Source organism: Peterkaempfera bronchialis, from assembly GCF_003258605.2.
GTDB classification, from domain to species: domain Bacteria; phylum Actinomycetota; class Actinomycetes; order Streptomycetales; family Streptomycetaceae; genus Peterkaempfera; species Peterkaempfera bronchialis.
Map to the genome: position 1 here is coordinate 3,181,645 of NZ_CP031264.1, position 57,553 is coordinate 3,239,197.

Consider the following 57,553-nt stretch of genomic DNA (forward strand, 5'->3'; position numbering starts at 1 on the left):
AGCTCGGCACGCTCGCGCGCGGCCCGGGCCGTGAGGCGGTCCGCCTCCTCGCGCAGCTCCGCCGCGCGGCGCTGCAACTTCTCCAGACGGCGGGCCAGTTCCTCGGCCTCGCGCTCGGCGGCCTTGGCGGCACCGGCCGCGCCCTCGGCCTGGACCTCGGTCAGCGAACGGGCGCCGGTGATCCGCGCCACATCGGCGTCGAAGGAGTTGCCCACCACATGGCGGGAGGCGTCCACGCCGGCGTCCTCCATCAGGCGGAAGACTCCCCGGCGCTGGTGCGGCAGCACCAGGGTGACCACGATGCCGGAGCGGCCGGCCCGGGCGGTGCGGCCGGAGCGGTGCAGGTAGTCCTTGTGGTCGCCGGCCGGGTCGACGTTGAGCACCAGGTCGATGCCGTCGACGTGGATGCCACGGGCGGCGACGTCGGTGGCGACCAGGACGTTGACGTAACCGTCCTTGAAGTCGCCCAGGGTCCGGGTGCGGGCGCCCTGGGTCATGCCGCCGTGCAGCGCGTCGGCGCGCACCCCGGCCTCGATCAGCTGCTCGGCAACGCGGTCGGCGCCCATCTGGGTGCGGACGAAGATGATGGTGCGGCCCTTGCGGGCGGCGATCGCGTTGGTGATCGGCGCCTTGTCCTTGGGCTTCACCACGAGGATGTGGTGGGTCATGGTGGTGACCGCGCCCGCCGACGGGTCGACCTCATGGGTGACCGGGTTCTGCAGGTAGCGCTTGACCAGGGTGTCGATCTCGTTCTCGAGCGTGGCCGAGAAGAGCATCCGCTGGCCGCCGGCCGGCACCAGGTCGAGGATCTCGGTGACCTCGGGCAGGAAGCCCATGTCGGCCATCTGGTCGGCCTCGTCCAGGACCGCGATCTGCACCTCGTCGAGGGTGGCGGCGCCACGGTCGATCAGGTCGCGCAGCCGGCCCGGGGTGGCGACGAGGACGTCCACGCCGCGCTCCAGCGCGTAGATCTGGCGGGGCATCGAGGTGCCGCCGCAGACGACCTTGAGGTTGAGGCCGAGCACCGAGCCGTACGGCTCCAGCGCGTCGGAGACCTGCATGGCCAGCTCACGGGTGGGGACGAGGATCAGGCCACGGGGGCGCTTGGCCCGGGTGCGGCCCTCGGCGAGGCGGGTGAGCAGCGGGAGGCCGAAGCTGAGGGTCTTGCCGGAGCCGGTGCGACCGCGGCCCAGCACGTCCTTGCCGGCCAGCGCGTCCGGGATGGTCGCGGCCTGGATGGGGAACGGGGTGGTGACGCCGCGCTTTGCGAGGGCGCGGACGATGTCCTGGTGCAGGCCGAGGTCGCCGAAGGTGGCGGTGGCCTCCTCGGGGGCGGCCTCCTCGGTGGCAGCCTCTGCCACGGCCTCTGCCACGGCGTCCGGGCGGACCTCGGTCACGGCCTCGGAGGTGCCGGGAGCGTCGTGGCTGCCGGCGGTGTCAGGGGTGTCGGGAGTGTCGATGGCGGGGGCATCGGCGGCGGAGCCGCTCGCGGGCATGGCGAAGCGGTCGTCGTCAACGAGAGACATGCAGAACCTTCCGGAAGTGGCACGCGCCTAAGTCCGCGGGTTCGCACAGACCGCCTCGATGCAGTCAAGCCACGGATCGCCGGAACGCGCCAAGAGCGCCTTGGGATAAGCGGCGCCGGGCAGATGAAATCAAACGATCTACCACTATAGGCGCCCCGAACGGGGGAGCGCAAATCGCTCCTTCGGAGCAGAGAGGCCACCCCGTCCCGTCCGCCCCGCGCACATCGCGGGGCCGGACACCACAACAGTACCGCCCAGCCCGGCATTCCCGGCAGCGGCGAGGTCAGGGCCCGGACTCCGCGGCGCCTCCGGAGCCGCCGGCGCCGCCCGAAACCGAGCCCGCGACCGGGGGCGGGAGCTCGCCGCCGGAGCCGTTGCCGGGACCGGGGGAACCGGGCGGCGGGCTCGGCGGGGCCGATGGCTCCGACGCGGACCCGGTCGGCTGCGGACTGGGCTGCGGGCTCGGCTGCTGGGGGCCGCCGCCCGTCCCGCCGAGCCCGCCCGAGGCCGCATGGCCGCCCCCGCCGCCGGTCGCGCCGCCGACCCTGCCGCCGCTCCGGTCCGGCCCGTCGGGGTGCGGCTGCGCCGAGGCTCCCCCGGCCGGCTGGGCCGGAGCGCCCGGCGACGGCGAGGGCCCCACGGTGCCCGAGGGGGTGGCCGATACATCCACGTCCACCGCTCCCGCCCGCTGGGACCCGGCCGGTACGGGGTGGGAACCGCCCGCCCCCGGGTGGATGGCTCCGCTCCCGGCGACCTGGTCGGCCGAGGTCCCCCGCTCCCCGGGCTGCGAACCCTGTGAGGCGGGTGCCCGGCTCACATCCATGCAGCCGGTCAGGGCCACGGCGGCCAGCGCCCCGACGGCTGCCGCTGCCACCGCGCGCGCCAGGGGGCGGGGGTGGGGACGGCGTCCCACGGGCCGCCGCCCTGCGGCGGCAGGCGTCACGGCGGTGTCGGAAGTCACAGGAGTTACCGCATTCACAGCAAGCCTCTCGTACGCCCCGCCCGGGCCGCCCGCTGCGTGCGGCCACTACGGGTGCCCAACGCGTACGCGGCCCCGAGGTCACGGCCGCCGCGCTCGGCCGGGCGGCGATGGCGGGGCTGCGGTGCGGGGCCCGACCGGGCGGCGGGGGCTGGGCCGGGCCGCCCCGCCGAGCCGACAATGGGCCGGTGGAGATGACCCGAGACGAGTTCGAAGCCCTGGTCGGCGATGCGCTGGACCGCATTCCCGCCGAGTTGGCGAAGCTGATGGACAACGTCGCCGTCTTCGTGGAGGAGGAGCCCGACCCCGGCGACCCGGACCTGCTGGGCCTGTACGAGGGGACCCCGCTGACCGAGCGCGGCGAGTGGTACGCGGGGGTGCTGCCGGACCGGATCACCGTCTACCTCGGCCCGACGCTGCGGATCTGCGAGACCCGCGAGCAGGTGGTGCAGGAGGTCACCACCACCGTGATCCACGAGGTCGGCCACCACTTCGGCATCGACGACGAGCGGCTGCACGAACTCGGCTGGGCCTGACCCGCCCCGCCACGGCCCACCCCGGTGCGGCTCGGTGCGGCTCGGCCCGGGGCGCCGTATACCGGACGTACCCTCCGGGCATGCTCCCCACCATGGCCGCCGACCTCCGCAACCGCACGCGCGCCATGCTCCACCGAGCGCGCCGACCCCACCTGCCCCGCTCGCCCCGCTCCCCTCGTTCACCCCGCGCGCCCCGCTCTCCCCGCTTCTCCCCCGGCCTGCGGCGCGCCGTCGTGCTGGCTGCCGTCGCGGTGCTCGGCGGCTGGCTCGGCCTGGTGGTGGTCGGCAGTTCACCGGCGCGGGTCGGGCCGATGGAGACCCGGATGTCGCTCCACCCCGACCTCGGCGGCGGCAGCCGGATCGACATCGCCCCGCTGGGAGACCTGGAGTTGGACACCCACCGGGCCCCGCTGCGGCTGGACGTGGACGTACGGCGGCTGAACCCGGACGCCGCCCGGGCCATCGCCAGGAACCCGGCCCGCCTCGCCGGGTTGCAGGACGAGGTGGCCGTCGGGGTCGAGCACGGCATGCTGAAGCTGGGTCTGCGGTCCGCAGCCGCCGTCGCGGCCGGCGCCTGCACGCTCGGCCTGGTGATCTACCGCCGACCGCGCCGGGCACTGGCCGCCGCCGGGACCTCGCTCGGCCTGCTGGCGGCGACCTTCGGCGGGGCGGCGCTCAGCTGGAACCCCAAGTCCGTGCTGGAACCGCATTTCACCGGACTGCTGGCCGGCGCACCGCAGGTGGTGGGCAACGCCCGGTCCATCGTCAGCGACTTCGACGTCTACCGGCAGGAACTGGCCAAGCTGGTCACCAATGTGACCCGGCTGTACGACACCGCGACCACGCTGCCCGCCTACAACCCCGATCCGGGCACGGTGCGGGTACTGCATGTGTCCGACATCCACCTCAACCCCACCGCCTGGGACCTGATCCGCTCCGTGGTCGCCGACTACAAGATCGACGTCATCATCGACACCGGGGACCTGATGGACCACGGGTCCACCGCCGAGAACGCCTTCACCGACGAGATCCCGACCCTCGGCGCTCCCTACGTCTATGCGCGCGGCAACCACGACTCGGCGGAGAGTCAGGCGGCGGTGGCCCGTCAGAAGCACGCCATCGTGCTGGACAACGGGCGCGTCGCCACCGTGGCGGGGCTGCGCATCGCCGGGTGGGGCGATCCGCAGTTCACCCCGGACCGCTCGGTGGAGGTCGGCGGGGAGGCTGCCGAGGAGGCCATGGGCAGAGCCTTCGCCGCCAAGGTCGACGCCACCCGGCCGCCGCCGGACATCGCGGCCGTCCATGAGCCCACCGCCGCCCAGCAACTGGACGGGGCGGTGCCGCTGGTGCTGGCAGGCCACACCCATGTCCGCTCCACCAGGCTGCTGGACCACGGCACCCGGCTCTTCATCCAGGGCTCCACCGGCGGCTCCGGGCTGCGGGCGCTGGAGAGCAACCCCCCGACCCCGGTGGCCCTCTCGGTCCTGTACTTCGACCGGGTCAGCCACCGGCTCCAGGCGTGGGACGACATCACCCTCGGCGGGCTCGGCCGCACCACCGCGCAGATCGACCGGCACCTGGCCGATGAGTCCTCCACCCCCAGTCCGTCGCCCAGCCCGACGCCCAGCCCGGCCGGCAGCCTCTCCCCCGGCCTCTCCCCCGGCCTCTCCCCCGGTCCGTCCCACAGTCTGTCGCCCAGTCGGCCGGCGGCCTCCTCGGCCACGCGCTGACCAGGGCCGGGCCGCAGCAGCCGTGCGCGACAGGCCGCAATACGTTTTGGCGTTCCCGCCCGCCATCCCATATGCTTCTCGACGTCCCCGACGGCCGCAAGGAAGCCGGGTGGGCCCTAAAGCCCTCATCGTCTAGTGGCCCAGGACGCCGCCCTTTCAAGGCGGTAGCACGGGTTCGAATCCCGTTGGGGGCACCGCAGTACCCATACGCAGAGCCCATCTGCGTCACGAGGTCCCGTGGAGCAGTTGGTTAGCTCGCCACCCTGTCAAGGTGGAGGTCGCGGGTTCAAGTCCCGTCGGGATCGCTCATCCCCTACCCTGGGGATGCAGCAATGCAGTACGGCCAGGTAGCTCAGTTGGTACGAGCGTCCGCCTGAAAAGCGGAAGGTCGCCGGTTCGACCCCGGCCCTGGCCACTCCAGCATTACCGTGAGGCCCCCAGCGAGAGCACTTGCCGGGGGCTTTTCCGCGCTCCGGGCGCGGGCCCTGCGGCCGCCGACGGGGCGTCTGCCGCACACTGGCTGTGCTGTGACCGCGGCAGGCAGGCGGGCGGAAACCCGCGTGCGGCCGCCTGCCGTTTCTTGCGACTGTATGGGGATGCCCTCCGTGAGTGCTCCGTTCGCCGACCTCCAGGCCCGCCTGCCCGAGCTGATGCTGCGCGACCAGCGGCGGCTGGAAAGGCGGCTGGACGGTGCCCGCCGGGTGCGGAACCCGGAGGCGCGCGCCGGCGTCGCCGAGGAGATCGCCGCCGAGATCGGCAGGGCCGAGCTCCGGCTGGAGCAGCGCCGGGCCGCTGTGCCGAAGATCACCTATCCGGAAGAGCTGCCGGTCAGCCGGAAGAAGGACGACATCGCGGCGGCGATCCGGGACCACCAGGTGGTGATCGTCGCGGGTGAGACCGGGTCCGGCAAGACCACCCAGATCCCCAAGATCTGCCTGGAGCTGGGCCGTGGGCTGAAGGGCCTGGTGGGCCACACCCAGCCGCGCCGGATCGCCGCCCGCACGGTCGCCGAGCGGGTCGCCGAGGAGCTGGACACCCCGCTCGGCGAGGCCGTCGGCTGGAAGGTCCGCTTCACCGACCAGGTGGGGCAGGACACCCTGGTCAAGCTGATGACGGACGGCATCCTGCTGGCCGAGATCCAGACCGACCGCGAGCTGCGCCAGTACGACACCCTGATCATCGACGAGGCCCATGAGCGCAGCCTCAACATCGACTTCATCCTCGGCTACCTCAGGCAGCTGCTGCCGCGCCGCCCCGACCTCAAGGTCGTGATCACCTCCGCCACCATCGACCCGGAGCGCTTCTCGCGGCACTTCGGCGATGCCCCGATCATCGAGGTCTCCGGGCGGACCTACCCCGTGGAGGTCCGCTACCGCCCGATCGTGGAGGAGGGCGACGGCGGCGAGGAGGTCGAGCGGGACCGCGACCAGGTGCAGGCGATCTGCGACGCCGCAGTGGAGCTCCAGGCCGAGGGGCCGGGCGACATCCTGGTCTTCCTCTCCGGCGAGCGGGAGATCCGGGACACCGCCGACGCGCTGAACCGGCTGGGGCTGCGGAACACCGAGGTGCTGCCGCTGTACGCCCGGCTCTCCTCGGCCGAGCAGCACCGGGTCTTCCAGTCGCACCGCGGCCGGCGGATCGTGCTGGCCACCAATGTCGCCGAGACCTCGCTGACCGTCCCGGGCATCAAGTACGTCATCGACCCGGGCACCGCCCGCATCTCCCGCTACAGCCACCGCACCAAGGTGCAGCGGCTGCCCATCGAGGCGGTCAGCCAGGCCAGCGCCAACCAGCGCAAGGGCCGCTGCGGGCGCACCTCGGACGGCATCTGCATCCGGCTCTACTCGGAGGAGGACTTCCTCTCCCGGCCGGAGTTCACCGACGCGGAGATCCTGCGCACCAACCTGGCGTCGGTCATCCTCCAGATGACCGCGGCCGGGCTCGGCGACATCGCGGCCTTCCCCTTCATCGACCCGCCGGACTCCCGCAACATCCGGGACGGCGTCAACCTGCTGCATGAGCTGGGCGCGCTCGACCCCGCGCAGAAGGACCCGCGCAAGCGCCTCACCCAGCTCGGCCGCAAACTGGCCCAGCTGCCGGTGGACCCGCGCCTGGCCCGGATGGTGCTGGAGGCCGACCGCAACGGCTGTGTGCGGGAGGTCATGGTGATCGCGGCGGCGCTCTCCATCCAGGACCCGAGGGAGCGGCCCAGCGAGAAGAAGCAGGCGGCGGACGAGCGGCACCGCCGGTTCGCCGACGAGACCTCCGACTTCCTCGCCTACCTCAACCTCTGGCGCTATGTCCGGGAGCAGCAGAAGGAGCTCTCGTCCTCCGCCTTCCGCCGGATGTGCAGGACCGAGTTCCTCAACTACCTGCGCATACGGGAGTGGCAGGACATCTACACCCAGCTGCGTACGGTCGCCAAGCAGCTGGGCGTCCACATCACCGAGCCCGAGCCGGGCGCGGAGCCGGACTCCCAGCGCATCCACACCTCGCTGCTGGCGGGCCTGCTCTCGCACATCGGCCTGATGGATGTGGAGAAGCGCGAGTACGTCGGCGCCCGGGGTGCCCGCTTCGCGGTCTTCCCCGGTTCGGGGCTCTTCAAGAAGCCGCCGCGCTGGGTGATGTCCGCCGAACTGGTGGAGACCTCCCGGCTGTGGGCGCGGATCAACGCGAAGATCGAGCCCGAGTGGGTGGAGCCGCTCGCCGGACACCTGGTCAAGCACACCTACAGCGAGCCGCACTGGGAGAAGAAGGCCGGCGCGGTCCTCGCCTACGAGAAGGTGACGCTGTACGGCATCCCGATCGTCGCCCAGCGCAAGGTCAACTACGGCCGGATCGACCCGGAGCTCTGCCGGGAGCTCTTCATCCGCAACGCCCTGGTGGAGGGCGACTGGGAGACCCACCACCGGTTCTTCGCCGACAACCGGAGGCTGCTCTCCGAGGTGGAGGAGCTGGAGAACCGGGCCCGCCGCCGCGACATCATGGTCGACGACGAGACCCTGTTCGACTTCTACGACCAGCGGCTGCCGGAGGACGTGGTCTCGGCCCGCCACTTCGACTCCTGGTGGAAGCAGGCCCGGCGCGACCAGCCGGACCTGCTGAACTTCGAGAAGTCGATGCTGATCAACGAGGCGGCGGGCGGGGTCGCCGAGGAGGACTACCCCGACCACTGGCACCAGGGGAAGCTGCGCTTCCGGCTGACGTACCAGTTCGAGCCGGGCAGCGACGCCGACGGTGTCACCGTGCACCTCCCGCTGCCGGTGCTCAACCAGGTCTCCTCCGAGGGCTTCGACTGGCAGATCCCGGGACTGCGCGCGGAGCTGGTCACCGCGCTGATCCGCTCGCTGCCCAAGGCGGTGCGCCGCAACTTCGTCCCGGCGCCGGACTTCGCCAAGGCCGTGCTGGGCAGGCTCACCGCCCGTCAGGAGCCTCTGCTGCCCGCCCTGGAGCGGGAGCTGCGGCGGATGACCGGGATCACGATCCCGCCGGAGGCATGGGGGCAGACACCGGTACCGGACCATCTCCAGATCACCTTCCGTGTGGTGGACGAGCGCCGCCGCAAGCTCGCCGAGTCCAAGGACCTGGAGGAGCTGCGACTGCGGCTCAAACCGAAGCTCAAGGCCACCCTCTCCTCGGCCGCCTCCGGCCAGGGGCTGGAGCAGCAGGGGCTGACCGCCTGGCCGACCGGTACGCCGTCGCTGCCGCGCACCTTCGAGCGGCGCAGCCGGGGCCACGCCATCCGCGCCTATCCGGCGCTGGCCGATGACGGCGGCTCCGTGGCGGTGCGGCTCTTCGACACGCGGGAGGAGCAGGCGCACGCCATGTGGGCGGGCACCCGTCGGCTGCTGGTGCTGACCACCCCCTCCCCGGTGAAGTCGATTCAGGGCAGGCTCGGCAACCAGGCCAAGCTCGCGCTGGCGAACAACCCGCACGGCGGCGTCGCCGTGCTCTTCGACGACATCGTCTCCTGTGCCACTGACAAGCTGGTCGCGGAGGCCGGCGGACCGGCGTGGGACGAGGAGGCGTTCGGGCGGCTGCGGGACCAGGTACGGGCGGAGCTGTACGACACCGCCGCGGACACCACCCTGAAGACCGCCTCGGCGCTGATCGCCTTCCAGCGGGCCACCAACCGGCTGAAGGCGGTCTCCAGCCCGGTGCTGCTGCCGGCGGTGTCGGATGTCCGGGCGCAGTTGGCGGCGCTGATCCACCCCGGTTTCGTCACCGCGACCGGCTGGGGGCGGCTGCCCGACCTCAAGCGCTATCTGCTGGCCGCCGAGCGCCGGCTGGAGGCGCTTCCGGACCACCCCCAGCGGGACCTCCAGCACCTCCGGCGGGTGCAGCAGCTCCAGGAGGAGTACGCGGAGCTGCTGGCGGCCGTACCGGCCGGGCAGCGGCCCTCTGCGGAGGTGGTGCAGATCCGCTGGATGCTGGAGGAGCTGCGGGTGAGCTTCTTCGCGCAGACCCTGGGTACGCCGACGCCGATCTCGGAGAAGCGGATCGCCAAGGCGATGGACCGGGCGGCGACCGCCTGATCCGGGGGCCCCGGGAGGTCGTTCGACCTGGGGCCCCACATGCAGTAACATCTCTCTTGTCGCCGCGCGAGCAGCGACAATCCGATCCTGGTCCCGTGGAGCAGTTGGTTAGCTCGCCACCCTGTCAAGGTGGAGGTCGCGGGTTCAAGTCCCGTCGGGATCGCAACAGGCGAGAGGCCCGGAGCCGAAAGGTTCCGGGCCTCTCGCTGTTGGTGCGCGCGCGGCAGTGTCCGGCGGATTACCCGCCGTTCGGCGGGTACGACGGCCGACGGAGCCGATGTACTGTCGGGCGGGCCCGAACGCACCCCGGGGCTGAGGTCTGGACCATTAGCGGATGCCGATGGACCGCACAAGAGGCTCGGCAGTGTGACGGGTGTCACTGAAGTTCCCACCAGGACGGGTTCCGCAGACCCCTCCCTGAGGCACTCAGATTTAACATATGAAATTTCACAGGGGCCTCGGCAGGGCATCGACGGCGCCCCGGAAACGCCAAGAGGCCGCATCGGACCCGGCGGAGTCCGATACGACCTCTTCAGCAATACGACTGGGACCCTGAGTTCCCGACCCCTGGGAGCCGGACGCTTCGCTGGCGTGCCGACCACCCGTAGGCCCGGGAAGGGCCGCCGTCGAGGCGTCAGGCCTCGCTGCGCTGTTGCGGGATGCCCGCAAGCAGGGCGCGGACCTCTGCCTCCCGGTAGCGGCGGTGCCCGCCGAGCGTGCGGATCGACGTCAGCTTGCCGGCCTTGGCCCAACGCGTAACCGTCTTAGGGTCCACGCGGAACATGGTGGCGACCTCAGCCGGCGTCAGCAGCGGCTCGGCGTCAGGGGTGCGAGCGGTCATGAGCGGCCTCCTCGGGAGAACCGAACCAACACGGTTCTTTCCTTCAAATTCTGCACCTTGACCCGCGATGCCCGAAATGGCATACACGGGCCGAGTCGGTAATAGGACGAACGGCTTGTCCTCGGGACTACAACTACACCATCCGTCCAGCCCCATCGGCCAAACCGCCGGAATTGGCACCTCACAGGGCCAAGGACGGCGGATGACGATGGACCGGGCCATAGCGGACAGTCACCCCATAGTGACGATCGGTCATGGCTCCGTCAGGACGGACCGCTCCCCGCAAAGACCTCATCCCCCCTTGGATCCACCCAAAAGTGGGCACATCCGCCGACAGCAGGTCTGGTTGTCCTATTTTGGCACATAGGGGGTACTTCACGTCAACGGTGAGTAAAGTCACCTTGACCGCCCATTGACCCAAACCCGGACCCAGCCCCCGGAACATGTGAAGCGCACCCTGCCGTGCCGATACGCAGGATGCCACGCATGTCCGACGAGTCCGCAGGTTCAGACCTGGCGCGATCCGGCACTGGCGGGAAACCGCCACTCGCCGACCTCGCCACTCAGTTCGCGTACAGCCGCTCCCGCACCGCACGCCACCGCTCGGTCACCGTGCGGTACACCACCCCGGCCCGGGTGCCGTCCCCCGCCCGCAGCGCCGCGATGCCCTCCGCCACCTCCGCCGCCGACCGGTCCTCGGCCAGCCGCTGCTCCGGGATCGCATGCACCAGGCCGCCGTAGTCCAGCTCCACCAGCGAGCGCGGATGGAACTCCTCCAGCCAGCGGCCCACCTGCTCCACTCCGGAGACCAGCGGGCCCTCCTCCAGGTTCTCCCGCAGCACCCGGTAGCCCCGGGCCAGCCGCCGCCGCGCCTGCGCCATCGGCGTCAGGTAGTAGAGCGCGGGCGGCGCGCTCCGCCGGTCGCCGCTGTCCGCCCCTTCCGGTGCGGAGGGCGTGGAGGGCGGAGAGAGCCGAGAGGGCGCCGCCGTGGGCGGTGCGGGCGGCAGCGACGGGGAGAAGTGCCGGTCGTCCTCGGAGAAGAGCAGGAACCACCGCACCGGGACATGCCAGGTCCTGGTCAGGATCCACGGCCGGGTGTCCGGGTGGTCGCCCCGCCAGCGCTCCCAGTCCGCCTCGGCCTGCTCCCGCACCGCAGGCGGCAGCACCGCGTCCAGCAGCGGCGCCGGAAGGTCCTCCTTCAGCTCCTCCAGCGCCAGCCAGCTGCGCAGCCGGATCCGCGAGGGGCAGACATAGGTCACCCCGTCCGCCACCCGCACCAGCGCGTCCCGGCTCTCCCGCTCCGGCAGCGCCTTGGGGGTCACCGTCACCAGCTCGGCCAGGCTGCGGCGGCGCTCGTCCAACGCGGAGGGCGCGGTGTCGGGCGAGGCCGCGTACGCGCCGCGCTGCGCCGCGTACGCCTGCCAGTGGGCCCGCTCCGCCTCCGGGAAGGCAGCCAGCGGCTCGTACACACGCAGATAGGCGGCGTACGGGGGGAGTACCGAGGTGCGCACGGCAGTCACGCAAGGCATCGTCGCACGCGCCGGACGGCCCAGGGGAGGGAAGGGCAGGGTTCCCCGGGCGTCCGGCGGGGTGACTTCACGCCCGCCGCATACCCCTGCCCGCCTCCCAGGACCTACGCTTCGGTGCAGGCGCCCGCACCCACAGCAGCGGGCCGTACACACGGGAGTCACCACCGTGACCGACGTACACCAGGAGTCCACCCCGTCCACCCGAGCAGGGGTGCTCAGCCGCATCTTCGGAACCGAGTCGGAAGGGGCGCCGGGCGACGGCCATGAGCAGATCGTGCTCTGCCACGACCGCCACTCCGGCCTGAAGGCGGTCATCGCCATCCACTCCACCGCCCTCGGCCCGGCCCTCGGCGGGACGCGCTTCTACCCGTACGCCTCCGAGGAGGAGGCCGTGCAGGATGCGCTCAACCTCTCGCGCGGCATGTCGTACAAGAACGCGCTTGCAGGTCTGGATCACGGCGGCGGCAAGGCCGTGATCATCGGCGACCCGAACGAGATCAAGACCGAGGCGCTGCTGCGCGCCTACGGCCGCTTTGTGCAGTCGCTGCACGGGCGCTACATCACCGCCTGCGACGTCGGCACCTATGTCGCCGACATGGACGTGATCGCCCGCGAGTGCGACTGGGTCACCGGCCGCTCGCCCGAGCAGGGCGGCGCGGGCGACTCCTCGGTGCTCACCGCCTACGGCGTCTTCCAGGGCATGCGGGCCAGCGCCCAGCACCGCTGGGGCGCCCCGACGCTGCGCGGGCGCCGGGTCGGCGTGGCCGGTGTCGGCAAGGTCGGCCACCACCTGGTGCAGCACCTGGTGGAGGACGGCGCCACGGTGCTGATCACCGACCTCAACGAGGCGTCGATCGCCCGGGTGCGCGCCGCGCACCCGCAGGTCGAGGTGGTCGCGGACGCCGATGCGCTGATCCGCGCCGACCTGGACGTCTACGCGCCCTGCGCGCTCGGCGGCGCGCTCGACGACACCACCGTGCCCGCGCTGACCGCGTCGGTGGTCTGCGGCGCGGCCAACAACCAGCTCGCCCACCCCGGCGTGGAGAAGGACCTGGCCGACCGGGGCATCCTCTACGCGCCCGACTACGTGGTGAACGCCGGCGGTGTGATCCAGGTGGCCGACGAGATCAACGGGTTCTCCTTCGAGCGGGCCCGCACCAAGGCGTCGAAGATCTTCGACACCACCCTGGAGATCTTCGCGCTGGCGACCTCGGACGGCGTCCCGCCGGCGGTCGCCGCCGACCGGCTCGCCGAGCGGCGGATGTCGGAGGTCGGCCGGCTGCGGACGATCCTGCTGCCGGACAGCCATCGCGGCTAGCCGAGCGGATGTGTGATCCGTCACCGGTGCGGCGGCCCGAAGCGGGGCGCCGCACCGGTGGCGTGCCCGAGCCCGACCCGGCGCAAACGAGAACGGGATTCTTGTCCGATGGCTCCGTACGGGCGAGGCAAGGCCCTCTGGCGGGGGATAATCGGTCTTCGCAGAGGGGCTGGAGGGCTGCTCCGACCTCTCTGCGAAAGCCGTCGGTTACCCTCGTGACCAGGAACGACGTAGTCGCGAGGCAGGGTACCCCGCGCCACGTGGCACGGGCGGCGTACCGTCCGGCGACGGAAGCAGGTACCGTTGTTGCTCTAAGGAGCGGTTCTCTCGGTTCGGAGAGGCCGTTCCCGAACATGAACGCGTGTCAGACTCGGGGCCGTGAGCCCCGTCGTTGAGGGGGTCGACCCATGGGGCGCGGCCGGGCCAAGGCCAAGCAGACGAAGGTCGCCCGCCAGCTGAAGTACAACAGCGGCGGCTTCGACGCTTCCCGACTGTCCCAGGAGCTGGGCGTACCGTCGAAGGAGCCGGCGCCGACCAGCGGCGAGCCGTTCGAGGACGATGACGAGGACGACCCGTACGCGGCGTATGCGGACTACTACGCCGACGGGGACGACGAGGACGACAGCCGTTCCCGCCGGGGCGCCTAGCCCCCACGCCGGTTCGGACCTCGTACCGGTCCGGGGTTCCGCACCCCGGACCGGACCTTGGCATCTCTGCGGTCTTCTCCGCTGCCCCGCCGCCGGTCAGCCTGCGGTGGGGTAGCTGTTGTAGAGCGTGGCGCCGGTCTCGTGCTCGGCGGTGCGCTCCACGACATCACCGAGCAGCCACGCCTCCACGTCGCGGTCGGCGAGCACCGAGAGCACCACGTCCACGGACTCCGGCGGCACCACGGCGACCATGCCGACGCCCATGTTGAGGGTCTTCTCGACCTCCGGCACGGCCACCCGGCCGACCTCGGCGACGGTCTGGAAGACCGGCAGCGGAGTCCAGGTGCCACGGTCCAGGCGGGCGTGCAGATGGTCCGGGACGACCCGGGCCAGGTTGGCGGCCAGGCCGCCGCCGGTCACGTGCGAGAAGGCGTGCACCTCGGCGGCGCGGGCCACCGCGAGGCAGTCCAGCGAGTAGATCCGGGTGGGCTCCAGCAGCTCCTCCCCCAGGGTGCGGCCGAACTCCGGGACCTCCCGGTCCAGCTGCCAGCCGGCCTGCTCCAGCAGCACATGGCGGACCAGCGAGTAGCCGTTGGAGTGCAGCCCCGAGGCGGCCATCGCGATCACCACGTCGCCCGCCCGGACCCGGTCGGCGCCCAGCAGGGCGTCGGCCTCCACCACACCGGTGCCGGCCCCGGCCACGTCGTACTCGTCCGGGCCGAGCAGCCCCGGGTGCTCGGCCGTCTCGCCGCCGACCAGGGCGCAGCCGGCCAGCACACAGCCCTCGGCGATGCCCTTGACCACGGCCGCGATGCGCTCGGGGTGCACCTTGCCGGTGGCGATGTAGTCGGTCATGAAGAGCGGCTCGGCGCCGCAGACCACCAGGTCGTCCACGACCATGCCGACCAGGTCGTGCCCGATGGTGTCGTGCCGGTCCATCGCCTGGGCGATGGCGACCTTGGTGCCCACCCCGTCGGTGGAGGTGGCCAGCATCGGCCGCTCGTACCGCTTGAGGGCGGAGGCGTCGAAGAGCCCGGCGAAACCGCCGATGGAGCCGACCACCTCGGGGCGGGTCGCCTTGGCGACCCACTGCTTCATCAGCTCGACGGCGCGGTCGCCGGCCTCGATGTCCACGCCGGCGGCCGCGTAGGTGGCGCCGGGGGCGTCCGTCCGGGCAGCGGCGGGGGAGGTCTGTTCGGTCACGGGAGCGGCCCTCTCGGGTCGGGGGAGTGGTGCGTGTGTGCGGGTGCGGCGCCGCGGGCCCGCACCGGCTCGGTACGGGCCCGCCGCGGCGGCTACGGGCGGCGCAGCGCGTCGGCGGCGCCGGCGCCGCCGAGCAGGCTCTGCACGCCGTCCAGGTCGGTCAGCTGCGCGGCCGCCTTGCCACGGGTGGCGCTCTGCTGCCGGCCGGAGGCGATCTCGGCCTCCAGGAGGTGCTTGCCCAGCAGCTGCGGGTCGGGCAGCTCCATCGGGTACTCACCGTCGAAGCAGGCCCGGCAGAGCCGGTCCTTGGGCTGGGTGGTGGCCTCCACCATGCCCTCGATGGAGATGAAGGCGAGCGAGTCGGCGCCGAGGGACTTGCCGATCTCCTCGACGCTGAGGCCGTTGGCGATCAGCTCGGCCCGGGTGGCGAAGTCGATGCCGAAGAAGCAGGGCCACTTGATCGGCGGCGAGGAGATCCGGATGTGGACCTCGGCGGCGCCGGCCTCGCGGAGCATCCGCACCAGGGCCCGCTGGGTGTTGCCACGGACGATCGAGTCGTCCACGACCACCAGCCGCTTCCCGGCGATGACCTCCTTGAGCGGGTTGAGCTTGAGGCGGATGCCCAGCTGCCGGATGGTCTGGCTGGGCTGGATGAAGGTACGGCCGACATAGGCGTTCTTCACCAGGCCGGAGCCGTAGGGGATGCCGCTGGCCTCGGCGTAGCCGATCGCGGCCGGGGTGCCGGACTCCGGGGTCGCTATCACCATGTCCGCCTCGGCCGGGGCCTCGGCGGCGAGCCGGCGGCCCATCTCCACCCGGGAGAGGTGCACATTGCGGCCTGCGATGGTGGTGTCCGGGCGGGCCAGGTAGACGTACTCGAAGACGCAGCCCTTGGGCCTGGCCTCGGCGAAGCGGGTGGCCCGCATGCCGTTCTCGTCCACGGCGATCAGCTCGCCGGGCTCCACCTCGCGGATGAAGCTGGCACCGACGATGTCCAGGGCGGCGGTCTCGGAGGCGATCACCCAGCCACGCTCCAGCCGGCCCAGCACCAGCGGGCGGATGCCCTGCGGGTCGCGGGCGGCGTAGAGGGTGTGCTCGTCCATGAAGACGAGCGAGAAGGCGCCCTTGACGGACGGCAGCACCTGGCGGGCCGTCTCCTCGATGGAGAGGTCCGGGTGGCCGGCCAGCAGCGCGGTCACCAGGTCGGTGTCGTTGGTCGCCGCACTGCGGCCGGAGCGGGAGACATGCTCCTCGCCCGGCAGCTCGGCGACCATCCGGGCCAGCTCGGCGGTGTTGACCAGGTTGCCGTTGTGGCCGAGGGCCAGCGAGCCGTTGGCGGTCGCCCGGAAGGTCGGCTGCGCGTTCTCCCACACCGAGGAACCGGTGGTGGAGTAGCGGGCGTGACCCACGGCGATATGGCCGTTGAGGGAACCGAGGGAGGTCTCGTCGAAGACCTGGGAAACCAGGCCCATGTCCTTGAAGACCAGGATCTGGGAGCCGTTGCTCACTGCGATGCCCGCGGACTCCTGTCCGCGGTGTTGCAGGGCGTACAGCCCGAAGTAGGTGAGTTTGGCGACCTCTTCGCCCGGGGCCCAGACTCCGAAGACGCCGCAAGCGTCCTGGGGGCCTTTCTCGCCGGGAAGGAGATCGTGGTTGAGTCGTCCGTCACCACGTGGCACGTCTTCGAGTCTAGGGCAGGGTGCGGGGCCCGGCCGAACGGGGGACGGCCAATCTGCTCGATGACGCGCGTAGACAGCGGGTGGGCAGCGGGTGGACACCACTCCGACCAGGCCGTGGACCACCGCCGGGCCCGGTCGGCGGCCGGTCGGCCATGACCCTGGTCACATCCACGGCCGATGGGCTCGGAGGCACCCTTCCGGGTGGTTTGGGGCGGTTTTCCTACCGGCTCCGATGTCGATCGCTTTACGGTGGCTCCGGACTGACCGACGTGGCGGGGTGGGCACGCGGTCGCGTCCGCACCTCCCGCGTCACCGACGACGGGGGGACCCACCATGACCACCGGTTCACCGGGCGAACTGCTCCGGCTCGCGGCACGGCTGCGGCGGCTCGCCGAGGACATGGACGGCTGCGCACAGCACCTGGGCGCCGAGGCGGCGCCCGCCGACCTCCGGCGGCGACTACGGCGGCATCTGCGCTCCGCACTGGCCGGCGCCGACCGGCTGCGGCACGCCTCGGCCGCGACCGAGGCATACGCACACCGGCTGGCGGCCGTGCTGGACCACCGGGCCGAGCTGGCGGAAGCGGCTCGGCGACGTCGGTGGGCGGCGCACCGGCGGATGGCGGTGGCCGTCCCCGCCGGGGCGGTGGCGCGATGAGCACGCAACCGAGCCTGCCGGGCCCCGCCTGGACGGCTGCGGCCGACACCGTAAGGGAGACCGTCCGCCGGACCAGGGAAGCCACCCGGGAGCCCGCACTGAGCGGCGGGGCCGCCGCCCTCTGCCCGGCCGAGGCCCAGCGGGTCAGGCAACTGCTGCGGCGCGTACTGGACGACCAGCGGGACGGCCTGTCCGCCCTCGCCGACGACCTGGCCAGGGACGCCGCCCGACTGACCCGCCTCACCCGCACGGCACCACCCGGGCTGCGCCGCAATGCGTCGGCCATGCGGCGGGGGCGACGCCTCACCAGCCACCACCCCTCGCACAGCGGCCACGAGCCCGCCGACGACACGGCCGATCCGCCGACCCCCCAGCCCGGCGCCTCCACCCCCGAGGCACGCCCTCACCTCGGCAGAACGACCACAACCCAACCCCACGACCGCACCGACGCCACCGCCCGCCGGACACGACCCCATCCCGGCAGAGCGGCAACGAACCCCGGCCGGAGGGTCGGGCCATCAGGCGCTGGGGGCCGGGGCCGCGCCTGCCGAGGGCAGCAGCGCGCGGCGGGCCTGGTGGGCGGGGGCGGTCTTGGGGGCGCCGGTGGAGAGGCCCGCCAGCGGATCGGTACCGGCGGGCGCGACGGTGACGCCCAGGCACGCCCCAACCCCGGCAGGGCCGACACCACTACCCCCGCCGACACCACCACCCCCGAGGCACGCCCCCGACCCGGCGGAGCCGACACCGCTACCCCCACCAACACCACCATCCCCGGGGCACACCCCGACCCCGGCAGGGCCGACACCGCTACCCCCACCGACACCACCACCCCCGAGGCACGCCCCCGCTCCGGCGGAGCCGACACCGCTACCCCCACCAACACCACCACCCCCGGGGCACGCCCCCGCTCCGGCGGAGCCGTGGGGGGCCGGCGGGGCCGCGTGGGGGGCTCAGCGCAGTACCGGGAGGTGGCCGGAGAGGTCGCTCCGCTCGCCGCTGGCGGTGACCGCCCCGGTCTCGACGGCGTCGGCCCAGGCGGTGCGGCCGGTCGCCAGGCGGATCCAGGTGAGCGGATCGGTCTCCACCACATTGGGCGGGGTCCCACGGGTGTGCCGTGGGCCTTCCACGCACTGCACCACGGCATAGGGCGGCACCCGCAGCTCGACCGCCCCGCCGGGGGCCGCCTCGGCGAGCGTGTCCGCGAGCAGCCGGGTCGCCGAGGCCAGCGCCTGCCGGTCGTGCCGGAAGTCCTCCGGGGCGGCCAGCGGGTTGGCCACACCCTGTGCACGGGCCGCCCGGCCGACCGCCTCCGCCAGGTCGTCGGCGTGGACGACGGTCTCCAGCAGCCGGGTCACCAGGTAGTCGGCCAGCCGGATCGGCCCGAACCGGATGGCGATGCGGCGAGTGGGATCGGCCGCCTCCGGCCCGGCCAGGATCTCCAGCAGGGAGTCGGCAGCGGTGTCCAACCGCCCGGCCACGGCCTCCGATGTGACCTCCGGCCGGTGCTGCGGCCCCTGGGCGATGTCTGCGGCGGCCGTCCGGGTCACCCGGGCCCAGCCGGTCAGGGTCAGCGGCTCGCCGTCCGGTACCGGGTCGTCCAGATGGCGCGGCACCCAGTCCAGGACGAAACCCAGGTGCATGATCAGGTCCCGCACCGTCCAGTCGCCCAGCCGGGTCGGCGCGGCCAGCAGGGCCTCCGCCCGTGGGTGCGCGCACAGGCTGTGGACGGCGGTGCGCAGCTCCTCCGTCTGGGCGGCCAGTGCGGCCCGGACCCGGGCCGGGTCATAGCTTCGGATACGGCGGGACCCCTTGCGGGCGCTGGGCTGCGGCATGCGCCGAGCCTAGCCACCCCGGGTCGGGCGGCCATTGCACACACGGAACCGGCGGGAGACCGGAGACGGCCAGGCCCTCCGGCGCGCGGTGGCCGCCGCACGCCGAAGGGCGGCCCGCCCGTTCGGATGGGCCGCCCCTCTGGCGGTGCGTTGGCGGTGCGGTGGCGGTCAGACCAGCAGGGCCGGGAAGGTCGCGCTGTGCGCGGTGCGCAGCTCGTCCAGGGTGACGGTGAAGTGGCCCTGGACGTCGATGGTGTCGCCGTCCACCACGCCGATGCGGGCGGCCGGGAGGCCCCGGGCGCCGCACATGTCGGTGAAGCGCAGCTCCTCGCTGCGGGGCACGGAGACGATCGCCCGGCCGGCCGACTCGGAGAAGAGCAGCACAAACGGGTCGGTGCCCTGCGGGACCACGATCCGGGCGCCCTGCCCGCCCTTGAGGCAGCTCTCCACCAGGGCCTGCGCCAGGCCGCCGTCGGAGAGGTCGTGCGCCGCGTCGATCATGCCGTCGCGGGAGGCGGCGATCAGGATCTCGGCCAGCAGCCGCTCGCGCTCCAGGTCCACCTTGGGCGGCAGACCGCCCAGGTGGTCGTGGGCGACCTGGGCCCAGGTGGAGCCGCCGAGCTCGTCCTCGGTGTCGCCGAGGAGGTAGACCAGCTGGCCCTCCTCCCGGAACGCCATCGGGGTCCGCCGGGTGACGTCGTCGATGACGCCGAGCACGCCCACCACCGGGGTGGGGTGGATGGCGACCTCGCCGGTCTGGTTGTAGAGCGACACATTGCCGCCGGTGACCGGGGTGCCGAGCACCTGGCAGGCGTCGGCCAGACCACGGCAGGCCTCGGCGAACTGCCACATGACCGCCGGGTCCTCGGGGGAGCCGAAGTTGAGGCAGTCGGTGACGGCGAGCGGCTTGGCGCCGGTGGCGGCGACATTGCGGTACGCCTCGGCCAGGGCCAGCTGGGCGCCGGTGTAGGGGTCGAGCTTGGCATAGCGGCCGTTGCCGTCGGTGGCCACCGCGACGCCGAGGTTGGTCTCCTCGTCGATGCGGATCATGCCGGCGTCCTCGGGCTGGGCGAGGACGGTGTTGCCGAGCACATAGCGGTCGTACTGCGAGGTGACCCAGGACTTGTCGGCCTGGTTGGGGTGCGAGGCCACGGCCAGCAGGGTGGCCTTGAGCTCGTCGCCGCCGGCCGGGCGCTTGAGGCGGTCTGCGGTGGGCGCGTCGGCCTGGAGCTCGTCCTGCCAGTCGGGGCGAGCGTAGGGGCGCTGGTAGGTGGGGCCCTCATGGGCGACGGTGCGCGGCGGTACGTCCACCACCTGCTCGCCGTGCCAGAAGATCTCCAGCCGCTCGCCGTCGGTGACCTCACCGATCACGGTGGCGATGACGTCCCACTTCTCGCAGATCTCCAGGAAGCGGTCGACCTTGCCGGGCTCCACGATGGCGCACATGCGCTCCTGCGACTCGCTCATGAGGATCTCCTCCGGCGAGAGCGTGGCATCGCGCAGCGGCACCCGGTCCAGCTCCACCCGCATGCCGCCGGAGCCGGCCGAGGCCAGCTCGCTGGTGGCGCAGGAGAGGCCGGCGCCACCCAGGTCCTGGATGCCGACGACCAGCTTCTCGGCGAAGACCTCCAGGGTGCACTCGATGAGCAGCTTCTCCTGGAAGGGGTCGCCGACCTGGACGGCAGGCCGCTTGGTGGGCTTGCTGTCGTCGAAGGTCTCCGAGGCGAGCACGGAGACACCGCCGATGCCGTCGCCGCCGGTGCGGGCGCCGTACAGGATGACCTTGTTCCCGGCGCCGCTGGCCTTGGCGAGGTGGATGTCCTCGTGCTTCATCACGCCCACGCAGAGCGCGTTGACCAGCGGGTTTCCCTGGTAGCAGGGGTCGAAGACGACCTCGCCGCCGATGTTGGGCAGGCCGAGGCAGTTGCCGTAGCCGCCGATGCCGGCGACGACGCCCGGCAGCACCCGCTTGGTGTCGGGGTGGTCGGCGGCGCCGAAGCGCAGCGGGTCCATCACCGCGACCGGGCGGGCGCCCATGGCGAGGATGTCGCGGACGATGCCGCCGATGCCGGTGGCCGCGCCCTGGTAGGGCTCGACATAGGAGGGGTGGTTGTGCGACTCGACCTTGAAGGTGACCGCATAGCCCTGGCCCACGTCGACGACGCCGGCGTTCTCGCCGATGCCGACCAGCATGGCGTCGGAGGCCGGGGCCTTCTCGCCGAACTGCTTGAGGTGGACCTTGCTGGACTTGTAGGAACAGTGCTCCGACCACATGACGGAGTACATGGCCAGCTCGGCGCCGGTGGGGCGGCGGCCGAGGATGGTGCGGATGCGCTCGTACTCGTCCTGCTTGAGCCCCAGCTCTGCCCAGGGCTGCTCGACGTCGGGGGACTGGGACGCGTACTCGACGGTGTCCAGGGTCACGCTCGCTCGCTCCTTCGCGCGTGGGTGGTTCCGGCGGTGGGAGCTGGGGCGCTCACTCGTTCGCACGCCGTTCCGGTGTCCAGGGTCACGCTCGCTCGCTCCTTCGCGCGTGGGTGGTTCCGGCGCTGGGAGCTGGGGCGCTCACTCGTTCGCACGCCGTTCCGGTGTCCAGGTGCTGCTGCGACATCAGGCGTCGACCAGCTTCTTCAGGATCGAGGTGAAGAACCCGAGGCCCTCGGTGCCGGGGCCGGTAAGCGGCTCCACGGCGTGCTCGGGGTGCGGCATCAGGCCGACCACATTGCCGGCGGCGTTGGTGATGCCGGCGATGTCGCGGTAGGACCCGTTGGGGTTGACGTCCAGGTAGCGGGCGACGACCCGGCCCTCGGCCTCCAGGGCGTCCAGGGTGTGCTCGGCGGCGACGAAGCGGCCCTCGCCGTTCTTCAGCGGCACGGTGATCTCCTGGCCCTGGGCGTAGTCCGAGGTCCAGGCGGTGGCGGCGTTCTCGATGCGCAGCCTCTGGTCGCGGCAGCCGAAGTGCAGGGAGTCGTTGCGGGTGAGCGCGCCCGGCAGCAGGTGGGACTCGCACAGCACCTGGAAGCCGTTGCAGATGCCGAGCACCGGCATGCCCTCGTTCGCCTGCGCGATGATGGTCTCCATCACCGGCGAGAACCGGGAGATGGCACCGCAGCGCAGGTAGTCGCCGTAGGAGAAGCCGCCGGGGAGGATCACCGCGTCGACCTGGTGGAGGTCCTGGTCGCGGTGCCAGAGGGCGACCGGTTCGGCACCGGCGAGGCGTACCGCGCGCTGGGCGTCGCGGTCGTCGAGTGAACCGGGGAAAGTGACGACGCCGACGCGGACGGTCACTTTGCCTCCTCCTCGATGCGCACGGTGAAGTCCTCGATCACGGTGTTGGCGAGGAAGGTCTCGGCCGCCTCGCGGATGCGGGCCAGGGCGGCCTCGTCGGCGGGGCCGTCCAGCTCGAGTTCGAAGCGCTTTCCCTGGCGGACGTCCGAGATCCCGTCAAATCCCAGGCGCGGCAGCGCACGCTGCACCGCCTGGCCCTGGGGGTCGAGGATCTCCGGCTTGAGCATGACGTCGACAACGACGCGTGCCACTGGCACTCCCGATGTTGGTGCGTGTGGGCGGGAACCCCAGAATACCCAGCGTTTCGGGGTCTCCGGCGGCCCGGCAGGCGCAACGCGCGTAGACCGATGTCCCTGGTCCGCGCCCCCGGCGACCCGGGACACGCGGTGCGGCCAGGCCGCGCCGGGCGCCGGGAAATGCACCTCTTTTGCCGGATTCAGCACCGTGGGCGGCGACCCGGCGAAGGCTGCGGGGAAGGCTGCGGGGAACGCCGTCATTACCGGCACTCCGGGCAGATCGACCGGTCGTATCGGCAGGGTATCCAGCAGAGTATGGAACCGATCCGGATATTCCGCCAGAGAAAAGTAGAGGGTTCAATTCTGGCCAGGTTTTGGTGCAGAATAAGGGCACCGGTTGCGACAGGTGGTTCGCACCCAGCGGGACGTCATGCCCTGCGGCGAACCGCATGGCAGCCGGTGCACACCTGGTCGCCCGGCGCCCCCCGGCGCCGTCGGCGGCCGTATTGCCCGAGAGGATTGACACCCATGGCACAGCGTGTAGTGGTCACGCTCTCCGACGACCTGGACGGCGGTGCGGCGGAGGAAACCGTCCACTTCGGCATCGACGGCAAGTCGTACGAGATCGACCTGTCCGCCGAGAACGCCGAGAAGCTGCGGGAGGTCCTCGCCCCCTATGTGGCGGCCGGCCGCCGGCAGAGCCGGACCGGCAAGTCGTTCCGGCGTACCGCCCTCGCCCCCGACCCGGCAGCCGTGCGCGCCTGGGCGCAGTCGCACGGCATGGACCTGCCCGCGCGCGGTCGCATCCCCAAGCACGTGTACGAGAAGTTCGCCGAGGCGAGCTGAGGCACCCGGCCCCGCCACCGCACCGGGCCCAGAACGGGCGCGGCGGCGGGGCCGCCACAACTACCCCCGCGGATGTTGTAGAGTTCTTCTCGTCACCACGGCCCGGAAGGGTCGCGGGGGCAGGTGCCGAAGGCACCAGGCGGACGTGGCTCAGTTGGTAGAGCATCACCTTGCCAAGGTGAGGGTCGCGAGTTCGAATCTCGTCGTCCGCTCGCAGTAGGACAAACGTCCATCCTTCTTCGGAGGGGTGGTACCATACCGATCATGCGGACGTGGCTCAGTTGGTAGAGCATCACCTTGCCAAGGTGAGGGTCGCGAGTTCGAATCTCGTCGTCCGCTCCAGTTCCGGAGGCCCACTCGAAAGAGTGGGCCTCCGGCGTTTCCGTATGCCCGGGATACCCGGGGGATGCCGATGGGTCCGGCCGCCGACCGCCTGGTGCGGTCGGCGGCCGGACCGCCGGAGTCCCTAGGACCAGGGCAGCCCGGTGAGCCGCTCATAGGCCTCGATGTACTTGGCCCGGCTGCGCTCGACGATCTCGTCCGGCAGGGGCGGCGGCGGAAGCTCGCCCCTATGGTCCCAGCCGGATTCCGGGGAGGAGAGCCAGTCCCGGACGAACTGCTTGTCGAACGAGAGCTGGGACCGCCCCGGCTCCCAGCTGTCGGCCGGCCAGAAGCGGGACGAGTCCGGCGTGAGCACCTCGTCGCCGAGGACCAGCCGGGGCTCCTCCTTGTCCGCGTCCGGGTCGAGACCGAACTCGAACTTGGTGTCCGCCAGGATGATCCCCCGCGACCGGGCGATGTCCCTGGCCCTGCTGTACACGGCCAGCGTCATCTGGCGCAGCTGGGCGGCCAGGTCCGGGCCGATGCGCCGGGCGACCTCCTCGTACGGCACATTCTCGTCGTGCTCGCCGACCTCGGCCTTGGTGGCCGGGGTGAAGATCGGCGCGGGCAGCTCGGAGCCGTCCACCAGGCCCTCGGGCAGGGCGAGCCCGCAGACCGTCCGGTCCCGGGCGTACTCCACCAGGCCGGAGCCGGTGAGGTAGCCGCGCGCCACGCACTCCACCGGGAGCATCTCCAGGCTGCGGCAGACCAGTGTGCGGCCCTGCCAGTCGTCCGGCGCACCGGCCGGCACCTCGGTGGAGAGCACATGGTTGGGCACCAGGTCGGCGAGCAGCTCGAACCACCAGAGCGAGAGCTGGGTGAGGATCCGGCCCTTGTCGGGGATCTCGCTGGGGAGCACCCAGTCATAGGCGGAGGTCCGGTCGCTGGCGACCATGACCAGGTTGCCGGAGGCGTTCCGGTAGAGGTCGCGCACCTTGCCGGTGTGGATGTGGACCAGTCCGGGCACCTGCACCGGCTCAGGCTTCTCGACGAATCCGCTCAACGGTTCATACCTCGTGCTCGTGGGCTGCCTCCTGGGAGTCTTTCACGCACCCCGGCCGGCTGCCCGGGCCGGTCGGGCCGGTCGGGCCGCTGCGGCCGAGGGTGCCGCCGCCGGTGCGGCCGCCGGTGCGGCCGAGGGTTCGGTGCGGGCCGCCGGCAACCCGGGCGCCCGGCCGGCCGAGGCGGGGCCGGACGCCACCGGGGCGGGGGTGGCGCCGAGCTCTCCGGCCCTGCCCACCACCACCTGGTCGCCCACGCGCAGCGGGTCCTCGCCCAGCGGCCGGATCTCGGTCCAGCCGCCGCCGGAGGCGCCCGGAAGCACCTCGACGGGATGGCCCCTGCCGTCGCGGAAGGCCGTCACCACCGTCCGGCCGTCCGCGTCCACGGTGATCGCCGAGGTCGGCACGGCCAGCACCCGGCCGTTCGAGGGCGGCGCCTGGACCGTCAGCAGCACCTCCTGCGCGGTCAGGCCCGGGTCCAGCTGGTGGTTGGGGCGCACCACGATCGGATACGGACGGGTCTCGTCCGCGACCGCCACCGGATCGGCCACCGGGTCGGCCACCTGCCCCGGACCGGCCGGCAGCCGCACCGGGGTGTCCGCCACCGAGACCACGGTGCCGCCGGCGCTGACCCGGTCCGCCTCGGAGACGATCCGCACCGTCTGTCCGGGCCGGACCAGGCCCTTCTGGTACGCCGGGAGCCCACCGCGGACCACCAGCCCGTCTGCGGAGACGGTCATCGCGTTGCCCGTCACCACCGAACCCACCGCCGCCGGCGCCGCGTCCACCGTCGCCGGGAAGCCCTGGAGGTAGACCACCTCCGCCACGGGCAGCATGGGGCCGTTGGCCGTCTTGGCCGCCGAGAGGCGGCGGCGGGCGGCGGCCAGGTCCTCGTCGCCGTGGGAGACCCGCCGCCGCGCCGCCGCCACCTCCTGGTCGGCGACGGCCCGGGCCGCCGCCGAGACCCTCGCGGAGGCGAGGCCGGCCCGCGCCCGGGCGGCGGCCAGCGCGTCCTTGGCGTCCTGCCGGGCGTGCCGGGCGGCGGCCACCGCGTCCTCGGCCGCCGCCAGCCGGGTGGCTCCGTCCGGCTGCGCGGGCAGCGGGGTGTAGCCACGGGCGGTGTAGAAGGCGGTGAGCGCTGCCGACGTACCGGCGCCGAAGACCGCCGCGTGGTCCTTGCCGGTACGGAATCCCAGGCTGCGCAGCGCCTTCTGCAACTGGGTGACGTCCGCGCCCCGGGAGCCCGGCTTGAGATCGCGGTACGCGGGGATGGGGCCCGGCAGTGCGAAGACCGGTCGGCCGGAGATCTCCACCAGCAGCCGGCCGGCGGCGACCATGTCGCCGGTCCGCACCGGCGCCTTGGTCACCACCGCTCTGACCGCGCCGTCGCCCGCCCCGGCGGATGCCGCGACCTGCACGGTCTGTCCGGCGGTCACCATGCCCCGGGTGGTCACCGACCCGTCCAGCACCCGCCGCTCCACCCTGGCCGTCAACACGTCGGGCGCGGGGGCCCTGACGGTCAGCCAGGCCGCCACCGCACCGCTGCTCAGCAGGACCACACCGGCCAGCAGGCCCGCGACCACCTGGTGCTCGGCCACCCAGCGCCATCGGGTCCCGCCTCCGCCGTCGCCCACGGCCCCGGGTGCCGCCGCCTCCTCCTCGTCAACGCGGGACATGCCCGGCCCCTCTCCGTTCCGCGAGCGCCTTGCCGTGGACGGACGGTTGCGGCCATATCCGGCATACCATCACATTTAGCCCACACTTTGATGAATATCACACCGGTCGGTGACCCGGCAGCGCGAAGTCCGCCACAGCCCCCCCGGGCGCAACCCCGGGCGGCTCAGCCGTGCTCGCAGATCCGGTCCAGCAGATTGGCCGTCGCCCGCTGCACCCGCTCATCCGTATGCCCCGGCCGACCCAGCGCGCCCCGAAGAGCGCGGCGGCGGCGGATACCGGCCGTGCCACGGCCCGCACCCATCGGTGACCCGGCAGCGCGAAGTCCGCCGCAGCCCCCGTACGCGACCCCGGGCGGCTCAGCCGTGCTCGCAGATCCGATCCAGCAGATTGGCCGTCGCCCGCTGCACCCGCTCATCCGTATGCCCCGGCCGACCCAGGGCCGGAGACCAGGCGAAGGTGCCCGAGGCGAAGACCCACGCACCGCTGGGGGCCTGGTAGAGCGAGGTCTCGTGGTGGCGGCGGATACCGGCCGTGTCGCGGTACGGGGAGTGCGCCAGCAGGATGCGCTCGGTGTGGTCGGGCAGGGCCACCCGGGGGTAGTAGTGGTCGGCCTCTCCGGCGACCAGGCCCGGCACCGGCTCCTCCTCGCGGAGGCCGGTGCCCTCCCAGAGCCAGTGGTGGGCATTGCGGACGATCAGCGGCGCCGGCTCGGGCACCCGTCCGGCGTACTGGATGCCCAGCAGTTGCTGCTCGGGCTCGCCCGCGTCCCGCCAGAGCGCGCTGCGCGCCCCCGCAGGGCCCTGGAAGGGGACGCCGGGGCCGGGGCGGCGGCGTTTGCGGCAGCTGACCAGCCGGTCCGGCTCGCCGGCCGGGGAGGGGGCCAGCTCGACCCGCCAGTACATGGTGTTGGCGGAGAGGAAGACCAGCGAGGTACCGGCGGCGCGGGCGCGCTCCGCCGCCCGCCGCATGGGCACCGACCAGTACTCGTCGTGGCCGGGGAAGACCAGGCCCCGGTAGCGGGTCGGGTCGACCGCCCCGGCGTGCAGGTCGGTGGCGGTGGCGTAGGCGAGGTCGTAGCCGTAGCGCTCCGCCCAGCGCACGAAGTCATAGGCATGCCCGACGTGGAGGGGCAGCCCGGCGCCGGCGTAGGGGCGGTCGAAGGAGACGGTGACGGCGGCGTCCTGCTCGCCGAGCAGCCGACCGTCCCCGTCCCAGGCGTGGTACAGGCTGGCGCCGGTGTGGCCGTCCTCCGGGAAGAGGTTGTACGCCTGCCAAGTGACGTCCGGGAGGAGGAGCAGCAGATCGGCCGGGTGGTCGTCGCGCACGGTGAAGGGGATGTGGCTGCGGTGGCGGTTGTCGATGGTGGTGAGGACCGCGACATACGCCCCCGGCTGCCAGTGTGCGGGGATCTGGAGCCGCCAGGAGAGCCACCAGTGGTGGCAGGAGACGGTGCGGCCCGCCACCAGCGGGGGCGGCTGCTTGAGGCCGCTGACACCCGGTCCGGAGGTCATGTGGTGGGCGCCGGCGCCGCCGTAGTGGCCGATGCGGTAGACGTCCACGGTGAACTCGCGGGGCGGGTCCACGGTGACCCGCAGGTCGACGGAGCCGCCGGGCCGCACCACCCCGGCCGAGGCGAAGCCCTTGATCTGGCAGTCCACGTCGTCGGAGTTGCGGGGGGCGCCGACCGAGCCGGAGTCACGGTCCTGCCGGGCGCCGGGCAGCAGTTGCTGCCCGGGGGCGCCGAGGTCGACGTACCAGGGCATCACGGTCCCGGCGGTGTCGGGGCCGGAGCCCTCGACATAGGTGTCGGCGCCGCGCAGCCAGGGCAGCGGGCCCTGACCGAAGGGATCGGTGACTCCGTGGGCGAGCGCGCCCGACTCCCAGCGGCGGATCTGATCCGTCCCCACTCGTCCCTCCTGGCCCCGGCGCGGACGCGGCAGAGTGCGGCGGCCGTCCGGCCGCCCGCGCCCGGCGTGCGTCCAGCACATCACATCCCGCCACCGTTTCGTCACCCCGCGTGCGTATGAATATGACAGCCGTCCTTGCCGACGTGGTGGAACCGGTACGAAAGCGGCGTCAGGCGAGTCTGACCGGTTTCTCCAGCCGCACGCCGACGTCCTCCAGCCAGTCGCGCAGCGGGCCGTCGTCCCCCTGCTCGACCGCGCGCGCGACGGGGGCGGCGAAGTCCACCCGGCGGGCGCCGCCGACCAGCAGCGCCGGGCCGTCCAGCCAGTCGAGGCCGGGTACGGCGCCGGCGGTGTCCACGGCCGCGCAGCAGACCATCGCGGTGACATGGTCGACCAGGAGGTCGCGCCCCGTACGCGGCGGCACCGGCAGCAGTACCGCCCCGGGCTCCGCCGGATCGCCGGGAGGGGCGCACGCGGGGTCGGCGGGCGCCCCCAGCGCCGCCGCAAGCCGGTCGCTGCCGCCCGCGCGCAGCCGCTCCAGCACCCGGGCGAGAGTCGGCCCGGTGTCGGCGGCGGTGGGTCCGCCCGGGCCGAGGCGGGGCAGCGGGCCGTTTCCGGGGCCGCCCGGCTCGGTCCGGTCGACGGCGTCGTGGAGGGCGGCGGCCTGGGTCCGCCAGATGCGGTCCACCACGCCGCCGGGGTACTCCTCCCAGCCGACCCGGCTCCACCCCCGGCCGCCGGCCGCCGCGTCACCCAGGACGCCGTGGAAGAGCCGGGCGGCGAGCAGCGAGGTCGCCTCGTCCACCGCGCCGGGCTCCTCCAGGAGGTCGCAGGCGGGCCGGTCGCCGAGGCGCTGCTCGAACCCCTCGGCGAGCCGGTCGCGGCGGGAGAGCTCGGTCAGCGCGGCCACCACGCCCGCGTTGAGGTGGGCGGGGAGGCTGCGGATCCGCCAGGCGGGCAGGGCGACGCGGGTGAGCAGCCGGTCCCATCCGGCGTAGGCGAGGCCGACCTGCTCCTGAGCGGCGATGCGCAGTCCGTAGTCGACGGCCTGGGCCTGCTCGGAGGCCCAGGCGGCGACGGCGCGCTCCAGTTCCGCCGCGTGGCCCCGGCAGGCGCCCAGCAGCGCCCGGGTGACCCGGTCGAGGACGGCGAGGGCGGGGCGGCGCAGCAGCCGGCGGGCGGGGGCCGCCGGGGAGCGGCCCCGGTCGGCGGCACGGCCGCGCCGGACGGCGGCTCCGGCGGCGTCCAGGCCGCGGACGAAGCGGCGGGCGGCGGCGATCTCCGGGTCGGCGGAGGCGGCGGTGCCGGCCACCACGGGGGCCAGCAGGGCGCGCAGCTCGGGGACGCGCATCCACCAGAGGAAGGGCGAGCCTATGACCAGCACCGGCGCGGACGGCTCCGGTCGGCGGCCGGGCAGCAGGCGGCCGGGCTCGGCGGGGTCCGGGTCCTCCAGCCAGCTGTCGCAGTCGGGGGTGAGGGCGATGGCGGACGGAGCCGGGACCTCCATCCGGGCGGCGAGGTCGCGGACCAGCCGGTAGAGCTCGGGCGCCTCCTGCTCGCGCACGGTCACGGCGGGGGTGCGCAGCGGCCGGGCCCGGGCGAAGACCCCGGCCACGGCGCCCGCCACCAGCAGCGAGAGGGCGGCCAGGCCGCAGGCGATCCAGCGGGCGGTGTCCCAGGCGGCGGCGTCGGCCGAGCCCGGGGCACCGAGTCTGCCGGTGAGCCGCCCGGCGAGCAGGACGACGGCGACGGCCGTGGGCAGCGCGGCGGCCGCCACGGCCAGGCCGCGGACCCGCAGAACCGCATGGGCACGTGCACGTGCCGCGTCGACGCCTGCCACCTGCCGCCACACCCCCTGCCGCCGCCGTGCCCGTCCGCCGGTCCTGCTCCGACGGCGGGCACCTCGGCCCGGTCCGAAGAGTTCACGAGTTCACAAGTGGAACGATGGAACGGTGGAACGATGGAGAACCGCCATGGTCCGATCATCGATCGGGCACTCTCCGTGGCGTCTCTGCCACATCTGACGCCTGCGCACGGGCCGCCGTTCCGGATTCCGTCTCCTTCCCCCGAAAGAGGCGGATGTCCCTGGACCGCAGCATCCCCCTGTACGGGCACGGCCACCCGGCGGGACTCCCCCCGAGGTCGCGGCCCGGAACCGCGGTTCTGGGCACCATAAGGCCGCCGCCCTCCCGGCGTCAGCCGGATGCCTCTCGCGTCACCCGAAGGACTGTGCGGGCGGCTCCGTTCGGCACCCGGCGGCGGGCCGGTGCCCGGTCCCGGAAAAGAGTCGGGGCCTTGGGCCCGGTGGTGTGAGGGGCCTCGGCCCTGCACATCACCGGGCCCAAGGCCCCGTCCCGCCGGGACCGCCTACTCGGCGGCCTTCAGCGCGATGTCGGTGCGGTGGTGGGAGCCCGCCAGGCTGACCCTGGCCACCGCGTCATACGCCCGTGCGCGGGCCTCGGCGAGGTCCTTGCCAGTGGCGGTGGCGGAGAGCACCCGGCCGCCGGCCGACAGGATCTCGCCGCCCTCGCCGAGCCGGGTGCCCGCGTGCAGGACGTAGGCGGTGCCGTCGGCGGCCTCGGCCTCGGCCAGCCCGCCGATGGGGTCGCCGGAGCGGGGCGCCGCCGGGTAGCCCTCGGCGGCGATCACCACGGTGACGGCCGCGCCGTCGCTCCAGCGCAGCGGCGCCGACTCGCCGAGCCTGCCGGTGGCGGCCGCGAGCAGCAGACCGGCCAGCGGTGTCTTCAGCCGGGCCAGCACCACCTGGGTCTCCGGGTCGCCGAAGCGCGCATTGAACTCGATCACCCGGACGCCGCGCGAGGTGATCGCCAGGCCCGCGTAGAGCAGCCCGGAGAAGGGGGTGCCACGGCGGCGCAGTTCGTCGACGGTCGGCTGGAGCACGGTCTCCAGTACCTCGTCCACCAGCTTGGGGTCGGCCCAGGGCAGCGGCGAGTAGGCGCCCATGCCGCCGGTGTTGGGGCCCTGGTCGCCGTCGCCGACCCGCTTGAAGTCCTGCGCGGGCTGCAACGGGACCACGCTGACGCCGTCGGTGACCGCGAAGAGCGAGACCTCGGGGCCGTCCAGGAACTCCTCGATCACCACCCGGCCGCAGGACGCGGCGTGGGCGAGGGCGGCCTCCCGGTCGGCGGTGACGACCACGCCCTTGCCGGCGGCCAGGCCGTCGTCCTTGACCACATAGGGGGCGCCGAAGGCGTCGAGCGCGGCGGCGGCCTGCTCGGGGGTGGTGCAGACATAGGAGCGGGCGGTGGGCACCCCGGCGGCGGCCATCACGTCCTTGGCGAAGGCCTTGGAACCCTCCAGCTGCGCGGCCTCCCGGGAGGGGCCGAAGACCGGGATGGAGCGGTCGCGGACGGCGTCGGCGACGCCGGCCACCAGGGGGGCCTCCGGGCCGACGACCACCAGGTCGGCGCCGAGCGAGGAGGCCAGGTCGGCCACCGCGGAGCCGTCCAGCTGATCGACCGGGTGGAGCCGGGCGACCTGCGCGATACCGGCGTTGCCGGGGGCGCAGTGCAGCTCGGTGACGTCGGGGTCGAGGGACAGGGAGCGGCACAGGGCGTGTTCGCGGGCGCCGCCGCCGATGACAAGGACCTTCACGCCTGGCAAGGGTAGTGCCTGGCGGCGCGGGGCCGGTCGGCGCAGGGCCCAGGCCGGGGTGGGGCCGGGCCCAGGCCGGGGCCCGGGCAGGTCTGCGGAATCAGCGATTTGTCGATTCCGTCACTTTTGGGGGCCGCCGAACACCCACTCTCCCGGGTGAAATCCGCAAAGCCCCGCAAATGCCTCCCACCTCGGTGTCCGGCACCCTTCCGCGAGGACGATCACAACGGAAGGTCCCCACGGTCAGCCATTTGGCGGTAAGAAGTCTTCTTGGAGAGCTGCCGGCACCCGGCCGGTACGGCCGCACAGGGAGTCCCACAGGTGAGCCAGCCGGAAATGCAGCCCGAGGAGAACGCCTGGGGCAACGAACCAGGCGAGGAGGACCAGTCCACGGCGACCACCGCCGCCGACGGGTCCAGGCCTCGCCGTACCGACCTGAGCGCGCGCCAGTTCCCCTTGGGTGACTGGGGCGAGCCCGCCGAACGGCTGGAGGAGCTGTACCGCTGGTCGGAGGAGCGGGCCGTCGAGGCCGTCGACTGGTACCTGCGCGACCGCGCCTGGAAGCGCCGCGCGGCCCGCGCGCTGCGGCTGCTGGCCGCGCTCTGCGCGGTCGGCGGCGCGGTGCTGCCGCTGATCGACCTGACCGGGGAGTGGGTCGGCGCCTCGCACTGGGGCTATGTGCTGCTGGTGCTGGCCGGCGCCTGCCTCGCGGCGGACCGCGCCTTCGGCCTCACCTCGGGCTGGATGCGGGACGTCAGCACCGCGCAGGCGCTCCAGCGGCGCCTGGAGGCGTTCCAGTTCGACTGGGCCTCGGAGTGCGTCCGGGAGGTGCTCGGCCCCACCGAGGGCACCGCGGGTGAGGCGGCGGAGCGCTGCCTGGGGGTGCTGCGGCGGTTCTGCGAGGACGTCTCGGACATGGTGCGCAGCGAGACCGCCGAGTGGATGCTGGAGTTCCGCGCGGTGATGACCCAGCTGCCGACCCAGGCCCCGGGCGTCTGGGGCGGTCGCAGCGAGGGCAGCCAGGGGGCCCAGGTGCGGGTCCTCCCGGCGCCGGGCACCCGGCCGACCATGCCGCGCCAGCGGCCCCCGGAGGGGGGGCCGCTGCGCTGAGGGACCGCCCGGCAGGGCGGTACGACGGGGCCGGGGCTGCGGTCAGGCGAAGACGATCATCGAGCCCTGGCCCAGGCTGCGCACCGCCGCCGCGTGCAGTCCGGCCCAGGCGTGCCGCTCCCGGGCGAACGGTCCCAGGTCGTCCAGCGGCGGGTTGAAGGGCTGCTCCAGGTCGGTCGGGGCCAGTGGCCGGGTCGGCATCGGCGGCGCGGCCGGGTCGATGCCCAGCGCCGGTGCCACGACCTGGAGTTCGCGCAGCAGCCCGTGCGCCGAGCCGAGCGGGCCGCCGGCGGCCAGCAGCGTCTCGTCCACCAGCGGCGTCGCGAAGTCCACCGGGACATAGGCGCCGGCGTGGTCGAAGTGCCAGACCAGGTGGGACTGCTCGGCCGGGCCCTCGAACATCTCCAGCAGCTGCTCGTAGTCGCTGCCCAGCTCATCCACCGGCGCCACGTCGAAGCCGGTGAGCTGGAGCAGGTAGGCGCGGCGCAGGAAGTGCAGCGAGTCGTAGTCGAAGGCGGCGACCGGTTCGACGTCGCCGCTCAGCCCCGGCATATAGCGGTACACCGGCACCTCGGGCAGTCCATGCGCCACCAGGGCGGCGTTGTAGACGTCGAGGTCGTCCCGGAAGGGGTTCTCCGGGGCGTGGCAGAGAACGTCCACGAGCGGGACGAGCCAGATGTCGCAGGCCACGGGCACTCCTGTGCGCTGTTCGCGCGAGGCGTCGGGGAGAGGGGACGGGTCGTACACCGTGGCGCTGCGCGCGCTTCACGGGTACCGGAGGCTCACCCTACCGGCCGGGCACCCGGCACGGGTCGTGCTGGCCGGGTACGGCCTGGGACCGGGCCCCGCACCCGTCGGCCGGCGCTGCTGCCGACGCTGCGGCCGGCTCGTCGAAGAGCAGCGGCAGCCGTGCGGCGGCTTCGAGTTGACGGCCGCTCAGCCTGGCCATCAGCTCGACCAGGGACCGGTTGTACTCCACGACGGTGCGCTGCGCCCCGGCGCCGTCCCGCTCGGCGATCCGCTCCACCAGGTCGAGGTGGCCGTCCCAGCAGAGCCGCGACAGGTCGGACCGGCCCCGCAGAAAGGGCGCCGCGTACATCCAGGACTGGACCCGCAGCCAGTCCAGGTAGTCGGCGATCCGCGCATTGCCGAGCAGCCCGGTGACCTCCTGCCAGAACCGGCGGTCGCAGCCGACCAGGACGTCCAGCTGCCCGGCCCGCGCCGCCCGGGTCGCCGCCTCCGCGCGGCGGTGGACGGTCGGCAGCCGGCTCCCGTCGATGCCCGAAGCGCGGCGGCGCAGATGGCGGAAGACATTGTCCGTCAGCAGGATTCGGGCCTCGATGATGTCGAGGAAGTCCTCCCAGGTGAGGGCGGGGACGGCGAACCCCCGGTGGTGCTCGATCCGCAGCAGCCCCTGCGCGGTGAGGTCGACCAGCGCCTCGCGGGCCGGGGTCGCCGAGACGCCGTAGAGGTCGGCGATCTCCTTGACGGTGAAGCGGTGGCCCGCGACCAGCCGCCCGGCCATCATCTCCTCGCGCAGGGCGTTGGCGATCTGCTCACGGAGGCTGCTGCGCCGCACGGCGGTCGGTCCGCTGCCAGCGTGCATCTGCGCACTCCTCCTCGGGGGCCGGCCTTCCGTACACCGTACGCGAAGGGGCCGACAGCACGCCTTGGGGTTTCCCGGCCGTCGGCGGTCGTCGGCTGTCGTCGGCGGTCGTCGGCGGTCGCCGGCGGTCGCCGGTTGTCGTCGGCTGTCGTCGGCTGCCCGGCGTGGACGGCCGACGGGTCGGCGGCCAGCCCGTGGTGCCGGGGCGGCCGCCGACCCGTCGGCGGGGTGTGCTCTGTGTCAGGCGGTGTGGGCGTCGGCGGCGGTCAGCGCCTCGTCCAGGATCGCCAGACCCTCCTTGGCCTCAGCCTCGGAGACATTGCACGGCGGCACCACATGCAGCCGGTTCATATTGACGAACGGCCACAGGCCGCGCTGCTTGCAGGCGGCGGCCAGCTCGGCCATCGGCTGGTTGGCCGCGCCCGCCGCGTTGTACGGCACCAGCGGCTCGCGGGTGGCGCGGTCGCGGACCAGCTCCAGCGCCCAGAAGACGCCCATGCCGCGCACCTCGCCGACCGAGGGGTGGCGCTCGGCCAGCTCACGCAGACCGGGGCCGAGCACCCGCTCGCCGATCTCCCGGGCGTTCTCCACGATCCGCTCCTCGCGCATCGCGTTGATGGTCGCCACGGCGGAGGCGCAGGCCAGCGGGTGGCCGGAGTAGGTGAGGCCGCCGGGGTAGGGGCGCTCGGCGAAGGTGGCCGCGATCCGCTCGGAGATGGCGACGCCGCCCAGCGGCACATAGCCGGAGTTGACGCCCTTGGCGAAGGTCAGCAGGTCCGGGACGACGCCCCAGTGGTCGGCGGCGAACCACTCGCCGGTGCGGCCGAAGCCGGCCATCACCTCGTCCAGGATGAAGACGATCCCGTACCGGTCGCAGATCTCCCGCACCCCGGCCAGGTAGCCGGCCGGCGGCACCAGGATGCCGGCCGTGCCGACCACGGTCTCCAGGATGACCGCGGCCACCGTCTGCGGGCCCTCGAAGGCGATCACCTGCTCCAGGTGGGCCAGCGCCCGCTCGCACTCCTGCGCCTCACTGTCGGCGTGGAAGTTGGTGCGGTACGGGTAGGGCCCCCAGAAGTGGACCACGCCGGAGGTGCCGGTCTCATTGGGCCAGCGGCGCGGGTCACCGGTGAGGGCGATCGCGTTGGCGGTGGCGCCGTGGTAGGAGCGGTAGGTGGAGAGCACCTTCTGCCGGCCGGTGTGCAGCCGGGCCATCCGGACGGCGTTCTCGTTGGCCTCCGCGCCGCCGTTGGTGAAGAACACCTTGTCCAGGTCGCCGGGGGTCAGCTCGGCGATCAGCCGGGCGGCCTCGCTGCGTACGTCCAGGGCGAAGGCGGGGGCGAAGGTGCAGAGCTTCGCCGCCTGCTGCTGGATCGCGGCGACCACGGCGGGGTGCTGGTGGCCGATGTTGGTGTTGACCAGCTGGGAGGAGAAGTCCAGGTACTTCCGGCCGTCGTAGTCCCAGAAGTACGAGCCCTCCGCGCCGGCCACGGCGAGGGGGTCGATCAGGCCCTGCGCGGACCACGAGTGGAAGACGTGCGCGCGGTCGGCGGCCTTGACGGCCTGCCCCGCGGAGGGGTCGGCGGAGATGCTCATGGAGGACACCCTAGGCAGCGCGGCCGCCCCGGGGGCAGCTGCACCCTGTCTGCCGCTGACCCGCCGGCCCGACACCTTGTCACCCGGCCCGGCTCAGTCCCGGCTCCATCCCGGCTCAGCCCTGGGCCAGCCGCTCGGTCAGCCGGGCCCTGGCGGCCGGCCACTCGTCGGCGAGCATCGAGAAGTAGACGCTGTCCCGCCAGCTGCCGTCCGGCTGGAGGCGGTGGCGGCGCAGCACGCCCTCGCGGACCGCGCCGAGGCGGGCGATGGCGTTCTGGGAGCGCTCATTGCGGTGGTGGGTCTTCCACTGCACCCGGCCGTAGCCCAGTTCCTCGAAGGCATGGGTGAGCAGCAGCAGCTTGGACTCGGTGTTGACGGCGGTGCGCCAGACGGCGCGGCCGTACCAGGTCCAGCCGATCTCCAGCCGCTCGTCGTGCTCGTCGATGTCCAGGTAGGTGGTCCAGCCGACGGCGCGGCCGGTGGTGCGGTCGATCACCGCGAAGGCGACATAGCGCCCGCGTTCGGCGTCGGCGAGCAGCTTCTCGGCGATGGCGCGCAGCTCTGCCTCGGTGCGGGGGGTGTCGACCGGCATCCAGCGCCACAGCTCCTCGTCCCCGCCGCCGGCCGCGAAGAGGTCGGGCAGGTGGTCCGTGGTCAGCGGCTCCAGGCGGACGCAGCGGCCTTCGAGGACGGTGGGGGCGGGCGTCTTGGCGGGCATGCCGAGGACTCTAGCCCTGCTTTGAACTAGGTGCAATCATCTTCTGCACTAGTTCAAAGAGGGCCAGAGTCCCGGTGCGGCTTCGCGGCTCCGCGTCAGATGGTCAGAGGAAGGAGTTGATCTCGATCGTCTCGGTGCGGCCGGGGCCGACGCCGACGGCGGAGATCGGGGCGCCCGACATCTCCTCCAGGGCCTTCACATACGCCTGCGCGTTCTTCGGCAGGTCCGCGAAGGTCTTGGCCTTGGTGATGTCCTCCGACCAGCCCGGCAGCATCTCGTAGACCGGCTTGGCGTGGTGGAAGTCCGACTGGTTGTACGGCAGTTCCTCGACCCGCCTGCCGTCGATCTCATAGGCGACGCAGACCGGGATCTGCTCCCACCCGGTGAGCACGTCCAGCTTGGTGAGGAAGAAGTCGGTGAGGCCGTTGACCCGGGTCGCGTAGCGGGCGATCACCGCGTCGAACCAGCCGCAGCGGCGGTCGCGGCCGGTGGTGACGCCGCGCTCGCCGCCGATCCGGCGCAGCGCCTCGCCGTCGTCGTCCAGCAGCTCGGTCGGGAACGGGCCGGAGCCCACCCGGGTGGTGTACGCCTTGAGGATGCCGATCACCCGGTCGATGCGGGTGGGGCCGATGCCGGAACCGGTGCAGGCGCCGCCCGAGGTCGGGTTGGACGAGGTCACAAAGGGGTACGTGCCGTGGTCCACGTCCAGCAGGGTGCCCTGGCCGCCCTCCAGCAGCACCACCTTGCCGGCGTCCAGCGCCTGGTTGAGGACCAGGGTGGTGTCGGCGAGGTACGGGCGGATCTTCTCGGCGTAGCCGAGGTACTCCTGGACCACCAGATCGGCCGGCATCGCCCGGCGGTTGTAGAGCTTGACCAGGATCTGGTTCTTGTCGTGGAGGGCAGCCTCGACCTTCTGCTGAAGGATGGACTCGTCGAAGAGGTCCTGCACCCGGATGCCCACCCGGTTGATCTTGTCGGCGTAGGCCGGGCCGATGCCCCGCCCGGTGGTGCCGATCCGCCGCTTGCCCAGGAACCGCTCGGTGACCTTGTCGAGGGTCCGGTGGTAGGGCGTGATCAGGTGGGCGTTGCCGGAGATCAGCAGCTTGGAGGTGTCGATCCCACGGTCCTGGAGACCCGACAGCTCGGAGAGCAGCACACCCGGGTCGATGACGACGCCATTGCCGATGACAGGGGTGCAGTTGGGGCTGAGGATGCCGGAGGGGAGAAGATGGAGCGCATACTTCTGATCGCCGACGACCACGGTATGACCGGCATTGTTGCCGCCCTGGTAGCGGACCACGTAGTCCACGGAACCGCCGAGGAGGTCGGTGGCCTTCCCCTTGCCCTCGTCACCCCACTGAGCGCCGAGTAGCACGAGTGCGGGCACAGGCGTACACCCCTTCCGGGCGGGGCATCCTGGCGGCGGAAGGCCGCCGGATTCGGCCCCGAGATAGACGAAGCCCCTGGCGCAACAGCGCAAGGGGCTCTTGCACCGAGAGATTACCTGAGGAAGGACCGCGTGTGTCGTCCGAGCGCACGGCGGGGCAGCCGCTGCTGGTGGTCATCGCCCCCACCGCCCGACGGGTGGACGGGGAGTCCGTACGGATCGCCAGGGACGTGCTCTGCGGCAGCGCCGCGGTGAAGGTCGCGGTCCCGGAGAGCCCGGCGGAACTCGACCGGGTGCTTGCTCATCGAGGTCGGAAGCGACCGGTGGTGATCGGTGACGACCGGGCACTGCAACGGGTGGTGCAGACCCTGCACCGGCAGCGTGAGCTGGCCGTCGACGCGGTGGGCCTGATACCCGTCGGCGAGGCCGCCGAAGTGGCTCTGGCCAGGGCTTTGGGCATTCCCGAGGAGCCCGTGGCGGCGGCCCGGACGGTGCTGGGCGGCCATGAGCGGTCGCTGGATCTGCTGGTGGACGACAGCGGCGGAGTGGTGCTCGGCGAGGTGTACATCCCTGGGCGCGCACCGGCCCGTACGGGCGTGCGGGGCGGCGGCGCGCTGCATGACGCCTCGGGCGCCCCCGACGGTACCGGCGCACGCGGGGCGGTCGGGGCATCGGCCGGGCACGCGGAGCCCGAAGAGGCGCACGAGGATCCGGATGGCGCCGACGACCTGCCACCGTGTTCGCCCTCAGCGAAACCGGCTGCGGCCGACCACGGGACCATATCGGCGCCCGGCCCCTGGTGGTCTCTGCTGACCCCGGCCGGGCTCGGCCGCACCGCCCGGACACTGGTCCGCGCGGTACGGCCCGGCACCCTCGCCCTGCCCGGCTCGCCGGGCCACCGGCTCCGGGTGGAGGCCGACGGCGACCTGCTCGCCGACATCGACCGGCCGGTGCGCCTGGTGGCGGTCCGGCTCGCCACCCTGGACGGGGTGCCCGGCACCGCGAACGGGCGGACCGGCCCGGCGGACGGAGCCGTCGAGGTGCTGGTCCGCACCCCGGCGGCCGACCGCGCCCTGCGGGTACGGGCGCGGACCGTCACCGTGGCCGGCCGCGCCTTCAGCTACGAGGCCGACAGTGAACTCTCCGGCCCGGTCCGCTCCCGCACCTGGACCGTCCGCCCCGCCGCCTGGCGGCTCACCGTGCCCGCCTGACCGCCTGACCGCCGCTCACACCTCGACCAGCAGCTCCGACAGCCCCCGGATCACATAGCCGGGCTGCCAGCTCGGCTCCCGTACCACCCGCAGCTCCGGCGCGGACCGCAGCAGCGCGCCGAACGACTCGGTCAGCTCCAGCCGCGCCAGCGGCGCACCCAGGCAGAAGTGGATGCCCGCGCCAAAGGTGATGTGCGGGTTGTCGGTACGCGCCAGGTCCAGCCGGTCCGGGTCGGCGAACCGCTCCGGGTCGCGGTTGGCGGAGCCGAAGAGCAGCGCGACCTCGGCGCCGCGCGGGATCGACACCCCGGCCACCTCGATGTCGTCCAGCACCCAGCGCTCGAACATCTGGAGCGGGGTGTCGTACCGCATCAGCTCCTCGATCGCGGTGGGCAGCAGCCCCTCGGGATCGGCCCGCAGCGCGGCCAGCTGGTCGGGGTTGCGGAACAGCGACCACCAGCCGTTGCCGGTGGTGTTCACGGTCGCCTCGTGGCCGGCGTTGAGCAGCAGCACGCAGGTGGAGATCATCTCCTGCTCGCTGAGCTTCTCCCCCTCGTCGTACGCGGCGATCAGCGCCGAGACCAGGTCGTCGCCCGGGGTGCGGCGGCGCTCGGCGATCAGCGCGCGGAGGTAGTCGGAGAACTCCACGCTGGCGCGCACCGCCCGCTCGGCGGCCTCCGCCGTCGGGTTGAGTTCGAACATGCCCACGATCCCGGCCGACCAGGGCCGCAGCAGATGCCGGTCGCTCTCCGGGACACCCAGCATCTCCGCGATCACCGCGACCGGCAGCGGCTCGGCGACCCTGGCGATCAGGTCGCCGCCGCCGTCCGCGACCAGGCCGTCGACCAGCTCGGCGGCGATCCGCTGCACGGTCGGCCGCAGCGACTCCACCATGCGCGGGGTGAACGCCTTGGAGACCAGGCGGCGGATGCGGGTGTGGTCGGGGGCCTCCAGGTCCAGCAGCCCATTGCCGTTGAGCGTGTGGAAGGGCTCGTGCTCCGGCGGCGGCGCGGTGCGGCCGAACTCCTCGTGGCTGAAGCGGTGCAGATAGGTGCGGCCCAGGCGGCGGTCGCGCAGCAGCGCGCTGACATCCGCGTGCCGGGAGACCAGCCACTGGTCGCTGGGCGCGTAGTACGTCACCGGGGCGTGCTCGCGCAGGCCGGCGTAGACCTCATACGGGTGTGCCACGAACTCGGGCGACCACGGGTCGAAGCCCCACGCGGGAGCCGAGGGTGTGGAGGGGGTCGGGGTCGGCGTCACTTGCTGCTCCTGCGCTGGCGGCCGGTGGCCGGTGGGATTGCTGCGGCCACTGTAGGCGCGGCTCTTTCCGGGCCTGCGGGGAGGTCCGCGGGGCCGCCGGACCCGGCGTGGGCCGTGGCGTCGGCGAGTCCGCCGAGCGCATCCAGCAGGGCCGTGCACGCGGCCGTACCCGGGTCCACCGGGGCGAAGTGGCCGGTACCGGGCAGCACGACCAGCCGCACCCCGGGGTCGGCTGCGGCATACACCCGGGACTGGGCGAGCGGCACATCCGGGTCGTCCTCGCCGTGCAGCAGCACGGTGGGGACCCCGGTCGGCCCCAGGGCCGCCGGGTCCGCATACGGCAGCCGGGCCGCCACCCGGTCCCCGCCGCCGAGGAACGCGGTGGCGGCCCCGGCGCCGAGGCCGTCCCGCACGGCACCGGCCAGGTCCGCGACCGGGGCCACCGCCAGCACCCCGCGCGGGCGGCGGCCACCGCGCCAGGGGGCGTCCGGCGGCAGCAGGTGCCGGGCGGCGGCCCAGAGCGCCAGGTGACCGCCGGCCGAGTGCCCGAGCAGCAGCGGCGGCTGCTCTCCTGGCAGGGTGTCCACGGCGCGGGCGAGGTCGTCCAGCGTCTCCGCCCAGCCGTCGGCGCCGCCGCTGCGCCGGTACTCGACCAGCCCGACGGTGAAGCCATGCGCGGCCAGGTGCGCCGCCAGCGGGGAGAGGTGGCGGCGGTCGTACTCCTGCCGCCAGAAGCCGCCGTGGATCAGCAGCACCGCCGGCGCCCCCGGGTCGGCGGCCGGCCATAGGTCGCAGACCTGGTCCGGGTGGCCGCCGTAGCGCAGGGTGTGCGGCGGCTCGGCCGGAGGCCGGTGCAGCGCCCGGTGCTCCTCCGCCGCCGGGTCGGGCACGGCTGCGGGGGCGGGCACGGCTGCCGGATCGGGCACGGCTGCCGGATCAGTCATGGCCGCCGGGTCAGACATGGCTGCCGGGTCAGACATGGCCGCCGGGTCAGACATGGCTGCGGGCCGTCCACAGCTCCGGGAAGACCGAGCGGGTGGCCCGCTTCTCCAGCCAGGCCACGCCCGGCGAGCCGCCGCTGCCCGCCTTGGCGCCCATCGCCCGGCGGGTGGCCAGCAGATGGTCGCTGCGCCAGCGCCACACCAGTTCGCCGATGTCGGTGAGCACCTCGCCGAGGGCCACCAGCGGGCTGTGCTGCGGACCCGCGTAGACCTGCCGCCAGACCTCCTCGACACCCGGGTGGGCGGTGTAGCGCTGGGTGACGTCGCGGTGCAGCACCTCCTGCGGCACCGGCAGGCCCTGCCGGTGCAGATGCTCCAGCACCGCGTCGTAGAGGCTCGGCTCGGCCAGTGCCGCCGCCAGCTCGGCATGGACCCGGGGGTGGCCCTTGTGCGGCTGGAGCAGCGACAGCGACTTGTCCCCCAGCAGGAACTCGACCTGCCGGTACATCGCCGACTGGAAGCCGGATGCCTCGCCGAGCGCCGTGCGGTAGGCGTTGAACTGCACGGGGGTGAGCGCGGCGATCGGCCGCCAGGAGTCGTTGAGCGCCTGGTGCGAGGTGAGGCTGCGGCGCAGGGCGTCCATGGCCCGCTCGGTGTCGTCCTTGTAGAGCGCGTCGCGGGCGGTGCGCCACTCATGGACGAGGAGGGTGAACCAGAGCTCCATCACCTGGGTGGTGACCAGGAAGGCCATCTCGCCGGGGTCGTCCGAATACGGCTGCTGGAGGTGGGTGAGCACGGAGGCGTGCACATAGTCCTCATACGGCGTCGTCCCCTCGAACTCCAGGGTGGGTATGCCCTGCGCGGAGTCTGCGGCGACGGTGTCGGGGTCGTTCATAGGGGTCTCCTCATCGGCTCCGAGAACCGCTGCGATCCCTATCATGCGCCGCCGGACCAGGGAAGGGGCCGCCGTGGGCACGCCCGGCTGCGGAGGAGGCCGGCTCCGGCTCTGACGACGCGTCGGCGTACCTGGCGTCGGCGTACTTCGCGGCGGGCGGAGGAGGGGAGGCCGGCCGACCGCAGGCAGCGGCCGGCCGGGGCGAGGCGGGTGGGGCGAGGCGGGTGGGGCGAGGCGGGTGGGGCGAGGCGGGTGGGGCGTGCGGGGGTCAGCCCAGGGTCTCGGCGGCGGTGGGCGAGCTGTCGCGCAGGAACTGGGCGCAGCGCTCGGCCTCCGGCTTCTCGCCGATCGCGTCGGCGGCGCGGGCCAGGGCGTGCAGGGCGCGCAGGAAGCCCCGGTTGGGCTCGTGCTCCCACGGCACCGGGCCGTGGCCCTTCCAGCCGTTGCGGCGCAGCGCGTCCAGGCCGCGGTGGTAGCCGGTGCGCGCATAGGCGTACGACTCGACCACCCGGCCGGCCGCGAAGGCGTCGTCGGCGAGCTGCGCCCACGCCAGGGAGGAGGTCGGGTGCGCCGCCGCCACCTCGGCCGGAGATGCCCCTCCGGCCAGCAGCTCCATCGGCTCGGTCTCGGCGGGCAGCCGGGTCGGGGGCGGGCCCCCGAGCAGGTTCTCGTGGATGCTCATGGCTCCAGTCTGCACGGTGCCCCGGTGCGGGAATCCGCACCGGGGCACCGAGGGAGCGTCTTTACTTGATCTTCGTACCGGCGGAGCGCAGGCTCTGCGCGGCCTCCAGCACCCGGGCGGCCATGCCGGCCTCGGCCAGCTTGCCCCAGGTGCGCGGGTCGTAGGTGTTCTTCTTGCCGACCTCGCCGTCGACCTTCAGCACGCCGTCGTAGTTGCGGAAGACGTGGTCCACCACCGGGCGGGTGAAGGCGTACTGGGTGTCGGTGTCGATGTTCATCTTGACGACGCCGTACTCCAGCGCGGTGGCGATCTCCTCGGCGGTGGAGCCGGAGCCGCCGTGGAAGACGAAGTAGAACGGGTCCTGCTTGCCGAACTTGGCGCTCACGCCTTCCTGGAGCTCGCGCAGCAGACCCGGCTTGAGGACGACATTGCCCGGCTTGTAGACGCCGTGCACATTGCCGAAGGAGGCGGCCAGCAGGTAGCGGCCCTTCTCCCCCAGGCCCAGAGCCTCGGCGGTGCGGATGGCGTCCGAGACCGAGGTGTACAGCTTGTCGTTGATCTCGTGGGAGACGCCGTCCTCCTCGCCGCCGGTCGGGGTGATCTCCACCTCAAGGACGATCTTGGCCTTGACCGCCTCGGCCAGCAGCTCCTTGGCGATCTCCAGGTTGTCGGCGAGGGTCTCGGCGGAGCCGTCCCACATGTGCGACTGGAAGAGCGGGTTGCGGCCCTGGGCCACCCGGTCCTGGGAGATCTTCAGCAGCGGGCGGACATAGCCGTCCAGCTTGCCCTTGGGGCAGTGGTCGGTGTGCAGCGCCACGGTGACCGGGTACTTCTCGGCCACGATGTGGGCGAACTCGGCCAGCGCCACGGCGCCGGTCACCATGTCCTTGCTGTACTGGCCGCCCAGGAACTCGGCACCGCCGGTGGAGATCTGGATGATGCCGTCGCTCTCCGCCTCGGCGAACCCGCGCAGCGCGGCGTGCAGGGTCTGCGACGAGGTGACGTTGATCGCCGGGTAGGCGAACTTGCCCGCCTTCGCCCGGTCGAGCATCTCGGAGTAGACCTCGGGAGTTGCGATGGGCATGGAATCCGCTCCTGTCGGTGTGCGGTGTACGTACGGTGAACGCCTGTGCCATCCTCCCAGAAGAGCGGCACCGCTTCATCTTCCTGCCCGTCAGTCGGGACGGCGGGACGACGCACGGCGGGTAAAGACGGGCCCGCTACTCTGCACCGGTGGACACGACGACGCTCGCGCTCAACCTCCTCGACGCCAAGTCGCTGATCTCCTCCCTCGGCACGGTCGGGCTCCTCGCGATCATCTTTGCCGAGACGGGGCTGCTGATCGGCTTCTTCTTCCCGGGGGACTCACTGCTGATCCTGGCCGGGGTGGCCGCGTCCAGCGCCGCCGCCAAGGCTTTCGGCGAGGGCGTGCAGATGCCCATCGCCGTCCTGCTGCTGGGAGCGCCGCTGTGCGCCATCGCCGGGGCGCAGCTGGGCCATCTGCTCGGGGCCAAGGTCGGCCCGAGGATGTTCGACAAGCCGGAGTCGAAGATCTTCCGCCCGGAGTTCGTGGAGAAGGCCGAGTACTACTTCGACAAGTTCGGGCCGGCCAAGGCCGTGGTCATGGCCCGCTTCATCCCGGTCGTGCGGACCTTCCTCAACCCGGTGGCGGGCACGCTGGAGATGCCGGCCCGCACCTTCTTCGTCTGGAATGTCGTCGGCGGCGTGCTGTGGACCGAGTCCATGCTGCTCATCGGCTACTTCACCGGCGACCAGCTGGCCGGGGTGATCGACACCTACCTGATCCCGGCGATGGCGCTGATCGTGCTGATCTCGATCTCGCCGGTGCTGATCGAGGTGTGGCGGGAGCGCCGCAAGAAGAAGGCCGGCGGGGGCGCCGGCACCGCCGAGCAGGAGGCGCAGCCGCACCCGAGGGAGCCCGCGTCGCCGGGCGGCGGGCGGCACCGCCGCCGCTGAGCTGCATTGGGTCTGGCCTGGACATGCCGACGGGCGGGTGTTTCACGTGAAACACCCGCCCGTCGGCATGTCCGGCGTCTGCGGGGGTGCCCGGTGCGCCCGTCGGCGTCAGGCCAGATCGAGGTCGCCCAGGGTGTAGGCGGCGTAATACGGCAGGCCGGCCTCCTTGATCGCCGGGGCGGCGCCGCGCTCCACGATCACCGCGACCCCGACCACCTCGGCGCCCGCCTCGCGCAGCGCCTCCACGGCGGTCAGCACCGAGCCGCCGGTGGTGGAGGTGTCCTCCACGGCGAGCACCCGGCGCCCCTTGACGTCCGGACCCTCGACCCGGCGCTGAAGGCCGTGGGCCTTGCCCGCCTTGCGGACCACAAAGGCGTCCAGGCTCCGGCCGCGCGCCGCCGAGGCGTGCAGCATCGCGGCGGCGACCGGGTCGGCGCCCAGCGTCAGCCCGCCGACCGCGTCGTACTGGAGGTCGGCCGTGAGGTCCAGCATGACCCGGCCCACCAGCGGGGCGGCCTCGCCGTCCAGGGTGATGCGGCGGAGGTCGACGTAGTAGTCGGCCTCGCGGCCGGAGGAGAGGATCACCTTGCCGTGGACGACGGCCTTGTCCTTGATCTGCGCCAGCAGGGCGTCGCGGTCGTTGCTCATGGACCACCAGCCTAGTTCGCCCGGCCGCCGCCGCCTCACGGACGCTCCCAGCGCCAGGTGGTCACCGCCTCCAGCGGATCGATCAGGGTGACCAGGCGCGGATCGGTGTTGAGGCCGTTGGGCGGGCCGCTCTGCGGCTCCACGCAGAGGGCGTCGCCGAGTACGTCGAAGACCACCGCCCAGCGGCAGTCGCTGGTGAGGGTCAGCCGCAGCAGGCCCGGCCACTCCAGGGTGGCCCGCACCCCGTCGGGCATGCCGAAGCAGTCGTCCCAGGGGCCCGGCAGCGGGTCGATGCGCTTTCCGGTGGGCAGCTGGTCCGGCCCGCGCTCCTCCTGCCAGTCCGGGGTGAAGTCCAGCTCCAGGGGCGCGCTCTCCTCGGGTGCGCCCAGCGGTCGCCGCAGGAACCAGGGGTGCCAGCCGACCTGTGCCGGGAAGGAGTCGCCCCGGGTCTCCAGCTCCAGGGTGAGGCGCAGCTCGCCGGGGTCGAGTTCAAAGCGCTGGGTGACCCGGCCGGGGTAGGGCCAGGGGTCCGCGAGGTCGTGGACGAAGACCGCCTCGCGGTCGGTCGGCGGGGCGGCGGGACGCCAGACGGCGGCGACGGCGGTGCCGTGGGCGGCGTGCGGCGGCAGCAGGTCGGTGGGGAGCCGGTGGCGCACCGGGCCGTTGTTGAAGGTGCCCCGGTCCACCCGGCCGGCCCAGGGCACCATCGGGAAGCTGCCCCAGCCGAAGAGCCGGTCCGAGGCCGCTGCCGCCGGTTCGGGCGGCGCCTGGCGCAGCAGCTCCAGGCCGCCGATGCGCAGGCTCCCCAGGCGGCAGCCGGCGGCGGGCAGCACGGTCAGCTCGGCATCCCCGGCGGTGAGGCGGACGGGGGTCGGCTGATCCTTGGCGGGGTCGGCGGCAGCGCTGGTCAAGGGGTCTCCGTACTCGTCGCCGCACGGGGCTGGGCGTGCTGGGCGTGGCGTGCTCGGGTCGGGGTCGGGGTCGGGTCTGGGCTCAGTGTCTGCGCAGGGCGCGGGCCAGCGCGACCGCACCGCCGAGCAGGGCCACTCCGCCGCCGATCACCCAGGGCAGCAGGCTGCGCTCGGCGTCCGGGGTGGCCACCGGGGTGGCGGGGCCCCGTTCGGCGCCGGTCCAGCGGGCGGCGGCCCTGGCACGGGCGCTGCGGGCGGGCAGCGCGGGGCCGTAGCGGCCCCGGGGCGGGGCGTGGTCGACCTCCTCGGCCGAGCGGCCCACGATGGAGCGGCGGACCGGACCGTCGAGCAGGTCGGCAGGGTCGGTGAGGGCGCCGTCCCCCAGCTCGCCGCCGAGCAGCCGGGCGGCCTCCAGCGCATTGAGGTCGGCGTCCACCGTCTCGCCGGGCTCGGGCTCCGCGTCCCCGGGCGCGTCGACGTCGTCCAGTCCGTCCAGGGCGCCGGACTCGGGGAAGGCGTCGAGCGCCTCGGCCTCGGCGTCGCGCAGCTCCTCGTCCAGTTCCTCCAGCCCGTCGGCAACCGGCTCGGGCTGGGGCTCGGGCTCGGGCTGCGGCTCGGGCTGCGGCTCGGGCATGGCCGCCGCCGGGTCGGTGGCGAGCGCGGCGGCGAAGCGTTCCAGCAGCCGCTGTCCGGCCGCTGCGACGGCGGCGCCGTCCAGTTCGGTGAGGCGGCCCTTGGCCACCAGGTCGCCGGTGACCACCAGGCGGGCCGTGTCGGCGTCCGGCTCCTCCTCCACGGCGATGCGCAGGATCACGGACGCCTCCCCCGTACCGCGCGCCTCGTGCCCCTCGGCGGTGACCGACAGCGCACCGCCGTCCGCGCCGGTGCCGCCGCCGCTGTCCGGGACGGCCGTGTACTCGCCCCGGTAGGTGATGGTGGCCCCGCCGACCCGCAGCCGCAGCCGCCCGGCGACCGGCCCGTCCGCAGTGGCCTCCGGCCGATCCGCAGTCAGTCCGGGTACGCACCGGGCCAGCAGCCCTGGCTCACGCAGCGCCTGCCGGACGAGCCGGGCCGGAAGCGGGACGAGGACCTGATGCTCCATAGCTCGGAGCCTACCCACCGGCCCCCGGATGAGGAGGGCCCTTACGGACGGACACGCACGCAGGCGCTCCCCGAAGCCGCCCGCCACCGCACCGCCGCACCCCGCACCGCACCCCGCCGCCGAGCCCCGTAGCGGCCCGGCGCCCCGCAAGCCTCACCCCAGCGGACGCAGCAAGGCCGCAGGCGGCAGGGCGGGAATGAGACGGCGGGACGGCCGCCCGCACTGCACCGCCGCGCCACGCCGCCGAGCCCCTTGGCAGCCCAGCGCCCCGCGAAGCCTCACCCGCAGCAGCCCCGCCGCCCGGCCGGGCCGAGGGTGGTCGGCCAGGACGGCCGCCCGCACTGCACCGCCGCACAACGCCGAGCCCCATGGCAGCCCGGCGCCCCGCGAGCCTCACCCCAGCGGACGCAGCAGGGTGGCAGGGGGCGGGGCAGGGGTGGGCCGGCGGGCGGCGAGGCGGGTTGCGGCGGCGCGCAGCTCGGCCGGGGCGAGGGTGGTCGGCCGGGCGGCGGCGAGCAGGAAGCCCTGGTCCGCCGGGGTGCCGCAGCCGGGCGTCCCGACGGGGACGGCGTAGGGGGTGGTCCGCAGCGCCACCGAGCGCAGCGTGGACTCCACGGCCCAGAACCGCCGCTCCGCCGCCGTCCCCGGGCCCAGCGGTCCGGGGTGCAGGGCCAGTCGGCCGCCGGGGGCGAGCAGCCGGGCGGCCAGCCCGTAGAACTCCTCGGTCCAGAGTTCGGCGCCGCGTTCCCCGCCGGGCTCCGGCAGGTCGGCCAGGATCACGTCGAAGGGCGGCTCGGCCGAGGCCGCGGCCCGCAGCCAGCCGAAGGGGTCCGCCGCGACGATCCGTACCCGGGGGTCGTCCAGCGCGTGCCGGTTGAGCGCGGTGAGCGCCGGGTCGGTCCGGGCCAGCGCGGTGAGGTCGGGGTCCGGCTGCACGGCCACCACCTGCCGTACGCCGGGGTGGCGCAGCACCTCCCGTACGGTGAGGCCGTCGCCGCCGCCCAGCACCAGCACCCGGGCGTGGGGCCCGGCCATGGCCGGGGCAGCCAGGGCCTGCTGGAGGCGGCGTCCGTCGGCCGCGCACAGGGCCAGGCGCCCGTCGAGGTAGAGCCGGAGCCCGGCTCCGGTGGCCGCCCCGGTGAGTACGATCTCCTGCTGTCCGCCCTGGTCGGCGAACCGCACCCGGTCGCCGTAGAGCGCGTGGCGGGCGGCCCGTTCGACGGCGTCGGTGCCTGCGGCGGCCGTGGCGAGTGCGGCCAGTACCAGTCCGCAGCCCGCCCAGAGCAGCAGCCGGGTGCGCCGTGCCGGCTCGTCCCGGAAGAGCCAGAGCACGACCGCCCCGCCGGCCACCGCGTTGACGCCGCCTGCCAGCAGGGCACCCGCGGCCTGGCCGAAGGCGGGGAGCAGCAGAAAGGGGAAGGCGAGGCCGCCGACCAGGGCGCCGACGTAGTCCGCGGCGAAGAGGTCGGCGACCGCCCGGCCGGGGTCCTGCCGGCGGATGCGCTGGATCAGGGTCATCAGCAGCGGGATCTCGGCCCCGATGAGGAGGCCGATCAGGGCGGCGAGGGCCGCCGTGGCCGCCCGGCACTGGCCGAACCAGGCCCAGCAGGCGTAGAGGGCGAGCCCGGAGAGGCCGCCGACCAGGGCCAGCGCCGACTCGACGACCGCGAAGGCGGTTGCGGGGCGGCGGGTGAGGTGCTTGGCGAGCAGGGAGCCTATGCCCATGGCGAAGACCATCACCGACAGCACGAGCGAGGTCTGGGTGACCGGGTCGCCGAGCAGGCGCCCGCCGAGGGCGACCAGTTCCAGTTCGTAGACCAGGCCGCAGGCCGCGCAGACGAAGGCGGCCAGCAGCACCAGCAGCCGGGCCGGACCGGCCGATATGCCGGTCGGCTTCCGGAGCCGCTCGGGAGGGGGGCCGCAGACGGTGCGGGGGGTGGCCGTTTCGATGGACTGGTCGATCACAAACAAACGCTAGGCGACATATGCAAGAATTCTCGTCACCCGATTGAGCGATAGATTGTCGTAATTCCCTGACGGCTCGTTCGAGCGAGCGATTATCTCCCCGGCAGCGGATTCGGCGCGGTCAACGCGGACCGGGTGCAGACCAGGGTGCCCTCCTGCGGATAGGCGTGCCAGGTCCGCCACTGGAGCCGCCGCGCGTCACCGCCCGCCACCAGGGCCGTGAAGGCGGTGGGGTCCCCCGGGAAGACCCCGGCCAGACCGGCGGGGTGCCCCTCCACCAGGGCGAGCAGCTCCTGCGCGCGGGCGGCGAAGGAGTGGCCTGGCAGCGTCTCCACCCGGGCCGCGAACTCGTACTCCCACCCCTGCACCCGCTCGGCGACCCGGGCCGGCAGCGGGGCCCGCCGCCCCGGCAGGCAGGCGACCGTCTCCGAGCAGATCCCCCGCTCGGCGTCCAGCATGACCTGGTGCGACGCCCCGAGCAGGCGCAGTTGCAGATCCGCCGGACCGAAGGTCAGGTCGAGCACCGCCAGCGCGGGCAGCGGGCCGCTGCCGAGGCACCACGCCAGCTGCCCGGCGCGGGTGTCGGTATAGGTGGTCTGGAGTGTGGTGAGCATTCTCGGCTCCGCGTACTCGCCGGGCGCGGCCGGCCGTGGAGGAAGGGGAATCGTCCGATGACTCAGAGAGGAAAGCACGGATTCTGCGCGCCTGTGGGTGATTTACCCATATGAGTCAAATAGCCACCGTCCGGTGCGGTCCGCCTTTCATACCGGATCCCCCGCTGCCGCTTTCCGATCGGACCCGGGCCCGGCGCCCCGGGACGCGGAAGGGCCCGGCCGTCCCCGTGGGGACGGCCGGGCCCTGGGCGGGCGTACGGCGCGGGTCAGCTCTCGTCGGAGCCGGAGTCGGACTCGCCGCCCTCGCCGTCGACCTCCTTCTGAAGGCCGAGGCGCTCCGCCATCCACTGCTCGAAGCCGACGGCGGCGTTGGTCCAGTTCGCCGTGGTGGCCACGAAGTACTCCAGGTTGACCCCCATGCCGACGATCATCTGCGATTCGCCGATCAGGCGGACCACGCCGTCCTCATGGGTGTGCGTGTAGACCTTGGGCCACAGGGTGTCGCGGTTCCACTCGTCGATCAGGTCGAGGATCTCGCCCTTCTGCTCGATCGGGTACGCCCGGTCGTAGAAGGAGCGGACGGCGAAAAGCTCGCCCTCGTCGCCCCGGAACATGTAGTAGACCCGGAAGCCCTCCCACGGCGCGGTGAGGTCACCCTCCTCGTCCACGACGTGCTTGAGCTGCATCTGGTCCAGCAACTGCTTGACCAGCTCCTGGTCCGGCACCACCACCGGCGGAGCGGGGTTCGGCTGCCCGCCTCCCGGCTGCTGCGGGGGCATGCCGAAGGACGGAATGGAGGACGGGTCGATACTCACAGCTGGTCCCTTCGATACGGTTCGGCTGCCATCCTCCCCCATAGCTCCACCGCAGCACAGCGTCCGCAGGATGCTCGGTCGCGGGGGAGGAAACGGAGGCCCTCGGATCCGGTGCGAAGGTGGTTCGAGGACGGCCGGCAGCGGTACGGCTCCCGGATGCTGCCGCCACCTCCCTCAGCCTGCCCGATCGGCCGCGCGTAACACACCGGGCCGAGCCCCGCACACTGCGGGACCCGGCCCGGGCCGAGCTGCCGGTCAGGCCACCCCGTCAGGCCGTCTTCTCCAGCGACGGCCCGCCCTCCACAGCGGCCACCGGGCCCACCGTGAGCCGGTCGCCGGTCTCGTCGCGGTCGACCCGTACGGTGTCGCCGTCCCGCACCCGGCCGGAGAGGATCTCCTTGGCCAGCTGGTCGCCGATGGCCGACTGCACCAGCCGCCGCAGCGGCCGGGCCCCGTACGCCGGGTCGTAGCCGGTCAGCGCCAGCCAGTCGCGGGCGGCCGGGGTGACGTCCAGCGCGAGGCGGCGGTCCGCCAGCCGGGCGGCGAGCCGGGCGACCTGGAGGTCCACGATGCGGGTCAGCTCCTCGGTGCCCAGCGCGTCGAAGACCACGATGTCGTCCAGCCGGTTGAGGAACTCCGGCTTGAAGGCCGACCGCACGGTCTCCAGCACCAGCTCCCGCTTGCGCGCCTCCTCCATGGTCGGGTCCACCAGGAACTGGGAGCCCAGGTTGGAGGTGAGGATCAGGATGGCGTTGCGGAAGTCCACCGTCCGGCCCTGGCCGTCGGTCAGCCGGCCGTCGTCCAGCACCTGGAGCAGCACATCGAAGACCTCCGGGTGGGCCTTCTCCACCTCGTCCAGCAGCACCACGCTGTACGGGCGGCGGCGCACCGCCTCGGTGAGCTGGCCGCCCTCCTCGTAGCCGACATAGCCGGGCGGTGCGCCGACCAGCCGGGAGACCGAGTGCTTCTCGCCGTACTCGCTCATGTCGATGCGGACCATCGCCCGCTCGTCGTCGAAGAGGAAGTCGGCGAGCGCCTTGGCCAGCTCGGTCTTGCCGACACCGGTGGGGCCGAGGAAGAGGAAGGAGCCGGTGGGCCGGTCCGGGTCGGCGATCCCGGAGCGGGAGCGCCGCACCGCGTCGGAGACCGCCTGCACCGCCGTCCGCTGGCCGATCAGCCGACGGCCCAGCTCGTCCTCCATGCGCAGCAGCTTGGCCGTCTCGCCCTCCAGCAGCCGCCCGGCCGGGATGCCGGTCCAGGAGGCGACCACATCGGCGACATCGTCCGGGCCGACCTCCTCCTTCACCATGGAGGCCGTCGCCGCGTCCTCGTCCTGCGCCCTGGCCTGGGCCTCGGCCAGCTCCTGCTCGGCGGCGGGCACCTCCGCGTACATCAGCCGGGAGGCGGTCTCGAAGTCGCCGTCCCGCTGGGCGCGCTCCAGCTGCCCCTGGAGGTCGTCCAGGCGCTCCTTGAGCTCGCCGACCCGGTTGAGGCTCTTCTTCTCCTGCTCCCAGCGGGCGGTGAGGCCCGCCAACTGCTCCTGCCGGTCGGCGAGGTCGCGGCGCAGCTTCTCCAGCCGGGCGACGGAGGCCGCGTCGGACTCCTTCTCCAGCGCCATCTCCTCCATCCGCAGCCGGTCGACGGAGCGCTGGAGCTCGTCGATCTCCACCGGGGAGGAGTCGATCTCCATCCGCAGCCGGGACGCCGACTCGTCCACCAGGTCGATGGCCTTGTCCGGCAGGAAGCGGGAGGTGATGTAGCGGTGCGACAGCGTGGCCGCCGCGACCAGGGCCGCGTCCGCGATCTGCACCTTGTGGTGCGCCTCGTAGCGGCCCTTGAGGCCGCGCAGGATGGCGATGGTGTCCTCGACGCTGGGCTCGCCCACGAAGACCTGCTGGAAGCGGCGCTCCAGCGCCGGGTCCTTCTCGATCCGCTCGCGGTACTCGTCCAGCGTGGTGGCGCCCACCATGCGCAGCTCGCCACGGGCGAGCATCGGCTTGAGCATATTGCCGGCGTCCATGGCGGAGTCGCCGCCGGCGCCCGCGCCGACCACGGTGTGCAGCTCGTCGATGAAGGTGATGACCTGGCCGTCGCTGGACTTGATGTCGTTGAGCACGGCCTTCAGCCGCTCCTCGAACTCGCCGCGGTACTTGGCCCCGGCCACCATCGCGCCCAGGTCCAGCGCCACCAGCCGCTTGCCGCGCAGCGACTCCGGTACGTCACCGGCCACGATCCGCTGCGCCAGGCCCTCCACCACGGCGGTCTTGCCGACACCGGGCTCGCCGATCAGCACGGGGTTGTTCTTGGTGCGGCGGGAGAGCACCTGGACGACCCGGCGGATCTCCTGGTCGCGGCCGATCACCGGGTCCAGGCGGCCGGAGCGGGCGGCCTCGGTGAGGTCGGTGCCGTACTTCTCCAGCGCCTTGTAGGTGCCCTCCGGGTCCGGGCTGGTCACCCGGGCGCTGCCGCGTACCTCCTTGAACGCCTCCAGCAGTGCCTTCGGCGTGGCCCCCTCGGAGGTCAGCACATCGGCGATCTGGCCGCCCTCGGCGGCGATCCCGACCAGCAGGTGCTCGGTGGAGACATAGGCGTCGTCCAGCTCGGCCGCCCGCTTCCCGGCGTCGGTGAGCACCGCCATGGTGTCCCTGGCCAGCTGCGGCGCGGCGACGGTGGAGCCCTGGGCGCTGGGCAGCGCGTCGCGCAGCCGCTGCGCGGCGGCCCGGAGCCGCTGGGGGTCGGCGCCGACCGCCTCCAGCAGCGGCCGGGCGGTGCCCTCGGGCTGCTCCAGCAGGGCGAGCAGCAGATGCACCGGTGCGACGTCAGGGTTTCCCGCGTTCGCTGCCTGTCGGATGGCGGCCGACAGGGCCTCCTGGGTCTTGGTGGTGAACTTGCTCGCGTCCACTGCTCGCGTTTCCTCCGTGTCGCCGGGTGGCAGTCGGCGCACCGCCGACCTGCTTGCTGCAACGTAAGACAAGTTGAGTCTAATCCACTCAACGTTGCTTGGCGAGCATTTCCCCGCGCACCCGGCCCCGGTCAACGGCAAAGGCCCGCTGCCCCCTCACGGGGCAGCGGGCCTTTGCCGTAGTGCAGTGGATGCCGGTGGGTGACGCGTCAGCCCTCGCCGACCGCAGCCCGGTGCAGGCCGAACAGGTCGTCCTCCGGGGCGGTCCAGAAGCCCTCGGCGTTGGACAGCGCCATACCGGCCCAGTCCAGCGCGGTCTCCACGGTGTGGCCCAGGGCCTCCGGCGACCAGGTGTCGTCGAAGACCAGCGGCAGCACCGGGGCCACCTGCTCGATGGTGGCGATCAGCGGGTTGTAGGTGACCGCCTCCTCCACCAGCAGCACCACGGGCTTGCGCAGCGCCGAGGCCCAGCCCAGCTCCAGGCTGACACCGGCCGACAGCGGGGCGCCCACATAGGCGAAGACCAGGTCGGCGGACTGCATCGCCCGGTAGTCGGAGGGCACTCTCGGCTCCGGGACCCGCCCGGCCACCGTCCAGGCGTCGCTGTGGTGGGCGCTGAAGACCGCCGCGCCGGAGCGCAGCAGCGCTGCCCGCAGCGCGGTCAGCCGGGTGCGACTGGCCAGCGTCACCACACTGTCGGCGGGGCCGGTGAGCCGCATCAGCGGCGCGGCGAGGAACACCCTGGCACGTCGGGGGGTGTGCAGGCGGTGCGCGCCGGGGCGCCCAAAGACATCGCTCATTGTCGACTCCGGGGGAACGGCCGACCGGGGGGAATGCCTAGCCCCTGGTGACGGTGCGGTTTCGGGGGGACGATCGGCGGCCGGGCCCGGCGCCTTGAGGGGGATGGCACCGATCGTCCACTGCGTACACACCAGCCGTCCACCGGCACCAGGTGTCATCTCGCTGCATGGCAGCGAGATGACGCACCTCCCCGCACCCCGCAGCGGCACCAGCACCCTTCCAGTCCGCTCATCTCCTTGCAAACGCAGGAAGATGGCCGCACGCGTGCCTTGTGACGCTCCAGCGCAGACGGGAGTGTGGAGTCACGCCGGGCGCAGGGGCAGTGCGGACCAGGGCAGCTCCCGGCAGTGGCAGCTCCACCATCCAGTCCCGCTCGAAGCACCGCGACCCGGCCGTCGAAGACGTGCGGGTCGACGGCCACCGACCCGGAGGGGTTCCTCGCCCCCGCCGACGGCACATATCGTGACCGGTCGACCGGGGTCCCCTCATCGAGTACGTCCGTTCCTCGCGCCATCCCGTCTTGATCTGGCCACGGGCGACACAAAAATAGTACAATCCGTGACGGCTTATCAGGCTCACGCAGTGACAGCCATGCACGTCGTGAGCCATCCTGAGACAAGATCGCCCATGGCGTGTCTGAACCAACCACCCAGCCAGCAAAGGCTGCGTTAGAAGGAGTGGGGTCCGTGCACACGATGCGTAAGGCCACCGTTTCCGCACTGCTCGCCGGCACCGTCTTCCTCGTCGGCGCTGTCCCGTTTGTCGTCGGCACCGCGTCGGCGAGCGCCCGGGGCTCCCAGGCAACGGCCGCCGCCCCGTCCGCCGACAGCGCCGCCGTCATCTTCAAGCCCAACGGCAAGGACACCTTCTGGGAGTGAGGCACGGCCTCTGCTCAGGCGGTCCCCTGCTCAGAGGGAATCGTCCGGACCGTCCTCGGTTATTCGCCAGTTGCTCTGCGCCGCTTTCCAGCCAAGTTGGAAAAGCGTCTCCACGCCGTACTCTTCGCGCATCTCGGCGATGTGGCGCGCGAGTGTGCGCTCGCTGAGACCCAGACGGCGGGCGATGACGCGATGCCCGACCCCCTGCGCCATGAACCGAAGGATCTGCTGCCGCAGGCCGGACACCACTTGGGGAGGCACCTGCACCGTTCCAAGGAACGGGATGGCGCGCTCCCAGAGGCTCTCGAAGACGTTGACCAGGTATCCGACGACCGCCTCATCCTCGATGAAGGCCGCCGCGTCATTGGGTGCCCCGCCGGTCACCGGAATCACTCCGACCCGCTGGTCGAAGATCATGAGTCGGAGGAAGGGCTCGTTGAGAGTCCTCACCTCTCCGCCCGCCCTGGTCATGGAGTCGGCATACTGGCGCGTCGGCGCCGAGTAGCGAGCGCTCGGCTGGTAGATGGTGCGCCTGGACACCCCTCTGCGTAGCACTTCCGAGTCCCGGTCGCGGGCGGCCGCCATCGTGCGCTGTCTGCGCCCGCCGCCCGGCTGCGCGGTCAGGACCTCCCGGGAGCTGTCCCGGCTGAGGAGGAGCAGACGCTGGTTGATCTCCACCGTTCCACGGACGTACTCGATCGCACCGCCGCTCTGCGAGTGCCGGCTGATCGCCTCGTATGCCTCGCTGAGCTGGTGGAGCTCATCGGGCAGTGCGACCGACCGGGACAGCAGGTCCAGTGCCTCCCGCTGCCAGGACGCGCTCAGACTGACCGCGAGCTGCCGGGGGTCGACCGCCACCAGGACGCCCTGCTGCTCGGTGTCCGGTACCAGCAGGCCCATCGCCTGGAGTTCCCGCAGAGCCCGGCCCTCAGGCGAGTCGGGGTCCTCGGCGCAGTGGCTGCTCACCAGGCGGCCCTCCGACTGGAGGGCTCGGAGATACAGCTTCTCCGCATCCGAGGAGAGGCTCCCCACCTGATGGGCGCGCAGGCCGGACTCGTCCGATGAACTCATGCGGCGCTCCTTGTCCTCATGGGGCCTACGGCAAGAGATCGCCTTCCGCTTGGGCAGATCATATGGTCACTTCGCCTCGGATGAACGAATCACATCCACAACAGGACAACGGGAGACCGCCGCTCAGGATGAGACGTGAGCGGCGGCCTCCCGGGACGGGTCGGCTGCTACTGGCCCGAACGCTTGGGCTTGGGCCGCCAGACCACCAGCGCGCTGGACTGCTGCACCTGCTGGTAGGGCACCAGGTCGCGGCGGTAGGAGGCGTGCACGGCGGCCTCGCGCTGCTGGATCGCCGCCGCCGCGCCCTCGACCGCGTCAAGGAGCTCGGCGACCCGCGCCTGGAGCGCCGTGACCTGGTTCTCCAGCTCGATGATCCGCTTGATGCCGGCGAGGTTGATGCCCTCCTCCTGGGAGAGGCGCTGCACCTCGCGCAGCTGCTCGATGTCGCGTGCCGAGTAGCGGCGACCGCGCCCGGCCGTACGGTCGGGGGAGACCAGGCC

At 73.0% G+C, this 57,553-nt stretch carries 45 protein-coding genes and 6 tRNA genes (2 of these 51 running past the window's edge); 17 read left to right on the forward strand and 34 right to left on the reverse strand.

What is annotated here, in order from left to right; translation table 11 throughout:
* Positions 1–1,526 carry the 5' portion of a DEAD/DEAH box helicase gene (locus tag C7M71_RS14130; protein ID WP_111491943.1) on the reverse strand. Its footprint begins 832 nt before the window's first position, so the window shows 1,526 of its 2,358 coding nt (coding positions 1–1,526); its start codon is at positions 1,524–1,526; its stop codon lies beyond the left edge, outside the window.
* A 1,173-nt stretch (positions 1,527–2,699) separates the two neighbouring features.
* Between C7M71_RS14130 and C7M71_RS14140 the strand changes: the two genes are divergently transcribed.
* The 7 genes from C7M71_RS14140 (at position 2,700) to C7M71_RS14170 (ending at position 9,469) form a co-directional block, all read left to right on the forward strand.
* Complete coding sequence (locus C7M71_RS14140; RefSeq protein WP_194104089.1) at positions 2,700–3,041, forward strand: metallopeptidase family protein; 342 nt, start codon at positions 2,700–2,702, stop codon at positions 3,039–3,041.
* Between the two features lie 80 nt (positions 3,042–3,121).
* Positions 3,122–4,771, forward strand: coding sequence for a metallophosphoesterase family protein (locus C7M71_RS14145; RefSeq protein WP_229758715.1), 1,650 nt, complete (start codon positions 3,122–3,124; stop codon positions 4,769–4,771).
* Positions 4,772–4,892: 121 nt separating this feature from the next.
* Positions 4,893–4,965 (forward strand) — tRNA-Glu (locus tag C7M71_RS14150).
* 37 nt (positions 4,966–5,002) lie between these two features.
* Positions 5,003–5,076, forward strand: a tRNA-Asp gene (locus tag C7M71_RS14155).
* A 36-nt stretch (positions 5,077–5,112) separates the two neighbouring features.
* Positions 5,113–5,186: transfer RNA gene (locus C7M71_RS14160), tRNA-Phe, on the forward strand.
* A gap of 181 nt (positions 5,187–5,367) precedes the next feature.
* Entirely contained in the window at positions 5,368–9,306 is a 3,939-nt protein-coding gene (hrpA, locus tag C7M71_RS14165) for an ATP-dependent RNA helicase HrpA (protein ID WP_111492057.1), read from the forward strand.
* Positions 9,307–9,395: 89 nt separating this feature from the next.
* Positions 9,396–9,469 (forward strand) — tRNA-Asp (locus C7M71_RS14170).
* A gap of 471 nt (positions 9,470–9,940) precedes the next feature.
* On the opposite strand, the gene bldC is transcribed toward C7M71_RS14170, so the two are convergent.
* Positions 9,941–10,147, reverse strand: a complete 207-nt coding sequence (gene bldC / locus C7M71_RS14175) for a developmental transcriptional regulator BldC (protein WP_003949541.1) — start codon at positions 10,145–10,147, stop codon at positions 9,941–9,943.
* A 563-nt stretch (positions 10,148–10,710) separates the two neighbouring features.
* Entirely contained in the window at positions 10,711–11,676 is a 966-nt protein-coding gene (locus C7M71_RS14180) for a hypothetical protein (RefSeq protein ID WP_111492056.1), read from the reverse strand.
* Positions 11,677–11,842: 166 nt separating this feature from the next.
* Here C7M71_RS14180 and C7M71_RS14185 point away from each other — a divergent pair, with 166 nt between their 5' ends.
* Positions 11,843–12,994: a Glu/Leu/Phe/Val dehydrogenase dimerization domain-containing protein gene (locus tag C7M71_RS14185; protein WP_407675898.1), complete on the forward strand. Its 1,152-nt coding sequence runs from the start codon at positions 11,843–11,845 to the stop codon at positions 12,992–12,994.
* Positions 12,995–13,401: 407 nt separating this feature from the next.
* Positions 13,402–13,641, forward strand: coding sequence for a DUF3073 domain-containing protein (locus C7M71_RS14190; RefSeq protein WP_111492055.1), 240 nt, complete (start codon positions 13,402–13,404; stop codon positions 13,639–13,641).
* A gap of 96 nt (positions 13,642–13,737) precedes the next feature.
* Here C7M71_RS14190 and purM read toward each other — a convergent pair whose 3' ends face one another.
* Positions 13,738–14,844, reverse strand: a complete 1,107-nt coding sequence (purM, locus tag C7M71_RS14195) for a phosphoribosylformylglycinamidine cyclo-ligase (protein ID WP_111492054.1) — start codon at positions 14,842–14,844, stop codon at positions 13,738–13,740.
* A gap of 92 nt (positions 14,845–14,936) precedes the next feature.
* A complete protein-coding gene (gene purF / locus C7M71_RS14200; protein WP_111492053.1) occupies positions 14,937–16,523 on the reverse strand; it encodes an amidophosphoribosyltransferase in 1,587 nt (528 codons plus the stop codon).
* 333 nt (positions 16,524–16,856) lie between these two features.
* Here purF and C7M71_RS14205 point away from each other — a divergent pair, with 333 nt between their 5' ends.
* A complete protein-coding gene (locus C7M71_RS14205; protein ID WP_111492052.1) occupies positions 16,857–17,180 on the forward strand; it encodes a hypothetical protein in 324 nt (107 codons plus the stop codon).
* 950 nt (positions 17,181–18,130) lie between these two features.
* Here the strand turns inward: C7M71_RS14205 and C7M71_RS14210 are convergent.
* The 4 genes from C7M71_RS14210 to purS all read right to left on the reverse strand — a co-directional run bounded on the left by C7M71_RS14210 (position 18,131) and on the right by purS (position 22,557).
* A complete protein-coding gene (locus C7M71_RS14210) occupies positions 18,131–19,012 on the reverse strand; it encodes a sterol carrier family protein (RefSeq protein WP_111494055.1) in 882 nt (293 codons plus the stop codon).
* A 168-nt stretch (positions 19,013–19,180) separates the two neighbouring features.
* The gene (gene purL / locus C7M71_RS14215; RefSeq protein ID WP_111494053.1) at positions 19,181–21,436 is read right to left on the reverse strand and encodes a phosphoribosylformylglycinamidine synthase subunit PurL; all 2,256 of its coding nucleotides are present in this window, start codon (positions 21,434–21,436) and stop codon (positions 19,181–19,183) included.
* 186 nt (positions 21,437–21,622) lie between these two features.
* Entirely contained in the window at positions 21,623–22,300 is a 678-nt protein-coding gene (gene purQ, locus C7M71_RS14220; protein WP_111494051.1) for a phosphoribosylformylglycinamidine synthase subunit PurQ, read from the reverse strand.
* A complete protein-coding gene (gene purS, locus C7M71_RS14225; protein WP_111494049.1) occupies positions 22,297–22,557 on the reverse strand; it encodes a phosphoribosylformylglycinamidine synthase subunit PurS in 261 nt (86 codons plus the stop codon). The genes purQ and purS overlap by 4 nt, the downstream gene beginning before the upstream one ends.
* Before the next feature lie 507 nt (positions 22,558–23,064).
* Here purS and C7M71_RS14230 point away from each other — a divergent pair.
* The 3 genes from C7M71_RS14230 to C7M71_RS14240 all read left to right on the forward strand — a co-directional run bounded on the left by C7M71_RS14230 (position 23,065) and on the right by C7M71_RS14240 (position 23,724).
* Positions 23,065–23,382 (forward strand): histone-like nucleoid-structuring protein Lsr2, encoded by a 318-nt coding sequence (locus C7M71_RS14230; protein ID WP_111494047.1) that lies wholly within the window; start codon positions 23,065–23,067, stop codon positions 23,380–23,382.
* A 139-nt stretch (positions 23,383–23,521) separates the two neighbouring features.
* Positions 23,522–23,594, forward strand: a tRNA-Gly gene (locus tag C7M71_RS14235).
* Positions 23,595–23,648: 54 nt separating this feature from the next.
* Positions 23,649–23,724: transfer RNA gene (locus tag C7M71_RS14240), tRNA-Gly, on the forward strand.
* 124 nt (positions 23,725–23,848) lie between these two features.
* Here the strand turns inward: C7M71_RS14240 and C7M71_RS14245 are convergent.
* From C7M71_RS14245 to purD, 5 genes are all read right to left on the reverse strand, one after another.
* Entirely contained in the window at positions 23,849–24,766 is a 918-nt protein-coding gene (locus tag C7M71_RS14245) for a phosphoribosylaminoimidazolesuccinocarboxamide synthase (protein ID WP_111494045.1), read from the reverse strand.
* Between the two features lie 42 nt (positions 24,767–24,808).
* Positions 24,809–26,440 carry an RND family efflux transporter gene (locus C7M71_RS14250; protein WP_114914369.1) on the reverse strand — a complete coding sequence of 544 codons (1,632 nt, stop codon included), beginning with the start codon at positions 26,438–26,440 and terminating at the stop codon, positions 24,809–24,811.
* 357 nt (positions 26,441–26,797) lie between these two features.
* Positions 26,798–28,348, reverse strand: coding sequence for a N,N-dimethylformamidase beta subunit family domain-containing protein (locus tag C7M71_RS14255; RefSeq protein ID WP_111495201.1), 1,551 nt, complete (start codon positions 28,346–28,348; stop codon positions 26,798–26,800).
* A gap of 169 nt (positions 28,349–28,517) precedes the next feature.
* Complete coding sequence (locus C7M71_RS14260) at positions 28,518–30,188, reverse strand: hypothetical protein (protein ID WP_229758716.1); 1,671 nt, start codon at positions 30,186–30,188, stop codon at positions 28,518–28,520.
* Between the two features lie 527 nt (positions 30,189–30,715).
* The gene (gene purD, locus C7M71_RS14265; RefSeq protein ID WP_111492664.1) at positions 30,716–31,963 is read right to left on the reverse strand and encodes a phosphoribosylamine--glycine ligase; all 1,248 of its coding nucleotides are present in this window, start codon (positions 31,961–31,963) and stop codon (positions 30,716–30,718) included.
* 321 nt (positions 31,964–32,284) lie between these two features.
* Between purD and C7M71_RS14270 the strand changes: the two genes are divergently transcribed.
* Complete coding sequence (locus C7M71_RS14270) at positions 32,285–33,073, forward strand: SLATT domain-containing protein (RefSeq protein WP_229758717.1); 789 nt, start codon at positions 32,285–32,287, stop codon at positions 33,071–33,073.
* Between the two features lie 42 nt (positions 33,074–33,115).
* On the opposite strand, the gene C7M71_RS14275 is transcribed toward C7M71_RS14270, so the two are convergent.
* The 5 genes from C7M71_RS14275 to C7M71_RS14295 all read right to left on the reverse strand — a co-directional run bounded on the left by C7M71_RS14275 (position 33,116) and on the right by C7M71_RS14295 (position 38,380).
* A complete protein-coding gene (locus tag C7M71_RS14275) occupies positions 33,116–33,763 on the reverse strand; it encodes a hypothetical protein (RefSeq protein ID WP_111492662.1) in 648 nt (215 codons plus the stop codon).
* A 97-nt stretch (positions 33,764–33,860) separates the two neighbouring features.
* Positions 33,861–34,679, reverse strand: a complete 819-nt coding sequence (locus C7M71_RS14280; RefSeq protein WP_111492661.1) for a GntR family transcriptional regulator — start codon at positions 34,677–34,679, stop codon at positions 33,861–33,863.
* 240 nt (positions 34,680–34,919) lie between these two features.
* On the reverse strand, positions 34,920–36,275 hold the full coding sequence (locus tag C7M71_RS14285; protein WP_111492660.1) for an aspartate aminotransferase family protein: 1,356 nt from the start codon (positions 36,273–36,275) through the stop codon (positions 34,920–34,922).
* Positions 36,276–36,390: 115 nt separating this feature from the next.
* Complete coding sequence (locus C7M71_RS14290) at positions 36,391–36,993, reverse strand: GNAT family N-acetyltransferase (protein WP_111492659.1); 603 nt, start codon at positions 36,991–36,993, stop codon at positions 36,391–36,393.
* Positions 36,994–37,096: 103 nt separating this feature from the next.
* Positions 37,097–38,380, reverse strand: a complete 1,284-nt coding sequence (locus C7M71_RS14295; RefSeq protein ID WP_111492658.1) for an adenylosuccinate synthase — start codon at positions 38,378–38,380, stop codon at positions 37,097–37,099.
* A gap of 134 nt (positions 38,381–38,514) precedes the next feature.
* On the opposite strand from C7M71_RS14295, the gene C7M71_RS14300 reads away from it, so the two are divergent.
* Entirely contained in the window at positions 38,515–39,591 is a 1,077-nt protein-coding gene (locus tag C7M71_RS14300) for a hypothetical protein (RefSeq protein WP_229758718.1), read from the forward strand.
* A 15-nt stretch (positions 39,592–39,606) separates the two neighbouring features.
* Here C7M71_RS14300 and C7M71_RS14305 read toward each other — a convergent pair whose 3' ends face one another.
* The 5 genes from C7M71_RS14305 to fbaA form a co-directional block, all read right to left on the reverse strand.
* Positions 39,607–40,851 carry a cytochrome P450 gene (locus C7M71_RS14305; RefSeq protein WP_111492657.1) on the reverse strand — a complete coding sequence of 415 codons (1,245 nt, stop codon included), beginning with the start codon at positions 40,849–40,851 and terminating at the stop codon, positions 39,607–39,609.
* The gene (locus tag C7M71_RS14310) at positions 40,848–41,795 is read right to left on the reverse strand and encodes an alpha/beta hydrolase family protein (RefSeq protein ID WP_229758719.1); all 948 of its coding nucleotides are present in this window, start codon (positions 41,793–41,795) and stop codon (positions 40,848–40,850) included. Before C7M71_RS14310 ends, C7M71_RS14305 begins: the two co-directional genes overlap by 4 nt.
* Positions 41,796–41,841: 46 nt before the next feature.
* A complete protein-coding gene (locus C7M71_RS14315; protein ID WP_111495567.1) occupies positions 41,842–42,687 on the reverse strand; it encodes a tryptophan 2,3-dioxygenase in 846 nt (281 codons plus the stop codon).
* 268 nt (positions 42,688–42,955) lie between these two features.
* Positions 42,956–43,369, reverse strand: a complete 414-nt coding sequence (locus C7M71_RS14320) for a DUF3151 domain-containing protein (RefSeq protein WP_111494930.1) — start codon at positions 43,367–43,369, stop codon at positions 42,956–42,958.
* A 61-nt stretch (positions 43,370–43,430) separates the two neighbouring features.
* Entirely contained in the window at positions 43,431–44,453 is a 1,023-nt protein-coding gene (gene fbaA, locus C7M71_RS14325) for a class II fructose-bisphosphate aldolase (RefSeq protein WP_111494928.1), read from the reverse strand.
* A gap of 149 nt (positions 44,454–44,602) precedes the next feature.
* On the opposite strand from fbaA, the gene C7M71_RS14330 reads away from it, so the two are divergent.
* A complete protein-coding gene (locus tag C7M71_RS14330) occupies positions 44,603–45,346 on the forward strand; it encodes a DedA family protein (RefSeq protein ID WP_111494926.1) in 744 nt (247 codons plus the stop codon).
* A 108-nt stretch (positions 45,347–45,454) separates the two neighbouring features.
* On the opposite strand, the gene pyrE is transcribed toward C7M71_RS14330, so the two are convergent.
* From pyrE to C7M71_RS14370, 8 genes are all read right to left on the reverse strand, one after another.
* Positions 45,455–45,994 (reverse strand): orotate phosphoribosyltransferase, encoded by a 540-nt coding sequence (gene pyrE, locus C7M71_RS14335; RefSeq protein ID WP_111494924.1) that lies wholly within the window; start codon positions 45,992–45,994, stop codon positions 45,455–45,457.
* 35 nt (positions 45,995–46,029) lie between these two features.
* Positions 46,030–46,905: an aldose epimerase family protein gene (locus tag C7M71_RS14340; protein ID WP_111494922.1), complete on the reverse strand. Its 876-nt coding sequence runs from the start codon at positions 46,903–46,905 to the stop codon at positions 46,030–46,032.
* Between the two features lie 82 nt (positions 46,906–46,987).
* Complete coding sequence (locus C7M71_RS14345) at positions 46,988–48,007, reverse strand: SRPBCC family protein (protein ID WP_114914371.1); 1,020 nt, start codon at positions 48,005–48,007, stop codon at positions 46,988–46,990.
* Between the two features lie 393 nt (positions 48,008–48,400).
* A complete protein-coding gene (locus C7M71_RS14350; RefSeq protein WP_407675899.1) occupies positions 48,401–49,972 on the reverse strand; it encodes a polyamine aminopropyltransferase in 1,572 nt (523 codons plus the stop codon).
* 92 nt (positions 49,973–50,064) lie between these two features.
* Positions 50,065–50,586 carry a DUF2617 family protein gene (locus C7M71_RS14355; protein WP_111489842.1) on the reverse strand — a complete coding sequence of 174 codons (522 nt, stop codon included), beginning with the start codon at positions 50,584–50,586 and terminating at the stop codon, positions 50,065–50,067.
* A gap of 266 nt (positions 50,587–50,852) precedes the next feature.
* Positions 50,853–51,401 carry a type III secretion system chaperone family protein gene (locus C7M71_RS14360; protein ID WP_111489841.1) on the reverse strand — a complete coding sequence of 183 codons (549 nt, stop codon included), beginning with the start codon at positions 51,399–51,401 and terminating at the stop codon, positions 50,853–50,855.
* A gap of 268 nt (positions 51,402–51,669) precedes the next feature.
* On the reverse strand, positions 51,670–54,303 hold the full coding sequence (gene clpB, locus C7M71_RS14365) for an ATP-dependent chaperone ClpB (protein WP_111489840.1): 2,634 nt from the start codon (positions 54,301–54,303) through the stop codon (positions 51,670–51,672).
* A 209-nt stretch (positions 54,304–54,512) separates the two neighbouring features.
* Positions 54,513–55,103, reverse strand: a complete 591-nt coding sequence (locus C7M71_RS14370; RefSeq protein WP_111489839.1) for a hypothetical protein — start codon at positions 55,101–55,103, stop codon at positions 54,513–54,515.
* A 687-nt stretch (positions 55,104–55,790) separates the two neighbouring features.
* Between C7M71_RS14370 and C7M71_RS14375 the strand changes: the two genes are divergently transcribed.
* On the forward strand, positions 55,791–55,982 hold the full coding sequence (locus C7M71_RS14375; RefSeq protein WP_111489838.1) for a hypothetical protein: 192 nt from the start codon (positions 55,791–55,793) through the stop codon (positions 55,980–55,982).
* A gap of 30 nt (positions 55,983–56,012) precedes the next feature.
* On the opposite strand, the gene C7M71_RS14380 is transcribed toward C7M71_RS14375, so the two are convergent.
* Complete coding sequence (locus tag C7M71_RS14380; RefSeq protein ID WP_111489837.1) at positions 56,013–57,053, reverse strand: helix-turn-helix domain-containing protein; 1,041 nt, start codon at positions 57,051–57,053, stop codon at positions 56,013–56,015.
* 167 nt (positions 57,054–57,220) lie between these two features.
* Positions 57,221–57,553 carry the 3' portion of a heat shock protein transcriptional repressor HspR gene (locus C7M71_RS14385; protein ID WP_229758720.1) on the reverse strand. It continues 216 nt past the right edge of the window, so 333 of the gene's 549 nt are visible here — the last part of the coding sequence; its start codon lies off the right edge, out of view; the stop codon is at positions 57,221–57,223.

What these genes read in the sequence shown, in the direction of transcription:
- C7M71_RS14310 (WP_229758719.1), bottom strand. Translation starts at nt 41,795, where the DNA reads ATGACTGATCCGGCAGCCGTGCCCGATCCGGCAGCCGTGCCCGCCCCC.
- C7M71_RS14285 (WP_111492660.1), bottom strand. Translation starts at nt 36,275, where the DNA reads ATGAGCATCTCCGCCGACCCCTCCGCGGGGCAGGCCGTCAAGGCCGCC.
- C7M71_RS14290 (WP_111492659.1), bottom strand. Translation starts at nt 36,993, where the DNA reads ATGCCCGCCAAGACGCCCGCCCCCACCGTCCTCGAAGGCCGCTGCGTC.
- C7M71_RS14250 (WP_114914369.1), bottom strand. Translation starts at nt 26,440, where the DNA reads ATGTCCCGCGTTGACGAGGAGGAGGCGGCGGCACCCGGGGCCGTGGGC.
- C7M71_RS14315 (WP_111495567.1), bottom strand. Translation starts at nt 42,687, where the DNA reads ATGAACGACCCCGACACCGTCGCCGCAGACTCCGCGCAGGGCATACCC.
- C7M71_RS14370 (WP_111489839.1), bottom strand. Translation starts at nt 55,103, where the DNA reads ATGAGCGATGTCTTTGGGCGCCCCGGCGCGCACCGCCTGCACACCCCC.
- C7M71_RS14190 (WP_111492055.1), top strand. Translation starts at nt 13,402, where the DNA reads ATGGGGCGCGGCCGGGCCAAGGCCAAGCAGACGAAGGTCGCCCGCCAG.
- C7M71_RS14145 (WP_229758715.1), top strand. Translation starts at nt 3,122, where the DNA reads ATGCTCCCCACCATGGCCGCCGACCTCCGCAACCGCACGCGCGCCATG.
- C7M71_RS14355 (WP_111489842.1), bottom strand. Translation starts at nt 50,586, where the DNA reads ATGCTCACCACACTCCAGACCACCTATACCGACACCCGCGCCGGGCAG.
- hrpA (WP_111492057.1), top strand. Translation starts at nt 5,368, where the DNA reads ATGCCCTCCGTGAGTGCTCCGTTCGCCGACCTCCAGGCCCGCCTGCCC.
- bldC (WP_003949541.1), bottom strand. Translation starts at nt 10,147, where the DNA reads ATGACCGCTCGCACCCCTGACGCCGAGCCGCTGCTGACGCCGGCTGAG.
- C7M71_RS14280 (WP_111492661.1), bottom strand. Translation starts at nt 34,679, where the DNA reads ATGCACGCTGGCAGCGGACCGACCGCCGTGCGGCGCAGCAGCCTCCGT.
- C7M71_RS14380 (WP_111489837.1), bottom strand. Translation starts at nt 57,053, where the DNA reads ATGAGTTCATCGGACGAGTCCGGCCTGCGCGCCCATCAGGTGGGGAGC.
- C7M71_RS14345 (WP_114914371.1), bottom strand. Translation starts at nt 48,007, where the DNA reads ATGGAGCATCAGGTCCTCGTCCCGCTTCCGGCCCGGCTCGTCCGGCAG.
- C7M71_RS14320 (WP_111494930.1), bottom strand. Translation starts at nt 43,369, where the DNA reads ATGAGCATCCACGAGAACCTGCTCGGGGGCCCGCCCCCGACCCGGCTG.
- C7M71_RS14180 (WP_111492056.1), bottom strand. Translation starts at nt 11,676, where the DNA reads ATGCCTTGCGTGACTGCCGTGCGCACCTCGGTACTCCCCCCGTACGCC.
- C7M71_RS14140 (WP_194104089.1), top strand. Translation starts at nt 2,700, where the DNA reads ATGACCCGAGACGAGTTCGAAGCCCTGGTCGGCGATGCGCTGGACCGC.
- C7M71_RS14205 (WP_111492052.1), top strand. Translation starts at nt 16,857, where the DNA reads ATGACCACCGGTTCACCGGGCGAACTGCTCCGGCTCGCGGCACGGCTG.
- fbaA (WP_111494928.1), bottom strand. Translation starts at nt 44,453, where the DNA reads ATGCCCATCGCAACTCCCGAGGTCTACTCCGAGATGCTCGACCGGGCG.
- C7M71_RS14230 (WP_111494047.1), top strand. Translation starts at nt 23,065, where the DNA reads ATGGCACAGCGTGTAGTGGTCACGCTCTCCGACGACCTGGACGGCGGT.
- pyrE (WP_111494924.1), bottom strand. Translation starts at nt 45,994, where the DNA reads ATGAGCAACGACCGCGACGCCCTGCTGGCGCAGATCAAGGACAAGGCC.
- C7M71_RS14210 (WP_111494055.1), bottom strand. Translation starts at nt 19,012, where the DNA reads ATGCCGCAGCCCAGCGCCCGCAAGGGGTCCCGCCGTATCCGAAGCTAT.